The organism is Legionella steelei, from assembly GCF_001468005.1.
Lineage (GTDB): Bacteria > Pseudomonadota > Gammaproteobacteria > Legionellales > Legionellaceae > Legionella > Legionella steelei.
On sequence record NZ_LNYY01000021.1, the window covers coordinates 288,993 to 346,663 of the forward strand.

The window sequence follows — 57,671 nt, forward strand, 5'->3', positions numbered from 1 at the left end:
CTTCAAGATTCTCGACATAATTAGGAAGTAGCGTGAGTAATGATTTAATCTGATCTAAACATTGTATCTCTTTATCTATATCAATAAGTGGACTAAATGTGGCGCATATCAATGCTCTTTTCAAAATCATTGCAGCAACATTCTCTTCAGTAAGGTGTTTGTGGGCAATCACCACGTGATATTCCTGAATTCCTGGTACTTTGAAAATCGCATCACCTAAATAAGGCTTTAATATCTTTAACATAGCATCAGCTTTTGCTGAGGTTACCAGCTCAGATACATCATTTTCAGAACGTTTTTCAAATTTAATAGGTGCTGCTGTCCAACCGGGGAGGGCTTTTATTGCCAAAATTGAGTTATAGATTTCAGCTCTTTGATTGAGTAAGCTTTCTGCTGATTTTTCGACCATATTTGGTTCTTTTGATTAATTTATTTACATTATAGGTGCCGTAATATGCCTTTTCAAGGAACCTTCAGCAGTAATGAGGAGGCGTAGGTCGATCCCTCAGGGCCCGACCTACACGTGTAATCATTTGTAGGGCACACTGCTAGTCGACTTTGAGACTTTCCTTTGAATTATTCTATACTCTACATAGACAAGCTAGAAGGGACGAACTATGACATACACAAGACCTGAGTCTGAAGCAATTGATGATGTGATTATAAAAACTCTGAATAAATTATTAGAACTTGAGATGGCAGGTGTTGTACGCTATACCCACTATTCCTTTATGATCTTTGGTTTTAATCGCATTCCTATCTGTAAATGGATGCGTGATCAGGCCCAAGAGAGCATAAACCATGCTCATTTAATAGGGGAGCTTATTACCCATTTTTCTTATCATCCGACACTTAAAATTGGCAAATTATTAGAGACCCATGAGCATAATATTAGAACTATTTTGGAAGAGTCTCTTGAACACGAAAAACAAGGTTTGGTTTTGTATCATCAACTATTACACCATTCAGCACAGAAGTCGGTGTTAGTAGAAGAGTTCGCCAGAAAAATGATTCAAGAGGAAGAAATGCACGTTGGTGAAATATATAAAATGCTTATGTCACCTGATACTTTGAAGGATTAACGACAAACTGTTTGATACTCTTGGACATCTAAGTAATTAATACTAATGAGAGGTAGGTTGGGCCTTGGCACAACAAAATCCATGTTATTCTCTTCTTTATAAACATAAGGACTTAGATCTTCACATCATATTGGCAGAGGGAACCGTAGAATCATAATGTAAATAAAATCGATCGGTATTACAAAGAGCCAGATTGGAACCACGATTTTCCATATACCATTGCAGTTCTTGTTTTTCTTCCTTACTTAAACGATTTGTTGTTTGGTATTCAGTAACTAACTCATTAAGTTTCTCTTTTAATAAAATGATATGTTCTCGTTGAGATGTGGTTAATGGGTTTTTAAAGAAAGCAAATTTATTATCTGCAGAGGAGTGTCGTCGGGTATATCCTTTGGAGTGAATTATTTCTTCATAACATGCCTCAAGAAAATCGAGCTTTTCAGTCATTGAGGAGAAATTACTCATAGATGCCTCCAGTGCAGTTTTTGAGAACGCACTATTCTCATAAGTGCTTTTGAATTCATTGGAAACTTTTTTCAATGCGGCCTGTACCGTTTCAGTATTCCTTTCACCAAACATAGAACTAAGTTGCATGTTAACTAACATAGGAATTAATTTTTTGACAGAACTTTCATCAATTAATACTTCTTTTCCAAAATTTTTGAATTTAAGAGTGGTTAAATTTTTATCCTCACCTTTTTTATATTTTCCAAATACCAATTTTTGATCTTGGTCAGTGATTTTTTGATCTTTCGCGGGGATTAACTTATCTCCAAGTGTATCAAGTAGTTTGCAAATTTTTTTAAACTCAGTACTAGAGGTTATACCAAAAAAACGATACTTAAGTGTAAGTATTTCGGTGTGTTTATGATGACTGGCTGCTTTTTCGCCCTTATAAATACTCTCAAGTGCTTTTTTAAAAGCCGCCATTTGTTTAATTAGAATGTCATATGGATAGTCCAAACGCTTAATATCAATTTTATAAAGTTTTTTCCAAACATCACTGTGATTCACCATATTCCAAACTATGGCAAATCCATCATCGCTTAACTGCGGGGGCTCGTTGTTCCTAAATAAATTCGCTTGATCTCTATCCTTACGATGAAGCATTTCTTGGAACAGTTTGGCTCCATTTTTCTCGTTCAAATCTATTTTACGGTATGTAAAACTAAGAAACTCACGGTCTACTAATTCCCACATAGTTTTTGACCATTTTTGTTTCGTATGTTTAAAAATAACCTCATTCATATGATTCAACATCATATTAAATTCGGGCATAATCGTATTATGTACTTTTGCATGGTACACATCATGTTCTGTTACTACAGGCATCGGCGTATCAGCATAACCATGGATGTTTTTTGTAGTTGTTTCAACGCCACTACCACGCATACTAATTGCAGTCGGTCTATAGTAAGATTCAACCCCCTCTTTGACTGCATCAATTTCTACCTTTCCTATTTTTGCTCGATTAGCAGCTGCTCCATTGACTCCATATCGTGCAATTTGCAGCGCTTCAATAACGCCGAAAGGTAGGTGAAGATCATACTCTTCTCCATTATATGTTGCTCTATGCCAAGACCTATTTCTCCGCAGAGAATCTCCTAATTGGGGTGTCTTAGAAGGGGCATCTGGTGAGGAAATAATTTTGGGATTACTTTTTGAAATAAAGAAAACCTGCTCTGATTCGGGGGCAGTTGCAATAAGTAAGTATAATCGAAATAGATGCTCCTTATTAAATTGCTCCCCATATGTACCTCTCACAACAGCTGGAAGCCATAATTCACGGGCTTCTTGGGTAAAGTGCCCATCTTCATCTAGAATTCGAAACGTTTTTTCCAGAGGATATTCTTTTGGAATTTGATCTCTAGCGAGTATCGTGGTCATTTGTTGGCGTGTAATTCTGTTTTGTTTAAAGAGCCACAACGCGTAAAAAGTATGCTCCTCTTTTTTTAAAGATTCATCCTCGAAATCGCCACGTTGAATTGCTTGCGCAACGTGCTCTAAGCCTTCTGCCGTAAGAGTGATATGCTCAGGAATAGTAATTGTATTACCATTTAAAAAGTCATCAAAATCATCAGAATGTAGCGTTCTTTCCTCATCTACAGGGAGTTGAGCGGTCTCGTTGTCTCTGAATCCAGGATGTTTGTATTTAGCATTTTTATTTTTTCTAGGATTAAATTGACGCAAATCCGGATTAAAAGTTACGTCAACACCGGTGGGAATTTCTGATGAGAAAAAACGGCCAAAAAAAGATTGCCATGCCGCCGTAGCGTCAGCAAATGTATCAATTTCGGCTAAGCCATAATTACCAGGCATAAAAAAACACCCAAAAAAAAAAGAGCACTTGGTGCATTTATTATACTAATAATTTATTACGGTATTATTAACAAAACGAGAGTTACAAACAGAGAGGGCGAGCGGAGAAGGCAGCGTATGGTTTGATTCTAATAGGGAGAGCTGGGCTTCAGCACCGAAAATCGATGTTTCATTTCATCCATGCTTACTCAACTCTTTATATTGACGTGTAGCCTGTTTGCTCTGCTAACTAAAATGGTTTTTCCATTGATGCTATTGTATATTAAACCTAGAGTTAATACTGAGTAATCAGAAACTCATTCTAAATGTTTATTTCAGGACCTAATTAATAAGGGATTAAACGATGCGATTCACTAAAAATATAGGTTTTATTCTGCTTGCTGTGTACCTGATTATAATAGCTCTTACTGTCTTGGCTCCTGGAATTGCTATTCCCAGTACCATCACTGCAGTAGTTGCTTTGGTCGCTGCAATTTTTATCCTCATAGGCAGATAAAGACTCCTATAATCTGCACACTTTAATGCGTAGGTCGGGCCTTGGCCCGACAAAATCAATGTTACTCCAAACTAGTTCAATCATTAGTTATAATTTCTTTTCATTTTATTCTTCATTATAAAAGGCAAACTGGCGATGTTGATTGTTTTTGGTGGGTTACCTGGAACAGGAAAAACGACGATTTCTAAAATTATAGCCACGCGTTTGAAGGCGGTTTATCTGCGAGTGGATACCATTGAGCAGGCTTTAGTCAACTTAGATAGTTATCCTGGTTCATTAATCGTTGGTTCTGAGGGGTACTTAATCAGTTATGCGCTTGCTCGCGAGAATTTGGCTTTGGGTTTACATGTAGTGGCTGACTCGGTTAATCCGATTGCTATTACACGTCAAGATTGGCAACAGGTAGCAAAACAAACTGAATCAGATCTAATTGAGGTTGAGCTTATTTGTTCCGATGAAAAAGAACATCGACGTCGGGTAGAAGGGCGCATTGCCGATATAGAAGCTCATAAGTTGCCTACATGGCAAGCTGTTTTAGAGCGAGACTATGAGCCTTGGGAAAGTAAGCAAATTGTGATTGATACATCAAAGAATTTAATTGATGAGTCAGTGGCGATAATTATGAGTTATATCGCTTTGAAGTAAGTTTAAGCTGTGAATACACCGATATTTCCTATATTGATCATTTTAATGGAGTTCGTATAATTCATAGCAAGTTATTCATTGTAAATAAAAAAGAAATAAACCTATGGCCTATACAAATAAATGCCCAGTAACACTTGAACTGCTTACTAAAGAAAATGCTTTTTTAGTCAAGGTTCCGCAATCAAAGGATAACAATAAGTATTACTATATCAGCGATAAAGAAACTTTAGAGAAGCTCACGGCGTGTCCATTTACAAGACGACAAGCTGATTATTATGTGCTCCCCTTATCAGAACTCTTAGGCAATCATAAAACCGCCGATTCTCAAGATGTCGCGAGCAAACTGCTCAAAGACGATGATGCAAATACACTGATTGAAGATAATGCTGCTCTTGCTGCAATTGATAAAGCAAATAAATTTAATTGGCAATTAAAGAATTTCAAAAATAAAACAAACAACCGTGCTGCAACAAGTCAGCGGGCTCCATTGGCTTTTACTAATATCCAAATACCTGCAACTAGGATTTTGCCACCCAATCATCAGTTTATCAGTGATTATAAAGCGGGTTTTTTTAGGCATCCTTTGCCATTGCGATCCGTTTGGGACATTTTTAATGACCTCAGTGGCAATGATTTTAGAAGATATCGTAGAATAGTTAATGAATTAATGAATGATGCTCAATTAGAAGAGCATGACTTAATATTTCTTATGCGTGCTCATAAGCTCATATCTGAGCTTGATGATGGCCGTTATAAAATTGCATTGAATAATGCAGTATATGCTCAGGTAACACGATATGTAGCAGGATTTTTTGTGTTAACTAATACCATGTCAATAATTTTAGATTTCGTTAACAATGGTTTTTCATCATCGATGTTTTCCGGAGCTTTGAGCATTTTGCTTCTTGATCGCGTTCAAGATACTCTTGTGCATATATTGAGACAAAATAAGCAGTTCGATGTTATCTCGGCTTTCAATACAATACTTGTTGATATTCCTAAACAATTAACAAGACGCTCTGGTATTGAGAATAGCATAAAAAGCGCGGCATCTAATGCTTATGAATTTGTAAGGACAAATTTAAGTTTTCTCCATAATAAGTTTGTAAAATCAGAGCCTGTACAGTATGAGCTTCCTGATGATTTAGCTCGGGCTTCAAGGCAATTCAACTAGCTTTGGAATGTCGAGCCAAAGCTCGACCTACGTTGAGGTTATTATGCATCCATACACTATTCATCTCGCTCAAAATCATGGGGGAGTACTCCACTACCTCGGAAATAGATACCTCACTCTCCCAGATCTGACAGGACATATGCGTCCAGATAATAGCTGGTTGAATGAGCACTTCTCAGTATTATTAGCAAATAATCAGGGTCAAAAATACAAGAAAGCAATTGAACCCTTCGCAGGCTCTGCTTCTTGGAGTATGGCGGCAATGGAGATTGGCTTTGCTGAAGAGTACATCATCAATGACAGTAATAAAGTGCTAATGCAGACACTGCAACGCATTAAAAATAAGCCAGGGATTATCAAGGAATCCTATACCAAATTGATAAATGACTTTGATGCCGCGCCATCAAAGAAAGCGTTTTTCCTTGGGGTATTGGCGCATTACAATCAGCTAACTGTTGACGAAGAAAAAGCATTGCTACTGCCCTTCATCATTAATCATTCATGGGGTGGAATCCTTTTTTATGATCAGGACCTTAATCTTATCTATCGTGAAGGTGAACTATTTGAGGGAAAAAAAGCCGACCGCTTTTTGGAGAAAGCGAACTTATCTTTAGCGCAGTTTATCAGTGAAGTTGACAGGGCCTCTAAGTTACTTAATACCAATCGGGTTACATTCAAAACCGGTGATTTTATAGCGACAATTGCTGATGCAAAACCCGGCGATTTTGTGGGAATGAATCCACCTTATCCTGAGAACGAGCGTTCTATTTCCGAAAAAATAGGGATGTATTTGGAACTTTATGCGCCTGAAAAAATGCACCACAATTTAGTGCAAATTCTTCAAGATCTTGAAAGGCAAGGTATACATTACTATATGACTTATGGGTGTTATAACCCCGAATTTAAAAATTATGTGATACGTAATGAAAACCATCAGCCCATTAATTATTTTCGTGTTTTAGGCTATGAACAGTGTGTTTTTGGAGTATTTCTTGATCAGATGTATTTTTCTTCTCAATTTTCGATTCCAAGCAATGTGTGTATATTCAAAGCAGAGGATGTTTTGAGGGGCCAAGATTTAACTCTTGAAGAAGCACTAGAACAATTTAAGCGGTTAGAAAAACTCTTGTGACATCAATTAAGGGAGCTTTTCTGTTTGCAGCGTATTCTCGATTATGCTAAGAAATTCTCTACGATTGGGCCAATTGGTCTGTTATTGCCTCTTTTTTAAGAGGATTCATCAGACGCATGCGATCCTCTATATCTCTGATGATGGCTGTGAACGCGAGTAATCCACCTACGTTAATTTTGGATATCGCGATTTCTACCGGCAATAATATTCGATCACGATGCTCGTCCATAAATGAGATTTCGCTCGTTCATTTGCCTCGAACGAACGGGAGAGCGTGCAAATTAAATTGCATTATATTGCCAAACAATTAAAAAATAATCCTGTAATTCCTGCTGTCTATTGGCGTTATGAGACAGGTTGGATGGTATTTAAGCCTACGTAACAATCGTAGGTCGGGCTTGATCCGACAAAATCAAAGTCACTCCTCAAACCACTACAGTGCTATTTCTAGGCACAAATGGATGCTCATAAAATGAGCAGTATGTTTTTGTAAAAATATCAACCCTTTACTATTATAGTTATTATATTGCCTCGCAAATGGAATTTAAGAATGCCTCGACAAAAAGAAAAAAAGGATGTTGGGAACAATGGCGGATCGTTTGATCTCCCCAAAAATCATGCCTCAATGGAAGATAGATTGCGCGATATTCTCGAAGCGATTGAGTCGGTACGGCGAGGTGACTTATCCAAGCGCTTAAAAAAAGATCACTATGATATTTTTGGAGAAATAGCGGATTCCTATAATAGCATGATGGAAGGATTAAGTAGCTTTACTTCAGAAGTTACTCGTGTCGCTCGTGAGGTAGGTACCGAAGGTAAATTGGGCGGTCAAGCACAAGTTCCCGGTGTTACAGGGACATGGAAAGAATTAACCGACAATGTGAATGCGATGGCGGCAAATTTAACCAGCCAGGTGCGCAATATTGCACAAGTCACCACTGCTGTTGCCAGTGGTGATCTCAATCAAAAAATTACTGTTGAAGTAAAAGGCGAAGTGCTGGAGTTGAAAAATACCATTAACAAGATGGTTGATAATTTAAGATCGTTTTCTGGTGAGGTAACACGGGTTGCAAAAGAAGTAGGTACCGAAGGGAAATTAGGTGGGCAGGCGCAGGTTCCTGGCGTCACCGGCACATGGAAAGAGTTAACGGATAATGTGAATGCTATGGCGGCAAATTTAACCAACCAAGTGCGTAATATTGCACAGGTTGCGACTGCAGTTGCTAAAGGTGATCTGAATCAAAAGATAACGGTTGAAGTCCAAGGTGAAATGCTGCAACTGAAAGAAACCCTGAATAAGATGGTGGATAGTTTGACCATCTTTGCTTCAGAAGTAACACGGGTTGCCAAGGAAGTGGGTACGGAAGGAAAACTTGGTGGGCAAGCACAAGTGCCTGGTGTGACTGGTACGTGGAAAGAATTAACCGACAACGTGAATGCGATGGCGGCAAATTTAACCAGCCAAGTACGTAATATTGCTCAAGTTGCGACCGCGGTTGCAAAAGGGGATTTGAATCAAAAGATTACTGTAGAAGTATTAGGGGAAGTGTTGCAACTGAAAGAAACAATCAACAAGATGGTCGATAGCTTAACGATTTTTGCTTCAGAAGTAACGCGGGTGGCCAAGGAAGTGGGTACGGAAGGAAAGCTTGGTGGGCAAGCACAAGTACCCGGTGTGACCGGTACGTGGAAAGAATTAACCGACAACGTGAATGCGATGGCAGCAAATTTAACCAACCAGGTGCGCAATATCGCGCAAGTCACAACAGCTGTAGCGAGCGGTAATCTAAATCAAAAAATTACTGTTGAAGTAAAAGGCGAAGTATTGGAATTAAAGAACACCATTAATGATATGGTGGATAATTTAAGATCATTTTCAGGTGAGGTAACGCGGGTAGCAAAAGAAGTTGGTACTGAAGGAAAACTAGGTGGCCAGGCGCAAGTGCCTGGTGTGACCGGTACATGGAAAGAATTAACCGATAATGTGAATGCGATGGCAGCAAATTTAACCAGTCAGGTGCGTAATATTGCACAGGTTGCAACTGCGGTGGCTGATGGTGATCTGAATCAGAAAATTACGGTTGAAGTCAGTGGAGAAATTCTGCAGCTTAAAGAAACACTGAACAAGATGGTTGATAACTTAAACCTTTTTGCCGCTGAGGTAACGCGAGTTGCGAAAGAAGTAGGTACTGAAGGAAAATTAGGTGGCCAGGCCTCAGTGCCAGGAGTAGGCGGCACTTGGAAAGAATTAACCGCAAACGTGAATGCGATGGCGTCTAACCTTACTGATCAAGTGCGTAATATTTCAAAAGTTGCGGTCGCAATTAGCGCAGGGGATTTGACGCAAAAAATTACCGTTGAAGCCAAAGGCGAAGTATCACTTCTAAAAGAAACCATCAATAAAATGGTTGATGACCTCAATCGCTTAGCCAGTGAGGTATCGCGTGTGGCGCAAGTAGCGGGTAAAGAAGGTAGATTAAATGAGCGTGCTAATGTTGAGGGGGTTGGTGGTAGTTGGAAAGATATTGTTGATAAATTAAATAATCTCCTTAATTCAATTGCTACACCAGTACAAGAGGTCATTCGTTTGGCAGTTGCGCTTTCTATGGGGGATGTGTCGCAACGCGTCAGTATTGAAACTCAGGGTGATATTAGAACGTTATCTGATGCATTGAATAAGTCTTTTGATGATTTAGGCGCGTTAATTCGTTTTGCGATGGATAGTTCGACCAAAGTTTCTGGAGCATCAGTACAGCTCGCAGATATTTCCAAGCAAGTGAGCAATACGTTGCAGCAAGCTGCAAGCACGACGCAACAAATCGCTGTTGGTGCGAAAGAACAGGCGAAAAAATTGGAGTCAAGTACACGAATCGTTACGGAACTCTCTAAATCGATTCAACAAGGGGCCACAAATTCACGTACAGCAGCGGAAGTAACTCAAGAGGCAGCAAAATTGGCAAGCAGGGGTACTGATGCAGGAAAACAAGCGGCAACAAGGCTCAAATCTATTGATGATATTGTGAAGTCGAATACTGACACTGTAAAAGATCTGGATAAACGAGCTAAAGAAATTGGGGTAATCGTTGGCACGACTAAAGACATCGCCGACCAAACCAACCTTCTGGCTTTAAATGCGGCGATTGAAGCGGCACGAGCTGGTGAGGCAGGGCGTGGGTTTGCTGTAGTGGCTGACGAAATTCGCAAGCTTGCTGAAGGTACCAAAAAAGCAGCGGTGCAAATTGAGGGCATGGTTAATACCATTTTGGAGTCGACTACTCAGGTGGTTGAAGGTATGACCACAGGTACACAGAAAGTCACTGAATCAATCGATATTGTCAATGAAGCGCTCAGTGTTCTTGGACAAATTAGTTCTGGAACCCAGGAAATTACCATCAAGGCACAAGAAATTTCTACTGCAACATCAGAGCAAGCGAAGGCTGCCTTAGCCGTTGCAAAAACAACAGAAGAAATCTCGGCAACATCAGAGCAAGCAGCAGTTGGTGCTGAACAAATGTCCTCATCAATTCAGCAACAAACGGCCAGTATGCAACAAATGACGGTGTCTGCTTCGAATTTATCAGTTCTGTCTGATGAGTTAAGAACCGCATTGAAGCGATTTAAAGTGGTCTATATGGCTTCTGAAACACATGTGCTCAGGAGTGAATAATGCCGAATAGATCCTCATTATCTCTTAAAATAAAAGAACAACAATTGGTACAACTTATTGTATTTCGAACGGGCAATGAGGAATTTTGTATCCCCATCCATGACGCTCAAGAAATTATCAAGGTAGTCCCTATTACACCTATCCCTGACTCGCCTTATTTTATGCGCGGATTGATCAACGTGCGTGGTGATGTTGTTGCTATTATTGATATCAAGACTCTTTTTTTTCTTCCTGCGGCCGATAATGATAATCCAAAGCACATTATCATCACCAAACAAAAAAGTGGAATTTTTGGGTTAATGGTTGATGAGGTCGTAGAAGTGTTACGCGTAAGCGGTGCGGATATTAATCAAAATCCTTCGAGCCTTATAAATATTCATGAAAAATATGTGAATGGGGTAGTTATTGATGAAAATCGCTTAATCATTTTACTAGATTTAGCGAGCATCTTAGCCCAAGAGGAACTGATAAAGTTATCAGCTGTAGAACGTACTTAAAAGTATGGTTGTAAGCGTTCACGACAATATGTCATCCCAAATGGTGCTCAAATTAAGAAAGCACTCCTTGGGATGCCGAGATGGTGAGATCGCTCCAGAAATTTCGAAAGAATTAAGAGAGTGGGTGCAGCAGATCCCAGCTGAGGAGAGTATGATGGGTAAGACCGTGATGATTGTAGATGATTCCAGTTTCATGCGGACAATTTTAAAAGATATTTTAAATAGACATTTCGCAGAGCTTGATATCATAGAAGCTGATGGTGAAACAGCTGCTTTACTTCAGCTTAAAACTAAGTCACCCCATCTCGTGCTGTTAGATGTGATCATGAATGCAAGTGAAATAGAAGGAGTAAAACTTTTAGAGCAGATTCATGATCAATATCCACTCATCAACGTATTAATGATTACCTCTGTTGGTCATGCATCGATTAAGGAGCAATGTAAATCCCTTGGTGCGAAAGGATACATCCAAAAACCATTTGAGGATGAAGAAATTACAAGTGAACTAAAAAAATATTTATAACTCACCATAGGTGGCGTTCATGAATGATGATATGAACAAATACATAGAGGATTTTCTTAGTGAGGCAAATAATCATATCAAAAATATGAATTTGACACTTATTGATTGGGAAAAAGCTCCAGACAATAAGAAAAACCTCCAAGATATTTTTCGTTTTGCTCATACGTTCAAAAGTATTTCTGCAACAATGGGGTTTCAAAAAATAGCCAATTTAAATCATGCTATTGAAGATTTATTAGATGCGATTCGCACTCAAAAAATTCCACTCAATAAGTGTATTAATCTTTTATTTAATTGCTTTGATTTTTTAAAAGAAAGCTTAAAAGAAATCTCAGAAGGAAAGCCTGAGCCTGCTACAGAGACACTGATTCAACAAATTAAATTGGTATTATCGCATGATGAGAAACAAATGGCTGATCTCTCAACGCTCAACTCGTTGGGTACTCTGGAGGCAGTGACAAGCATCGAAGTAAAAGTTGACCGTCTCGATAAGTTACTCAATCTGACGAAAGAATTACTCATTAACAAAATGAGGTTAGAAAGTTTAAGCGAAACGATTCAATCCTCAGAATTAACTGCAACTGTGGGTATTCTGAATCAAACTCTCAACGAGTTACAGTATCATGTCATGCAAATTCGACTCGTGCCTGTAGGATTTGTTTTCGATCGTTTTTCACGCATGGTCAGAGATCTTGCGAAACAGCAAAAAAAACAAGTGACATTGCATACAGAAGGTAGAGATATCGAGGTTGATCGCTCACTAATCGACGCGATAAGTGAGTCTCTTGCGCACTTAATCAAAAATGCGATTGATCATGGCTTAGAATCCTCTGATATGAGAAAGGCGAAAAAGAAAGCTGCAGAGGGAAGTATTACATTAAGTGCAAAACATCAAAAAGAGTTTGTAGTTATTGAAGTGAATGATGATGGTGCTGGACTTGATCTTGAGTCCATCAAAAATATTGCAATACGCCGTAATTTATTACCAACAAGCGCAGCAAAACCAGAAGTTACAAATGCTATCTTTTCTGGGATTTCTACTACTGAAAAAGTGACGGATATTTCAGGAAGAGGGCTAGGCTTGTCTATAGTCAAACAGACAATTGAATCCATTAATGGAACGATTGCTGTCGCCACTGAAAAGGGAAAAGGAACTCAATTTACGATAAAAATCCCACTAACCTTAACTGTTATTCTTGTTTTATTAGTGCGTCAAGGCAAGCAGATTTACGCACTTCCCTTAAACAGTATCGAACGTTTAATCAATATATCGCGTCAGGAAACAGCAAGCCTCTTGCATCAAGAAGCTTTTGTATATGAGCAAATAAACGTTCCTCTGTTGCGTTTATCCGTTCTCTTTAGAGAAAAAGTAGTGATAGAAGAACGGCAATCCATTGTTGTCTTAAGAAAAGAAGAAGAACTATTAGGTTTAATTGTAGATACGTTGCTTACCACTGAAGAAATTATTACCCAACCTATCAATCCAAGCCTTCGCGGTAGTAAATTATTCTCTGGCACGGCATTATTAGGATCAGGAGAGACGATTTTAATTGTAGATATCGATGAACTTTTTCTATGTTTAAAATCAAAACATGCAGGATGAGTCATTATGAAGATAGAGAAACGATTCAATGAGTTAATGAGCTTTGCGGCATCAGAAGCAACCTTTGCATTTTCAAAATTATTAAACCAGCAGATGACGCTGGCAGGCACTGACGTCAGTGTGCAAGTATGTGAGGTCCAAAGTAGCATTAAAGAGAGCATCAAAGAAGAAGTTGCCCAGATTAATCCCAACTTGGGAGGTGCTGTCATTATGACTACCCCATTGCTTGGTACTTTAGAGGGTTTTGGTTCATATATTTTACCAAGAACTTCTGCTTTAAAAATCTGTGATGTGCTTTTGCATAGAAACCTTGGGTCAACTATTCAATTAGGAAGCCTTGAAGAGTCTGCTCTATTGGAGTCGGGAAATATAGTTGTTGGCTGTTTTTTAAATGCTTTAGGTTATGTGTCCGTATTAGATAATATTTTGCATAAAAAAATGACTCTTACGGTTAGTGCCGATAATGAGATTCCTAATTTAAGTTATATAAGCTCTAAAAGTGAATATAGAATTCGTGTTAGCTTTTATATGAAACATATCGTTCAAGAGGATCATCAGTGTGCTGATATTGATGGGATTTGTGTTTTTTTCTTTGACAGTGCTAAAGTGACAGAACGATTAAATATGCCACACAATCCTGAAAAGAGTTGGTGAACTCATAATAGATTGTCACTGCTTTTTTCGGTAGAGGGTTGTGTTTCTTGCATTTCCCTATTAATAATAAATTAATATTAAAATGTTATTATTAAGTTGTAGCGATATCATCTCCTAGGTTATAAATCATACACTATCGCTACTTTAAACTTTTCTATATACAAACATCAAAAACATAACCGGTGTTATCTCGAGTGACGCGAAACCCTGCCACTATTCTTTTTTCTCATACCCCTGATTGATACATCGAAACCAGCTTTGCTTATTGGATTGAATGACACGTAATAGTTATTTAATCATTTTTTACTATAATTAAACAAAAAGCATCCTTTTATAGGGGACAAATCCTATGATATTCAAAATTGCAGGTGTGGCTACGACACTTAGCTTTGATGTACTACAGGATGTCATTTTGCGCGCATTAAAAAGCGAAGGTAAAGAATTTACGATTGAGGTTTTTGATGAGCGTGATAACCATATAGCCTCTGCACTCATCGATGTATCTGGTTCATCTGTTGCACTTGACGAACTACCTCTTACAGAACATTTTAAAAACACTCACATAGACAATCCAACGGCAATTGTTGCGCAAAAAAATACAATTCTAGCTGCCTTAACGAACTCACTAACACAACTCAATGACGAAATTAAAAGACAGCCCGGACGGGTGGCTGAGCAACTCGTTAAGTACCGAGAGCTTTTTATGTATTACCCTTTTGAGGCATCGGCACTACATCAATTTATTCATAACAATAAAGAATATCAAAGCGTCTTTGAAGCGTTTTTACCCGGATTCTCTCAACTGAGCACAAAGGAATTTCAAACAGCATTAGGAGGTCTTTATGGAGAATTCGTTTCTCGAGAAAAAGACCTTGCTTCAACTCTAATCGATGAAGAACAAAGAAAAGATATTGTTCGCAAGTCTGAAGCGAGCGTCGCTCGTAAACAAGGAGAAATGGCCGCTTTCCTTGCTGCCCCCCAAAATGTACCTATGCTTGTTTTTTTGGCTGGTGAATTACCAAAATTCGCAGTCGCCGCTGCAGCTTGGGATAGCTACTCGAGAAGCGCTCAAGAAAAGCATGCTCAAAAGCAAAAAGAACTCGAGGAGCAATTTAATCACGCCAGGCAAAAAGAAATCTTAGCAACTGATACGCGTTTGCAAACGTATGCTCGAAGTGTGTTGGGCTTATACATTAAACAGTTCCCGGAACAATACAAGGAAGCTACCAGGATTGATATCCCAGAGCAGTTTTTAAAACATGCAGGCATGAGGCAAAAAATTATAAAGCTATTATTCCCAGCCGAACCTAGAATGGACCTAACTAAACCTTTAAAACAGCCTGATTTTGAACACGTGCTTGCATTAATTAATAATGATTCTTTGGTCAACAATCCCAAATTGATGGATTTATATGTTCATGAATATATTGACAACTATTCTCACAAACAAAATTTCAAAGAGTATAACCTGTCCTATCTGTTTTTAGATAAATTTCATATGAGCGAGAGCACGTTTGAAAAGACTAATCTTGCAAATTCAACCTTATCCAATGGCCGCTTTTTCAATGCAAGTTTTGAGAAAGCCATTTTAACTAATGCTGATTTACACGGCTCTGACTTTTCTTTTGCCAATTTTTCGGGCGCAGATTTGCGTGGCGCAAATCTCAAGGGAGCCATACTCGATTATGTCCACTGGGGGCGTGCTGTACTTTCTGAGAGTACAGTAATTGATTGGGATAAGTATGGTGCAGATATCATATTAAGCCAGTTAAAAGCTATTGGCCAGGCAACGGATTTAAATAGAGCGCAACAAAAGGCGGAAGCGAAACAGTGTATCAATTTGATTTTACCCAAGATCAGTTCGAATAAATCTTTATTAAAACTGGTTGCGCTTATTGAGGGTAAACACAAGGACTACGCATACCTTAGAGAGGAACAAGCGCAGTGGCGTTTTAACCAATATGGAAATACGAGAACATGGTCAACCATCATTGGCCGAATTAAGGAACAGTTAGACTGCAATGTTGCCCTGGAGGGTAAAAAGCAAGAAGAGGAAAAGGAGAGCTATACCGGAGAAGAGTACAAAACCTTTCTTAAAATCATGGACGAGCATCGAGGCCGAGGGTTTGGATCTGTTTCTCATTCCAAATTATATGAACATTTTTCTGAGGATGAGCTGAATGGTATACAATCAATGAAGATTTCTAAAAAATAGATGTCAATGTAACCATACTAGAGTAAGTCACACACTTTGTTGGTAATCACATCTTCTCAATGTGTACAAATACCGATATAATTGCACAACGATTAAAAAGCATTCTGCTCATAAATACAATCGTCTATTATCCTGATTTAAGAAGAAGCCATCATGCTATCCAGGTTATTTCAGCTACCACTTGTAGCGCTCATTGTTATCTCACTATTGGGTTGCTGTATGGAAATCGACATTTCCTTGCCCAGTTTTCCTAGCATTATGACGTTTTTCGGCAGCACAGAAGCACAAGTCCAAAGCACTTTAAGTCTTAATTTTTTAGCATTCTGCCTTTCTGGTTTGCTCTATGGTCCATTATCTGAAGCTCTAGGGCGACGTGGTTTAATGCTTTTTGGAGCAACCTGTTTCTTAATTGGGGCAGTTGGTTGTGTGTTTTCATTTTCGATATACCAATTAATGTTTTGGCGTTTTATTCAAGGTTTGGGCGCAAGTAGCACGGTAGTGATGGGGTTTGCCATGGTCTCGGATCGGTATCATGGCGAAGTGGCTGCACATTATATTGGTAAAATTAATGCTTATGTTACTATTTTTATGGCAGCAGCGCCTATTTTAGGCAGTGCCATTATCAACTATTTTACTTGGCGCGCTAATTTTTCCTTCGTAGCTATGATTGCTTTGATTTCATGGTTTTTTTTGATATGGCAATTACCGGAAACCAAAACTGAAAAACAACCTTTAAAAGTTTCGACCCTCTTTAAAGACTATTGGACGGTTTCCACACATGGGCCGTTTTTAATTTATGCCAGCATGCCCAATATGTTAGTTACAGCTTATTTAACTTTTGTCGGTAGTGCGTCGTTTTATTATATTAACACCTGTAAATTAACTTATTTCCAATTTGCCATGCAGCAAGGATTAATTGTCTTACTCTTTTCGCTTACCAGTTTTTATGCTGAAAAAGTGATCAACCGAATTGGAAGCCGAAAAGCAGTTCATTTAGGGATGATGTGTTGTGCTATATCTATTGTGCTTTTTACTTATTTCGCATTCCAGTATCCTGATTCACCACGTTTGATCACTTTTGCCATGTGCTGGTTGGCTGTGGGCTGCGCATTTCCGATGAGTGTGATTTTTGCACAATCTTTGGAAATTTTACCGAATCTCAAGGGTGTGTGCTCTTCATTCATCATGTCAACGCGTTTGTTTATTTCATCTGGAGCTGTTGCTTTAACGGGCCTTTTATTTGATGGCTCGATGCGCCCCGTAGTCCTTGTTATTGATGGGGCTATCATTTTAGGATTGGGCATGTATTTTATCATAGAACGCAAAATGCTTCCTAAAGACAGCCTAGTAAATGCCGCTTGAGATTCTTTGTATTGTAGCCTGGGTGAAGCGACGCGGAACCCGGGGAACAGCGTTTGATTTTTTATCTGCAATTCGGGCTACGGCTTTTCCTTCACCCAGGCTATTTTTTGACTGCCAGCAATCGTGGTAGCTGCCTTAAATTTTTAATTGATGGGCCTGTTTGTTTTTATGAATTGATTGTGTTAAAAGTCATGTACCTAATGCTGCAATAACGCTGCAAATATCCTTTATTATCAAGAGATTTTCATGGATGAAAATAATAATAAATCCCTAACTTTCCGTGTTTGGGTAGTCTGTGCGCTGGGTTTGTTTATTGATGGTTATGATTTATATATTGCTTCAGTCGCAGAGCCATTCATTAATGCGATATATCATCCTTCTGCGCTTATGATTGGTCTTACGCAGGCAGCAGCGCCTCTCGGTGCAGTATTCGGTGCAATCATTGTTGGGCGATTGGCGGATATGCTGGGTAGGAAAAGCATGCTCATTATCAATCTTATTTTTTTTGTATTTATTGCTATTTGTTCTGCTTTTGCCTGGAGTATCACTTCTCTTTGCATTTTTCGATTTCTACTTGGTTTTGGCGTTGGTGCTGATTATCCCATTTGTGCCGCCTACTTGGCCGAAATGATCCCTGCTCAAAAAAGTGGACAATTTATTGCAACTGCTATGTTTATTAATTGTCTTGCTTCGCCAGTAGGCGTAATTGTTGCCTGGTTTTTATTTAAACTACATCCTCAGCTTGATGTCTGGCGGTGGATATTTGCTTCAGGGGCAATTCCTGCGATAGTAGGGCTGTTATTCAGAGCCAAGTTACCAGAAAGTTTTTTATGGAAAGTCCATCAAAATTTAAAACCGCAATCAAAACGTTCTGTTTTGACACATTACCGACTGATTTTTTCTCCAAGAATGATAAGAGTTACTCTGTGCCTTTGTTTTTGCTGGTTTTTATTAGACATATCCTATTATGGAATAGGACTATTTACTCCTTACGTGTTACACGCATTTAATCTGTCTAGTGACGTTAATTTCCTGAGTGCACAAACTGAGGTACTGAAAAGTACTTTAGTGGTCAATGTTTTTGTGTCCTTAGGTGCTTTTGCCGTTATTTTTTTTGTTAATCAAGTACCGCTGATTAAACTGCAGCGAATAGGATTCTTTTTTTCATTTTTGGGATTGCTAATCCTGAGCATAAGCTATCTGTTTCCAAGCCTCGGTATTATTTTTACCGGGTTTATATTATTCAATTTTTTTATAAACTTTGGTCCAGGAATTACAACGTATCTTTTGCCAGCAAAGATCTATAGTCCTGAGTTTAAAGCTACAGGGCATGGCTTAGCGGCAGGGACTGGAAAATTGGGAGCATTTATTGGAACTATATTTTTACCAATTTTCCAAGCCCGACTGGGTATCTATCTGACATTAGCTATTCTTGCTAGCACTCTTTTGCTGGGGTGGTTGTTCACAAAATGGCTAGAACAAGAAGAAAATAAATTAACTAATTTCTCGGATTCAATTTCTGAAAGTACATTGTTATCAACGTCTTGAAAGGTGAAATTATGGATTATCAATTGAGTGAAGAACAACACCGTTTTTGGAAAGAGCAGGGATTTGTGTTCATATCCAATTTTCTTTTTGGGGATATGAAACAACAACTGCAAAGGTGGTGTGATGAGTTAACATCCTGGCCTGAAACACCAGGAAAATGGATGAAATATTTTGAAATGAATGCCCAGGGAGAACGTCAACTTTGTCGCGTTGAAAATTTTATTGATTATCATCAAGGAATGCATGAGGTTGCCAATAGTGTGCGCACTATAAACTTAGTCTCTTCATTAATGGGAGAGCAAGCTGCGATTTTCAAAGAAAAAATTAACTATAAATTTCCCGGTGGCGGGGGATTTAAGCCACATCAAGATGCTCCGGCGTTTATTAGTTTTAAGCAGCGTTTTCACATCACAATGATGGTGGCTATAGATGATTGCACTTTAGAAAATGGGTGTTTGCAAGTGGTTAAAGGCGGTGCGAATAAGCCGACAATTCTTCCTCAAGAGGCTGACGGTTCCATTAAAAATGAGATGGCTTCCAAATTTCACTGGTCTCCAATTGAATGTAAGACAGGAGATATTATTTTATTTGACTCCTATCTACCCCATTATTCTGAGCCTAATCGCAGTAATAATCCTCGTCGGGCAATTTTTATTACCTTTAGTAAATTTTCTGAAGGTGGGTTTAAACGTGATGCCTATTATAAGGACAAGCGAGAACACTTTCCGCCTGACTGTGAGCGTGACCCCAATAAAGATTATTCAGCAGGCGCTGCCATTTATAATGTTGCTAATCCTATTTCTGAAGTGATGCTATGAATACCATAAATTATATTGATCAAAAAATTGATAAGGTTTTTCACTATTTATATGATGCTAAAAATTTGGATTACATAGGAGAGCCTGTTTCCCAATTTGAACATGCACTACAGTGTGCTTATTTTGCCGAGCAAGCAGGGCATAGTCAGGAAGTCATTCTTGCATGCTTATTTCATGATATAGGACATTATGTTTTGGACAATCAAAATAGGATGGCTGATTTAGGTGTAGTACATCATGAATGGATAGGGGCGAGTTTAGCCTATGGGCTAGGATTCTCTGCAAAAGTTGCTTTGCTCATTGGCCATCACGTGAATGCCAAGCGTTATCTGGCAGGAAAGAAAAAAGAGTATTTTGAGCGTTTATCTGCAGCAAGTAAAAAAACGCTTTTTTTTCAAGGCGGGGTGATGCTTGAAGAAGAGATGGTGCTTTTTGAAAAAAATATCCATTTTAAAGACATATTACGTGTGCGGGTTAATGATGAAAAAGCCAAAGAAATGGACATAGAGATCCCCGACCTTACTTATTATCGCCCTTATTTATACAGGCATTTTGAGGAAACTGAGAGAACAACTGAGAGCATAATGCTCCCCGATTATGTTGATGATAAATGGGTAGAGCAATTTAAAGCATTTCTGGAGAGTGAATGCTATGAGAAAGCGAGTATGTTGGGTTGAATAACCCAACTATCCTAAGTGCATTAATGCGCCTATAAAAGATAAAAGAGGATTTGGCACTTCATGTGCAACGGGGGTGGCTGGAGTAAACAAATAAAGAATAAGTGTTATCAGAAAAATCAGTGCAGAAACATAAAATATAATTTTTACTGGAGATTTTGCTGAAGGATTTGTTCCTTTCTGTCTATATTCGATGACCCCTGAAATAATTGCTATAACTAAAAAAATAAAAGCTATTTTCAACATTTTATCTTTCCTTTTACAGAGTTAAGGATCATTCATCGCATTTTATGTAAAAACAAAAAAAGCGTGAGTACATTAAAAATACAACTGCTTATTAAAGAGTATAACAACGATTTTTAAAGAGTGCTTGGATATGCAATAATTGTTCTTTATGAAAAAATATCGATCTATTTAAAAAAAATGTTAAAATAGAACCTGATCGTGTAAGCCGGTTGCCCGATTATCCCTCAAGGGCCAAGAATAAATGCACATGCAAACAACTCGTGAAAAAAAACAACTGTGGATTATTTTACTTATTGTCTTAATTAGTTTTGTCGGTTCCTCCATCGTTTATCCTATTCTTCCACCTTTGTTTTTACAATCTACCGATCAATTAATTATCTCTCCGGAATGGAGTGAAACGGGTAGACGTATTTTACTGGGGCTAACTCTCGCGATTTTTCCTCTGGGGCAATTCATTGGCGCTCCTATTCTGGGAAGAAATTCTGACTTGTATGGACGCAAAAAAATACTGGTCCTTAGTTTGGCTGGAAGTGTGCTCGGGTATGTATTGACTGTCATTGCGTTTTGGATAAACAGTTTTTGGCTACTATTATTTAGTCGCTTTTTAACAGGATTCATGGAGGGTACTTTTGCTGTTGCAAGGGCATTGGCGTCAGAACTGACTACCATTAATAAGTTTGTAAGCTTTGGGCGGATCAACAGTATGGCTGGTGTTGGTTACATTATTGGACCAATCATTGGTGGCTTATTATCCAACTCACAACTTGTGCCTTGGTTTTCATGGTCATTTCCTTTTACTGTTGCAGCACTTGCGTCAGTGATAACTTTAGGACTTGCTTGGTGGAAATTGCCGGAGCATAAAGCCATACGCACACCCCAAAAAGAATCTATACTAAGACAACTCAATATTATCCAACAATTCAAACTTTTGTTGCAGCAACACCCGCATTTGAAACCGTTACTTATTATCAGCACGTTGTTTACTTTTGCAGTAGATATGTTTTATGAGTTTGGTCCGGTTTATCTGGCCGGAAAATGGCTCATGTCACCCAGCATGATTGCGCTGTATAATGCTGTTTTATCCGCGGCACTTGCTATAGGCGCTTCATGGCTTCCACGTCTTCTTTCAAAACACCTACCTATTCATAAAATTATTATTTTGGCCATGCTAGCGACTACTTTGATTTTTGCGGCGATGATTGCTTTGCAAAATCCCATAGCGATGTTTTTCTTTTTTGCGCTCATTGGATTTAGTATTACCAGCGTTGTAACCACTTTGACAATTCACATCTCAAATAGGTCACATGCAACCATTCAAGGTGAAGTCATGGGGGCGCAATTAAGTTTGCGCACGCTAGGTGATGCCATTATTTGTTTTGCCGGTGGTTTATTGATTGTTTTATCCATTATTTTGCCCATTATTTTATGTTGCCTCACTGCATTGACCGCCTGCATTCTCTGTTTGATGTATTTAAAACCGAAGGTCGAAGAGTTTAAGAAGGATTCATTTACATCGTAAGTGTTTGTTTGATCAACTATACCTGGAATATCACTGCAAAGCTTCTAGATGTTTGTATGGCCAAGTTTTTCCTCAATTATGGTGGTCCAGGAGGTTACTATTTTGCATCTGACTCAAGAGAATATCGTTAGTAATGAAATAAGTTGGAAACTTTTCTCTATTATGATTTTTCATCCATTGAGGTGCTGCAAAACGCATCTTTATTTTCAAATTGTTCTAATATTTATAATAAGCAGTGTGATATTTGGAGAAAACAATGCCTAGTGTTGCCGAGGAATTAATTAAAGAGCGTAAAATAAAGCAGCAGATAGCTCAAGAGGCCTATGATGCGGAAGTGCTTAAGTCAATATTAGGCCAAAAAAAAATACAAACCGTTTATGAGACTATGCTCAAAGATGGTAGTGCAGATCCTAGTAAGTTTTTGAGCACTATGGAGAGTTCCGAAAAAGCCGCTCATGCTGCTGCACAGGCGAAGCATGAATTGAATAATGCTAAAGCTGAGGTAGCTCATGGAGAGTATCTGAAAGAGAGAGAGGGCTTAGATGCTCAAAAAAATACGCTTGAGCAACAAGGTAAATTTACTGCGGAAATGCGCAAAGAGTATGAGCAAAAATGTGAAGCGGCGTATCAAAAATATGTAGATACAAAAAAACAATTAGATAAAGATAGCGAGGCAGGCTGGAATGCATATAAAGAGTTTTGCCAAGATAATAGGAAAAAATATGATGCTCTTATAAATCCCGATGACACTATGAGTCTATCTGCACCTTCTGAAACTCAGACTTCTCCAACAGTAGTTACACCGCTACCATCTGCTCCCAAAAAGGATGTGTCTGTTGTCAGTGCACTCAATGATGAGATTATGAAGAAATTTCAAGAAACCTTTAAAGACAATCAATGGTACAAAGATAATCCACCGAAAAAAGGTGATGATGGTAAGCTCAGCTTAGCCTTCAAATCAGATGAGGATATGCACACATTTTTCGAAAAGCTTGCTAAAGAAAATAAAAATTTTATCATCGTTGATGGAAAAACAAATGAAGTTATGGGGTATGCAAAAGATGGAAAATTGTGTCACGCAAACGGAGATGAATTTAAGAAAGGAGACGCGCTCAAACCGGGAGGCACAAAGCTCGATTCTTTCAAAATGCCAGAGCCACAACCAGAGACAACACAAAGCAATACGCTCTAGTATGTCAATGCAACTCACTATGCTATCCCTGCACAGGCAGGGAGCAATTTATTGCTAAATCATGGATGGATTTTCCGTCTGGCGGGAAATGAATACCACAAAGCATGTTCGGAGATTAAACCTCAGCAATCGCGGCATGTTCAATAGAGATTTGTTTCCTAGCACTTTTATGAATCATGTAAATCAATGCAGTTCCTAAAAGGGCACAGACTGGTATAACAAGCAAGGCATGATGGTATGATTGAAGACTGTATTGTCTTAATCCATTTGCACTTAAACCTCCTTCCCAGTAACAATCCATGATTTTACCAATTAAAGTATGAAAAAATGATCCACCAAACATATTGATACAATTTAGAAACGCTATGGTTATTCCTAAATGTTTACTGGATACGAGGGTCGCCCCTGCTGCAAAGACAATTACTTGATAGCAGCACATTAATCCGATAGTGAAGAATAAAGCACTAAGTAGCCACCAATTGCTTACATTCTCAGTAAGAAGTGCAAGAAAAGCCAGGGATAGCCCAACGCCACAAATTCCTATTACTGTGTAACTTCCTAGTTTCTTGCTAAGAAAAGCAAGTACTGGCCCACCAAATAACATACCCACGAAAATAAAAGAGACAAGTAGGGCTGCATCCGATTTAGTTAATCCATAAGCGGTAGTTAAATAGGGCACGCCCCATACATCAGCAAAACCTTCAAGCGCACCCACCAGCAGCAAATTAGCTAAGGCAAGAACCCATAATCTCTTTACAGTAAATAAAACAGATAAATGAGACACGTTTATATCAGGCGATTTTGTTGTTTTAAAGTTTTTTGGGGTCCGTACGATCAAGTAAGTTAAAAATCCTATAGCGATAGAACAGAGCGCTAAGATGAATCCTACATGCTGGCCACCATAGTTTGAGAGTAAGTGAGTCAATGGTCTGCCGCCATAGACTGCCCCTAACAGTCCAACACTAAAAGAAAATCCAATCATTTGAGAGTACTGATTGTTACGAAACCATTCAGAGACAACTTTGGATACCCCTAAAAAACCAACAGCCGAACTTGCTCCAATTAAGAATCTGCTGAATATAGCGAGGTGAAAATTATTGGTAGAGGCAAAGAGTAGGGCACCCAAGCCACAAAGGAGAGCAAAGATAAAAACTATTACTCTGGCGCCAAATTTTTCTAGTAAGAGCGCCATAGGGATTTGCATTCCAGCATATCCATAATAATAAAATGCCGCCAAGAAGCCAAAATTGGATGCATCGATAGAAAATTGAGTCATTATTTCTTGCATCATCAATCCTGGCCAAAGACGTAATATAAATTGAAGCGCAAAAAATGAAAGTGGAAAAAACCACATAACAAAAGGCAAGTAATTGTTTGTAAATTTAAAAAAATTGTTGTGAGTCACGATACCCTCCAGCATTCATAATCAGTTATTTAAAAATCCGAGTGTCTCCCTAGAGAGGTTCGGATTAGGAAATAGCTGACCGCTCTAGGGTAAAGAGGGCAAAATAATAATAATAATCTGTGCTGAAGAAATTGCTACAGCCAAAGAATCATGGCATAGCGATACTTTTGCAGTGGACACTGCAGGGAATGTATTGCTTTGGTTCGTTTGACGATGATTCATATTGATGGCAGATTGATTAAATTTTATCTATTGTTTGGTTAACATATCAAATTGGACTTCATGGTGTCAATTTAATTTTTTGAAAGATGTCAATTTGTACCCGTGCCATTCCCATGCAGGCTGGGCTGTTCAGTCTGGCCTAACTTTATTTAGCCATTTTTTTGAGGTGGTTGGAATGACATTTTCACTCCAAATTGTCTAAAATGAGCATATGGATATTAATAACATACTCATATGGACATAAACTATAAGCTTGTGAAGCCCTCTATTGTTTTTAAAGAATACGTGAATAAGTATGCTTACATTGGATTAAGTATTTCCATTATTAGTATATTAATCGCTTCATTCATCGTGTCTTATCAAATAACAGGCTTTATTAACGTTAATGGCTTTCTTAGAGCACAATCATCAAATCCTGCGATTTGGATTCTTGATCTCACCCCCTTTCTTTTCGCTTATTGGGGGCAGGCGTTTTGTTATGGATTGGCCAATACGGCAGAAACACTCGTTGCGGATAAAACTCAGGAGCTTCTCTATAAAAGCGGTGATCTGGAGTCAAAGCTAAAATATGAGAGTGAGCATGATTTTTTTACTCAGTTGCCAAATTCGCTTCTATTTCGTGAGCAGGTTACGCAAGCCATTAATAAAATTGAGAAGTCGAATGAGTTGGCAGTTATTCTCTTAAAGTTAAATGACTTTAAAGCAATTCATAATAATTTCGGTAATTTTAATGCAAACAGTGTCTTAATGCAGTTCGTAAAAAAATTAAAAGATATGTTACTTTCCCCTTTTATGCTCCAGGCTACTATGGGCATGAATAGTGTTGCCCGGATGGAGGGTGATGAATTTGCTTTATTGTTGCCAAGATTGAATAAAAATATTAATTGGGACAAGCTGTTGAATGCCATTATTGATGCGACTACGCTTAATTTTATTGTGGACAGCATTCATGTAAACATCAGTACTACTGCGGGTGCAGCTATCTATCCCCATGATGGGGATGAGGAGCTCTCATTAGTCAATCATGCGCGCACAGCAGTTTTTCATGCAAGAAAGAAGGACAAGCCTTTTGCTCTTTATCATTCAAATATGGAAGATGATTTTACTACAAACCGAATTGTGGTGAATGGCTTAAAAAAATCAATAGAAAATCAAGAAATGAAGATTTATTTTCAACCCACAGTTGAACTGGCAACAGGTAAAATAATAGGTGCTGAGGCCATGGTCAGCTTTGTGCATGAAAAATATGGACTAATCAGTATGGAAAAATTTATATCGCTTATTGAGGGAACAAGTCTAATTCAGCAATTAACACGGTTTATGTTAACCAATGTCACAAAACAATTAGCGCTTTGGCATCAGGCTGGACATAAAATTTTTGTGTCGGTTAATTTATCAGGCCAAGATGCCATTGACAGGAAATTACCTGCTTTTGTAGCGAAATTACTTAATGAAAATAAAATTCCTTCTGAGTATTTAATACTCGAATTCAATGAACGCGCCTGCTTAGCAGAGCAAGCAAAATCAATTGATGTGTTAAACCAATTAAGTAATCTAGGTGTTAAAATCGCGATACATGATTTTTGTAGCGGTTATGCTTCATTTATTTATCTGGTCAATTTCCCTATCAATGAAATAAAAATTGAAAAGTCTCTTATTTTGAATATGGTTAAAGATAAGAAAAAATCTAAAATTGTCGAGGCCATTATTAAACTGGCCCAAACTTTCGAGCTAGAAGTTTTGGCCGATGGAGTAGAAAGCCAGGAAATTAGAGAGCAACTGAAACAGTATGGTTGCAGGTATGGGCAAGGATTTTATTTCTCTCGTCAGATGAGTCCGTATGAGTTTATGGTGTTGTTAACTGCGGATGCAGCATAGTCATAGCCCAACACTTTTAATTAGTTAAACCAGTCCCAGGCACATTTTTTTTATCTTTATCTGCAACAGGATCAGGCGGGGTAACTGCATTAAATACACCAACTTTTCCTAAAGCTTCAGCTAAGCTATGGGGACTCTGAACTGAAACACTGGAATCTGCAAGTTCACTGGCCATGGGCTTTGGAATAGATAGATCTATGCCAGGCGGGGGTGGTGTTACAGGCGGTATTGTTGTTTGCAGTCCAGATGACACTGCTGATGGTATGACGGGTTTAGGGTAAGTTTTAGAGAGTGCTTCACCTACTGGAACCCCTGCTTTTGTTTGAATCACGGCTCCAGTCAAACCTATTTTATCGGCCGCTTCTATAGCCCCCTCTACATATTCTCTATTAGCTGATTCGAGAATTAAATCAACACTTTTTCCAGCAAAAAAGCGATTAAGGGTGCCATCAAATAAACAAGGTGCGATGTCTTCTTTTCTCTGCGTACATAGGTTTAAATCGCCTCTATAGGTTACTTTATTATATACTCCTTTAATGGAGGCCAATAATTCAAGTAGTTTGCCTTTAACAACCTCATCATTGTATGGGGTGCCAACATCTATCTCTGTGTATTGCATGTCTTTTGGCTTGAAATCTTTGATTCTCGCTCTGAGTAGGGGCGCGGCATTCATTTTAGACTGAAGTTTATCATGATAACTTGCAACAACCAGCTCATGGCCGGGGGTAATTGCATAAGTAATATAAATTGAAGGCATAATAATAACCTCTCTTATTTTCGGGGAAAAACAAGAATTAATCTATTTAACTATAATATAGACTATTTGCGTTGTTTTTGATTTATTTTGGCGACCGCGCATAGGCAGATTCAGTAGTTGACTCAAGCAATTTCTCATAATATTTAATAAAAAAATCCTTTGCTTGTGACGGCGATTCAAACCCTAGGGAATTACTGCATTTCAAGCCTAGTCCGAGACTTGCGTTGTGTATGCTGTACTGGCTCTCTTTTAAAATTGATTCAGCATAATCTAGTGACTCTAAAACACGTGTATATGCTTCTTTTGCTTGTTTTAGCTCAAAATTCTTGTGTAGCCATAAACAGTAATGTGCCATTGCCTCAGCTAAAACCATATAACCGTAACTGCCATAATGAGGGAGCATGAGCTTGCTATTGGCGATAAGCTTACTATAAAGAGTTTCAGATTCTTTAGCGTTAGCCTGTTGCAGTTGCTGGTAAATGTATGTGTTGTAACGTTGTGTCGCATGAACAGAACCATATTGAATCGCCATTTTAAGCGATTCAAGTTCAGAAAATCCAAAATCACGATTTATTTCTTTTCTTATTTTTTGGGAAAAATAAAAAAAATGAGCTCCTCGTACTAAATCAAACTGATTTAATTGGGGCTGGGAAAACAATAAAATGGAAGACATGCTATTTTGTTGCGTCAATGCTGCGCCATAGGAGCACCAAATTTTGGTCCAGTACCCTGTGAGTTCAGTACGCCTACAAAATGCTTCGAAAGCTGGATTGTGATGTGCGATGCGAGTAATGGTTTCAATGCCTGGATTTTTAATGAGCTCATGTTTTTTCTCATCATTTGCCTGATTAAATACATAAATAAATAATTTATCGCTTGCTGTTAATTTTAATGACGTATTGAACGTCTTAAAATTAAAAAATGAGTACATGCTTTTTATGCCTTTTTCTAAGTGTTCAATCTATTGCTTGGGACTGATTTATTTTGCGCAGGCTTAATATCTTCTTCAAGTTAAGGACGTTATGAGGAGATCTTGGCCAAGGCTTATCGCCGTCAAGCTAAGGGAAAAAATACACAAAATCCCTCGCCCCCCTTGGAGGCGGGTGAGGAGGGGCTTTACCATTTTTTACTTAGCTTTGTGACTATGGGCCAAGGCCCAATCTACGCCATTGAGCAAATTATATGCATTATACAACTGAAGAATGCAGCTGACTATTGCTTTGAACTTAAAAATAGCAATTAAGTGCTAATGCCCCAGTTACGAACTCCGCCGCATGAGGTCCTGTAACAGAAAACCAAACACCACCAATAAGACCTAGATTAGAAGTAAAGTTGTATTCGATGGCAGGGGCCAACGAAACTTGTTCATTTGCTTTTCCACCCACACCCGCAACAGTCCCGCCTGGTGTAAATCCTGGATTACCCTGAAAATTACTTCCTGGGCTGTGAACATATAAAACTTCGAAAACAGGAACCCAGTTTTGCGTGAGTGTATACTCAAAGGCCAAGTCAGCAGAATAACTGTTATCAAGTTTTACTTTACCCACGGTTTGGGGAGCACCACCAAAAACGCTTACTCCATGTACAGTGACATCACTAAACTTCGCACCAACCAAACTTAAACGCGTGCGTAAATAATGTTTATTAGGTAATAGAATCAATTTTTGAAAGTTAAAACCAAGGTAGGTCTGGAACGAACCTAAACCTGTTTGATCGGTGCCCAGTTTTTTGGGGTCTAAATGTTCATAGCGTCCTGTGGGAAAAACTTCTTGAACTACCACGCGCAAATCGGGAAGCCATGAGTTTTCTTTTTGCCGCAAAACTTGCACCCCTGCAGCCAAACTATAATCACCCATGCCATTTCCATGTTCCCCATGATCCCAACTGTAATCATAGGGTAAAGAAGTTTGTAAATCTAAAAAGCTAAGAACCCCTAAACTGACAATAGGAGTCACTTCAAAATTTCTAAACCCATGTGGATAGCCGCTATAAAACGCATAAGGTTCAAAGTTAATATGACCTTTGGGAATTGTTTTTCCAGCAGGTGCAAGTAAAGGTCCAGTGAACCATGGATCAGCAAATGCTGCATTGACAAAAAATAACAATAAAAATAAGAGTCTTGATTTCATAGCGAATAGTTTATGTTAAAAGTTAAAATTTAAAGCTTTTTTCATATTAATGGAATTTATTTTTAACTTGTTTGCTGTGCTTTTTCATAATAAGTGTCGTTGTGAGAGATTGTCGTCAAAATTTTTCACAATTTGAAATATTTTGTGCATCATAAAAATTAGAAGTGGAACTAGTAAGTGTGATGAATGGAGATAAAATATATCGAGCGGTACAAGCTCGGAGCATTTTTGGCTCCGAGCTTGTTATTTATTTTGCAGGAACTTCTTTCCACCAATTGGTTTTGGTTTCTGTTGCCCAATGTCCTTCGCGCATACGAGCAACAAAAGCCTCGGCTTTTTCAGGAGTTGATGATTTTTGATCTAATTTAATGCACCAATCCCATTCACCGGATGTAGACCACATTCCTTCTACGCCATCCCATTTTGCCATTGCATTCATGTCAGACATAGATTTATTACTTTTCACAAAAATTACACTGTTCCATGCATTCATTATTTATATCCTTATAAAAAATATTTTAAAAAGGTGCTTGAGTTGATGCTCAAACTTTTTAAGAATAGAATACTTCCCGAATTCTTGCCAATGTATCCAGTAATTTTTTATTGATTGATTTTTTATTTGGCTTTAAGGGCTAATTTTGAGCTTTTAAGCAACAGGGGCAATAAGCAGTTGGGTTTCACTTTCCTCTGTTGGCGGTAACTGTTGGGGCTTGCAAAGCCATTGATTTTGAAACTCAACTTCTCTGTCTGTTTTTGTGCTACTAAAAAATAAGGTATTTCCTTCACCTATACGCGCTAAGCCTACAAGAATCCCTATACCAAAAAATGCGGTAACGATCATAACGATATCCGCAATCAGTCGGCGCGTATCATGGCGATGGCTAAATTCATCTTTAGCCGCTTTCATTAAATCATTGGCCTGATTTTGCGAGGGATGACCTGACAAACGTATGGTCAATGCTTTTTCATAGAATTGATTGATTGATTGATCATATTCGTCCCCATATTTTTGTTCTTTGCTGAGGGCAATTTTTGCTTCACGGAACGCCTTTAGGGTGAGTAAGTCCTTGATCAAGGCTGGGGAGAATTTTTTATTTTCCACTTTTTTTAGAATGGCTTGCCGCAAAATATCATCATTTAGTGCTGCTGCTATTAACTGATTTTGCAGAGGAACATCAAGTTTATCAAGTATTGGGGTGAACTGCTCAAGAAGTGTATCCAATGGCTTCACTGGGGATTGTTCATTAATGATCTGAGTATTAAGAAGCTTTTCATAGATCAATTGAGCACGTGTTAATTGTCTGTGAATTCTTTTGCCGCATGCAGAAGATAATGCATTATTCCTTTCAAAATCTTCGACAGCTCGTGAATACATAGGATTAACAAATACGAGTTTCTTATCGGGGACCGAAGTTGCTCTTTTAAAGCGGTCATAAAATCCATACAAGGTATCTTCTATTTGTCTGGCGTCATATTCCACCTGGAGTTGTTTTCGTGAATCAAGCGGCAGTTTTCTAAATAATTGGTTTAAGATAGAAAATATTGTTTTCCTTTCTTCTATGTCTTGTGATGCATTGATTTTCGCAAGATAAAATTGATAAGCATTTTTTTGGGCTTGAATTAATTGAGGTGCATATTGGTTTCGTTCATTTTGAGGAAGATTATGGTATTGTTCTTCCAATAAATTCAATGCAGCGAACTTATCTTCTGCTGTTGCCAAATTGTTCCGTTGTAGCACGTAGGCTTGCAGTCGCCTCAGATCCGTTTGCGCATTTTCAATGTCTTGAGTCGCCTCAAAGATAGCCGACGACTCTGTCGCTACATTCCGCAGTTTTACAAAAATACCTTCTTTCGTTTGCAAATCAGTGTTGTCTTTAAATTGACGGGCTAATTCCCCAAAATAACGGATTTGGCGTAGGGTAATGACTTTTTTCTCGAAATCGTTACGATTTTTAAATTCATCATTTGGCAGCTCTTGCTCTACCAGTTGCCAGAGATCTTGACGACTCGTGATGCGCTTTACCAAGGCACTTGGAGATATCGCATTTAATTCTTCCAGGCATATGGTCGCAAGTTGCGCTCCATTCATGTTCCCTAGTACTTCATCATCGTTGATGGCGTAGAAAAAAGGGCTTTCAAAGACTTCTGTCGGAGCCATTTTGGCAGTACTGCGCAAACGATTTAACTCTTCATTTGCTTTTTTGAATCGTGCTATAGCCTCTTGAAATAAAATGAAGGTGGTACTCATATCCTCCCAGGAGGCCTTCGTAGATTGTTTTGCCTTTAAAGTATGGAGATTGGTAATGACGTCAGTGCCTGCAGTAAGAAGCTCGTTGGTTTTACACCAGTATGGATTGGGGTGATGTTTTAGATATTCTGCATTAAGTTCTTCATAGGGTTTTAAACCTAATGGCCTAAGGTTTGTATCTAGGAAAAATAAACGTCTTAGGATGGTACTTTCACGGTATTGCCCAACAAAAGTAGCGCCAAGTTCACGCTCAGGGTGTTGTGTGAAGAAGTCAGCAAAGATATTCGTGGTTTGGGATGGTTTATGATCCCAATAGTTATATTGTTCTGCTTGCCGCGCTACTGCATGTACATACTCATTAAATTGTTTCGCCAAATTGCTCAGATTCAATTCTGAATAATCAATAAGATTGATTTGCGCAAAAGGCAAGAATTTTTCTTCCCAACCTAATAGAAGTGTGGAGAACGAGAGCGCGTTGTCGCCAGTTAACGTGATGGGCTTGATAAATAATTTGGCTGACTCTACCGCTTGCTTCAAGCGGTCAATAGAATCCATAGTGATGGCAATAGGGTAATCACACATGACCCAACTTGCAGATAAATCTACTGCTTCTAATTGGGGAGAGAATGGATTTTGCAGCGCTCTAATGTGCTTGTCAATTTGCAGGAGAAAGGGTTCTAGCGATTCGAGTTCTTTTGGAGGGAGTTCTTGGAAATGTTTTTGAATTTCCAACAGTTTTTCCAAAATAACTTTACTTTCTTCCTGTAAATCATCATAGATATTTTTTAATAAGAGTTCTTCATGTGTTTGCTTCAGTTTGGGATCAATTTTAAGCTGTAATTTAAATAGCTCTTGAATACGAAGAATAGCTTCTTGGTATTCAGGGGGAGTATCTTTTGTGTGAATGATTTCAGCAACTTGCAGTTTAAAAGTCTCGTAATGTTCGATATGGCCTTGTTGCAATTTTTTTATCGTAACTAATAACTGAGCTTGTAAATTAAAGAGTACTGACTGTTTTCCAGCGTCCAATTGACTCTCAGCAATGAAAATTTGATAAACACGTTTCAAATAAGTATCGAAATCAAGCGCGATATAACTGAGGTAATCTTCTTTAGCAGGGCTTGCCGTTACAGGTTTGCTTAATAATAATTCTAGGAGCTGCTGTTCCTTTTGATCTTCATCGCTATGAGCCGTTGTTTTCAGTTTATTGAAGAATAGTTTGATAAGCGGCCAATTTTCTTCGGTAATGGTGATGTGCATTGCTCCGTATTTATCCGGTGGAAAAACACCTTTTTCTAATAGAAGCTTTGTTTGATAAACGGGGTCGCTAAAATATAAAGATCCTGCTGCAGTGTAAGTGTCAGATGCTCCTGTTAACGAATGCCCTTGACCAAATTGATCATGATGTTGCTGTACCTCATCAGGATATTTTTTCGCCCCTAATAGGAATTCTAAAGCAGAGGCTGCCGGTGCTGTTTGTTCTAGTCCAAGTAGGAGTAAGCTATCGCTGTCATTCCGGTGAAAATAAAAATGGCCACTGCAGCCATTGTCTGATATTTTTTTATCATAAAAATTGGTTTGCCCCATCCCACCCATGGCGATATTAATGCCAAAATCTTGAGGTGTTTTGATGATACCGGGCAATTGCCCCATAATGCCCAACAGAACTCCCTTGCCTTCAACTGCTGCTCCTTCCATATTGCGACTGACATTATGGGTGGCCGAACGAGAAAAAACAGTATCTTTTACTCTTGGGGAGGGGAAATAACTTAATAGCTCTTGTCTATTCGTTTCAGTGAGTCCTTGGTAGTCAAGAATAATGCGACTGGCGTGGGACATGTAATCCGTGATGCTTAATTTATCTGAAGGTACTTGCAATGCAGGTGATTTAGAAAGAAACGCACGAGTTTTGAAGTCGCCGCGAGCCAAACATGCCAACAATAACTGGGTCATATTTACTGCGGTATCATCCTTTGAATTATGTATCAATGTGTCAGCCCATTGTTTAGCAACTGCGGCTTGATCCTGAGCAATGGAACGTGAAAGGATGTCGAATTTCTTACCGGGCATTTTGTGCACCTAAATTAAATTTGCCGTCATGGTAACAAATGAACCACTTTGTTGCAAAAATAAAAGTGTTTTCATCGCCACTTGAGTCATAGATTGGCTAAAATTGATGATACATTACATGGTGTTAAATACTATACTTAACTTATGGAGATCAAAAGTCCAGTTGAAAATCACGGGTTGTATATCGCATACTCCGAACTACATCAATTTGTGAAGGCTGTTATGAATAACCATCAAAAAATTATCTGCCCTACTTGTGGGAAAAAAAATACCTGGTATCCAGAGAACCTGTTTAAGCCTTTTTGTTCGGACCGATGTAAACTCATTGATTTGGGAGAATGGGCGAGCGAAAATCGAAACATTCCTGGAAACCCCATGGATCCAGAGTTTATTAGAGAAATCGATAATGATGGAGATGAGCTGAGTTAACTGAAGGTATTAAAACTGCAGTGTCCTGCACCTAAAGTTGTTTGATTGCTGTGGTGAGCTCAGTCAAAAGATAAAGTATATGACTAAAACGTCTATACTTAAGCTCTTAAACAAAAAATTTGGGAGTTTATTTTAAGACATGGGATAAGGAGTGGCTATGAGAAATCAAAAGTGTTCTGCCTCCAATAGCATTACCATGCGAGTTCGTATCCAAAATGCTCCCGGTACTTTTGGAAAGTTAGCTGCAGCAATCGAAAAAGAAGGCGGGCAAATTGGTGCGATTGACATTGTTCGCGTTGAAACAGATGCTCAGATACGTGATATTACTATATACACGTGTGGCACAAAACATGCGGAACTGATAGTTGATCTATTGCGCACCATTCCTCATTTAGAAGTAATTCATATTTCCGATCGTACTTTTCTAGCCCATTTAGGTGGGAAAATTGAAATGAAAGGTCGTATTCCATTAAAAACACGCGATGATCTGTCAATCGCCTATACACCCGGTGTGGCGCGAATTTGCACGTCAATTTATAACAAACCCGACGATGTCTTTAATCTAACCATTAAAAAAAACATGGTCGCAGTTGTTTCTGATGGGACTGCAGTGTTAGGTCTCGGTGATATGGGACCATACGCTGCCATTCCCGTTATGGAGGGCAAGGCATTATTGTTTAAAGAGTTTGCTAATGTTGATGCATTTCCCATTTGCTTGAATACCCAAAATGTGGATGAGATCGTTGCAACCATTAAGCATATTGCGCCAGTATTCGGTGGAATTAATTTAGAGGATATTTCCGCGCCTCGTTGTTTTGAAGTGGAAGAGCGTCTTAAGAAAGAACTGAATATCCCCGTATTTCATGATGATCAACACGGAACAGCTGTCGTGCTGGCGGCGGCAACGATTAACTCACTTAAATTGGTTAAGAAACAATTAGAACACATTAAAGTGGTTGTCGTGGGTATTGGTGCTGCGGGGACGGCATGTACTAAGATGTTATTAAACTTAGGCGTGAAAAATATTATTGGATGTGATTGTGACGGGGTGCTTTATGCCGGAAAACCTGGGTTACATCCAGTCCATCAGTGGTATGCGGAACATACCAATCCCAATCTTGAAAAAGGTACTGTGCATGATGTGATAAAGGGGGCAGATTTATTTGTTGGTGTCTCAAAACCAGGGGTAATTGATGCTAAAGACATAAAAAAAATGAATCGAGATGCGATTGTGTTTGCCATGGCAAATCCCATACCCGAAATCATGCCTGAAGATGCAAAAAAATATGCGGCTATTGTTGCAACAGGGCGCAGTGATTACCCGAATCAAATTAATAATGTACTCTGTTTTCCAGGTATCTTCAGAGGCGCACTTGATTGTATGGCTACTGAGATTAATGAAGAGATGAAGCTTGCAGCAGCTTATGCTATTGCAAACTCTATAGAGGAACAACATTTAAGTTGCAGTTATATTGTACCCAGCGTATTTGATACGAGTGTGGTAAAAAGAGTGGCTCAAGCGGTTAAAGAGGCGGCTATTAGCACTGGAGTAGCACGTAAAATTAAAACATAATCATTGATTATCTATCCTTATTTTCCCTTAATTTTTATAGGCAGAACCTTAATTTTTTAAAAAGCTCATAGAGGCTAAAATGATAAATTTGCTTTATTAGTGACTTGCTTTTACTTGAATTGTAAACAGACGCTAATGCAAAAATGAAATTTTATTAATAGTTTTCTGAAACAGATTTGTTAGCTAAAGGCTGGGAATTTTAATTTCTAGAACTGTTAGTGAACAATTGCGATTCACCCTAATAAACTGAGGGAAATGGGTACGCTTTTCAAACTCCAACGCTATCCCTCATTGTACTCGGAATGACGCGGGGTTGTATGCATGCGGTATAGGCTGGGCTGTTAAGCCCAGCATTTGCTGAATTAATTCGTACTCTCAAAATTCCACTGAAGCCAAATTAACAAGTATCTTATACATGGTGTTTTGAAGAAATACTTCAGTACATTGTTACATGCTGGGCTTAGCAGCCCAGCCTACGATTATTTAGCTATTTTTGTCAAAACATACACAGGAATGACATCAGAAGGCTGTAAATAAAAAGATGAAAATAATGCGTTGTCAGGTATTAAGCATTTACAACAGCTGCTTTCTGATACATCCCTGCCTCAAAATGGCCTGGGATATTACAGGCGAATACAACATCATGTTGCGCATTTGATTTAAATTTCCAGGTTAATGTTTTCGTTTCACCTGGATTAATGGTGATTGTATTACCATCTTCATGGACCATTCCTGGCATAGCTCGCATCATTTCTTGGTGTGCTTTTTGTTCTTTCTCATCACCAATCGAAAACTCATGAGGCACTTTTCCAATATTAGTCACTTTAAAAGTGATAATGTCACCATCATGGAATTGAAGTTTTTGTGCAAAGGTAAAACGCATGTCGTCTGATGCAGTCACTTGAATTGTTTTTGTGGCTTTGGCGGCATTCTCGGGACTTCCTACAGGACTTGTTTCATGGTGAGTATGGGCGAATGTTGATTTGATAAAAATTCCTGAGCATAAAACAGTCAAAATAATTGTTTTTGGTAATGTATGTATCATCTTTGAAACCTTGCGTTAATCAATGGGCGTAGATTAAACGAACGACACAATGAATTCTACTGCTTTGGTAAAGTAAAAATAAACCAGGCGCCTACCTCATTATGATTTTGTATGTAGAGCTTACCACCATGCGCTTCAATAAGATTTCTACAAATAGTAAGCCCTAAACCAGTACCTTGAGCTTTAGTCGTAAAATACGAACTCAAAATCTTATCTTGATATTCGGGAATAATACCTGGTCCATTATCACGAAAATGAATCTCAATGCGCTCATCCTCTTTGTTTATTGTTTGAATGGTGAGCTCTGGAGTTGGGATTGTATTTTCTTGCATTGCCTCAATGCTGTTGCGGGTTAGATTGGTAATGATTTGCATCATTTGAATTCTATCAATAGTTAATTTAGGGAGATCTGCTTCTAGTTTCAAATTGATTTTTAATTTTGAATGGGCTAGCTCAGAATCTAAAAAAATCATCGTATCTTTAATTAATGTATTAATATCTGTTTCTTCCTGAAAATATACATCCTTATGAATAAAACTTTTCATCCGATACATTACTTCACTGGCGTGTTTGGCTTGTGAAATAATTTTATTTAATAAAGAGACCACCTTGGGAGCTATTTTATTTTCATCCGCATGTTTTTTTATTTGTAAAAGGCAAGTTTGACTATAAAGAAGAATTGCAGTGAGCGGGTGATTAATTTCATGCGCTAGTGCCGAGGCCATTCCTTCCATGGTATTTAGGCGCATTACATGTGCTAATTTTGCTTGTTCTCTCATTTTTGATTGTTTTTGTAAATAATAGTTGGTTAGATCTTTAATAAGTAAAATAATTTCATTTTCTTGAGACGAATGGTTATAGAGCGGAGTAAAATTAATTTCAAAACAAAAATTTGCACCATCTACTTCATTAGAGTCTTCAATTAAAATGGTCGTTGTTTTTCCTAAAAGAGCTTGCCGACATGCCATGATTAATTGATTTTTATACTCTGAAAAATCAGAAATAAGCGTGAAAAAATTCATCCCTGCTTGAATTTTTATGGTAAAAATCTTAGAAAAAAACTTGATGAAGGATGAGTTTATTATTTTAAAGTAAAAATCTTTATCTAATGTGGCAATGGCATCTGAAATATTTTGGAATAAATTGGTCACCGTTTCTAAGGATTGATTTAATTGGAGTTGTTGGGATTCTAAAGTAAAAAAGGCTTTAGAATTGAAATCATAAAATTCAGTATGTTGTTTTTTTAACGCGTCTATTTCTAAATGAAGTGATTTAATTTCTTGTACTTTTTCCTGTAATTCGTTTTCTTTGCGAAGCAACTGCTCTTGTAATGTTTTAATTTCGTTTTGCATTTGCAAGGATGATTTTTTAATAATATTTGAATTCATTTCATTCTTTTTAAAAATATTTGGAAAAAAATCTGGCAATAATTATTTAATTTGAATAGTAACAATAACATAGTATCCAAAAACTGTTGAATGGATATTGCGAAGAGACGCTTTATTAATCTCCAGTTCAACTCAAACATAGGGTAAACCCTAGCCTTGCCAGTGTAGTTCATAATATTTTTTTTTCTTAATCGATCATAAATTTCTAATTTGAAAAAGCAGTTGAGGCTGTTGTCGAATGTGTTTCATAAGTTGATTAATGTTTTTTTTCAGATTAACACGAGTCATTTTTCCGTTGCTAATTACTCTATAACTTGATACTGGCGACTTGTTCATGCAAGTCGCTCAATTAAAAGCACATAGATGTTGCAATGTGGAATTGTGATCGGCCTCATTTTCATGAAGAAAAGGGATTTTCAATGCAATTAAAACAATTAACAGTAGCCCAACAGTTATTCAAACGCTTTTGCTATGGTTACAATGAGCGTGATTTAAATTATCTGCGGTCGCTTTTTTCTAATGATATTACTATGTGGGGGACTGGCATCGAGGATTATCGAATCGGGACTGCGCAAATCGAGGAGCAGTTTCTAAGAGATTGGCAACAGTACGATGATTCACAAATTAAATTACTCACATTTAGTCCAATTCCTCCTAATTCATATTGGGCTAGTGCTCTTTGTGAAGTCCAAATATGGATAGAGAGTAAAAATTATGATTTTCAAAATTTGCGGGGTACGATTTGTATTGATTTAGAAAACGATGTTTGGAAAATTACTCATTTACATATTTCATTTCCGCGTTATTAAGCACTAAGCGCTCACGACGTTTATCATCTTGAGGTGTTTTCGACGAGTAAAGGATAGGGATAGTTAGCATTTGCGTCATAATATTTTTTTTAAAATATGAAACAATTCATTAAGATCAAAAGGTTTTGGCAAAAAGGTTTCATAAGGCATTTTTTCCATTTTTTCCAGATTGGTTTTCGCTGAAGTGATAATTGTTGGAATATTACTTATGCGTTGGCATAATTTTTTTTTCTCACGAAACTCAAAACCATCAAGTACAGGCATCATGAGATCTAAAAAAATAACTACTGGCAACGGATCTTTTTCAAGTATATTCAAAGCCTCTTGCCCATCTTGAACCGCCACTGTGAAATACTCTGCATATTCCAAAGCCCAGACTAAAGCTTCTCTTACCGCACTATTGTCATCAATTAATAAGATAAATTGTTTTTGCTTTTCTATACTCATAGGTACTAAACCATAGTCTAACAATGCTATTCTTGAGGAAGCGTATCTGCTAGTAGTACATCAAATAACACAAATTCAAACCGGTTCATCTAAGAATGCAGAAGACTCAATAATTCGGTTATGAATCAGACTAATTTTTATCAGTTCAGCTAGCGATTTTACTTCCATTTTTCGCATGACATTAGCACGATGCACCTCAACTGTGGATATGGATATATTAAGCTCATACGCAATCTGTTTATTCAGTTTACCTTCAACAACTAAATCCATGACCTGCTTTTCACGTTTGGTTAGACCATTTATTCGCTCTTGCAGGCCCGTTTGCGTTTGTGTCGTATTATCCTTAACTTTTTTAAGGCATCTTTGTGTTATTTCTAATAAATTCTGATGATTGATTGGCTTAAGGATGAAATCTTCGGCTCCTGCTTTCATGGCACGTATTGCCATTGCAATATCACCGTAGCCTGTAATGATAATTATTGATAGTTGTTTTTTTGATGAACTCAATTGCTCTAGTAATTCTAAGCCGCTCATTATAGGCATTCGTACATCGGTGATTAAACATCCACGTTGATTATCATAACTATCGAGAAAATCTTTAGCATTTAAATAAGTTTGAACCTGCAGATTTATTGACTCAAATAACCAGCGGAATGATTTACATATCTCGGGGTCGTCATCGATAACAAAAACAGTTGTATTATTAGAAGGCATATCCTTTATACTCTTGATGAAACACTATGAGTTGAAAACTAATACTATTAGCAAATAACTCAGCGAATAAGGTGCCACTTTCTCTATCAAGCAAAGTACGGCAATAAGTGAGTTCTTTTTCGAATTCTTCTTCCTGTATTAAAAAATTACTTTTTATCATAATTTTTGCTTTATTTTTATCCATATCCGTTTGAATTTCTAATGTTGCTTTGTGTATCTTGTTTTTTTCCACAACAGTAATACATTGTTTCAATAAACGAAATAAAATATGCTTGATCTGCAATTGAGGTATATGAAAATCAGGGCACTCATCCTGAAAATTTACGACCAGTCGAATATTATTATGTTCTATTTCATAGGAATACAGAGAAATAATCTCTGTAATAATATCGTGAAAAATTGTAGGTCGTTCTCCTAATTTTTTTTGAGTTGTAGGTTCTTGCAGGGAATAAATTTTATTTTTCAACAACTCAACATGCTGGTTGATTTTTTGTAACGCATTAAGCATTTGCTCTGCACTAAGGCCTTTTTTTTCTAGCCGGAGTTCGCAACCACCCACATATGCTTTAATTGCAGTCATGGATTGATTGAGTTCATGGATTAATTTCTCAATGTATTGTGGATTTTCTTGATGCATTAATCGAGTCATATGGTCTATCTCAGATTTTGTACTATGACAACCCCAGTTTCTATCGAATCATGTCATGCATCGTTGTATTGGGATAATCTGTTTTTCTCAGCGTTCATATTTACAAGGACGGGTCAATATTAATGCATGCTGTTACTATAGTTTATTCAGGTTAACCTTAGTTTTTAATCCGCCAGGCAGTTATTTTGCACCAATTAAACGCTTAAGGGCAATAAAGGCATTATTTAGTGCGGTTGGTAGTAACTTTCTGAACTGCAGTTCTTTAAATTGTATTAGACGCATTTTTCAGATAATTTATGCTTCAAATACATTACCAATGGACGGTATTATGGCCGATATGATTATTTTGGCAATGAGCAATTTTACATTGACTTGTTTTATACTTGGTTTGCTATGCGCTCTTCTTGAATGGTTGGTTCGCTCAAGGCCAATGGAAAAAGCCATGGTTATTGAACTTATCTTTTCTTGGTATTTGTTGTTCAATATCGGATTGGCCTATTTGTTTAACTTTATTATGCATGTCTTCTTTGGCGATTTTACCGCGCAGTTTATTGGCTGGCCGCAAAGTCCATTTCAAATGGAAGTAGGATTTGCCAGTTTGGGGATTGCGTTGAATGGAATAATTAGCTTTAAAGGTCAAATTGCTTTTCGTGCGGCAACGATCATCGTTCCTGCTCTGTTTTTATGGGGTGCTGCAGGTGGACATCTTTATCAAATGATCGTTGCCCATAATTTTGAACCTGGCAACGCGGGCAGCATATTTTGGACGGATATTTTCATGCCCATCATTGCTTTTTTATTACTTTGGCTGCAATATCGAAACCCGGAAAACAGGGTTAGTTAAAACGTTATAGCCTACCCAGCCAACAATAACTCTAATCCTTGTATGTTAGGTAATTCGCTGACAAAAAGAACACGAGTAGGCTGGGCTGTTAAGCCCAGCATGCACAGGATTAATTTTTCCTCTCCAAAATGTCCATCATGAAACCCCCACGGTAAGCTCAATTAACACGTGCTTATTCATTGGTCTTAAGAAAGCATTATTTTTGGCATTGTTACATGCTGGGCTTACAGCCCAGCCTAGGTTTATTTAGCTTTGTCAATGATACAATCCTGAGGAAGGCTCTCCTTGCTCATATCCGGAGATACCTCGCTGCGTTTAGAACGAATGTGCTCTCGTGATCGCGGATTTAAATAAAATCATAGTGCTATCTTTTAATGCAATGCGCTCATTTGACAAAGCTGTTATATGTACCAAAATTTGTATTAAGGCCATAGATTATATGGAGGTATATCATGAGCAAAGTAACACAATTTAAGCAAGGAACTCCCAGCAAAGGAGCACCTGGTAAGGGAGCTTCCATTCAAATTAATCGATCACAAAATCCCTTTTTAAGTCTGCAAAACGAAGTGGATCGATTATTTAGTGACTTTAATGAGTTTTTTTCTCCAACCAAATTTAGTTGGGGACAATTTGAAAAACTAGATCTTTCTCCTTCAATGGATATTGTTGAGGATAAAGATCATTTCTGTGTTCAGCTAGAAATGCCTGGTATGAGCGAAAAAGACATTAAGGTCTCTATATTGGATAATGTACTCACTATTAGCGGCGAGAAATCCAGCTCGAAAAAAAATGAAGGTAAAAAATATATTTCTCGAGAAATTAGCTTTGGGAAATATGAACGCTCCATCTCTTTACCCGCTACTGTTGATATAGCGCAAGCGAAAGCAACGTTTAAAAAAGGTATGCTTTGGGTTGATTTACCTAAAAAAACGGAATCTAAAACCGGAACTCGAGATATCAAAGTGGAACAAGCCAAATAAACCTAAAATAACCCCATGGTTTCGGTCATGGGGTTATCTACTTAAGCTTTTAGCCAAAAAATGCGCACTAAGATATATAAGATCGTCATGCCAAGAATAGGAACAACGAGAAAGCCAAGAAAGCTATAAAATCCTATTCTATTTTCAGCTGAGGCATTATAAAACTTTTTAAATTTTTTCCATAAGGACATTTATAGCCTCCATTTTTGATTAGAGCTTATTTTATAAGATTATGGACCTCAATATAAAGCGATTTGTCAGAATCACGCATTTTGAGTTTCTGTTATTTTGTCTTAATTAGAATTAAAGTGTTCGCTAGAGCAATGGCGCTATTATTTTCACATTCATAGTAGAAAAATCCTTCTCCCGCTTACGGGAGAGGGCTAGGGTGAGGGAATTGCAAAATTCATGAACAAAAGTCTGAATTAGTTTCCAGGTCTACAATTTATAAAGTCGAAATTACCAATGTCTGCGCCAAATCGTGCACTTGCTTGAACAAAGGAGTCTGTAATAACCGCTTCTGTAATTTCTGCAAAAGGAGTGTCTTTATAGTGTCTCATAGTGTTAACGCGCTTTTGTAAATTTTGTCCAGCAAGAGTCTGAGGGTTGGAATGAGTCAATTGAAATTGTCCCAATCCAATTTCACTGGTTACTTTATCCAATGCTTGTTGATATGAATTAGCCATCCCGAATTTAATCGCATTTACGACGGTATTAATAGGAGCGCCCTGGTTCAATAATTGAGCACAAAAATCCGCTAACCTATAGATTTCATTAATATAACCTTGTTGATTACCTAGCATTAATAGACGCATGGCAGACACTGCTGCGGATTTGACTTGGGGTAAGTCTATATGTTCCTCAGCATTCTCTTCCAAGAGCGCATCTAAAGAGAAGACTGGTTGACTTTTTACAATAGCTTTCTTTGGCACAGTTGACTCCAAAACAGGATTAAGGAAAATAGATATTGTTCGATTGAAATGGCTCGAAACAAGATAATTGCTCATTATGTATTATTTTTATTCAAATGTAAAGACTCTTAAAACGCAGACTAATATCCTTTTTGCCATCATATACTTCAGTCTTTATGATATAATTGGTTCTATTTTGCAATGTTTTTTTAGTGAGTCGTGCAATTGATTACTCATCGTGTAGATCTGCGTTCCTATCATACTGAAAGTTGCAGTCATGCTCATGATTTTGCACAGCTGGTTTTACCTCTAGCTGGTTCTATGGAGTTGGAAGCGGGGCATTATTCTGGAGTTGTTGATCATCATGTAGGAGTCTTTATTGCTCCGAATGAACGGCATTGTTTTGCCGGAAGCCAGGGAAATCTTTTTTTAGTGGTTGATGTAGCAAGCCCAAAGGATCTTTTTAAGGAACACCGCTCGCATGCTTTTAATTTAACGACGAGCATTAAAAAGCTTATACAATTTGCGCATCATTATTTAGCAGATAATGAAGGCGATTTTTTTACTGATTCCTTAATGAATCAATTACTCGTACATTTCGCCACAAAATCCTTATCATTCGAGTCAGACGACATTGTCCTTAAGGCAAAAAATTGGATCGATTTTTATTTCGCGGAGCGTGTCAATGTGAATAAAGTCGCGCAGCATTGTCATTTGAGTGTCAGTCAATTACAGCGTCGGTTCAAACAATCCCTGGGTTGTAGTATTGCAGAATATTGGCGATTTAAAAAATTAAGTCAGGCCAAACAATTACTTTCTGCCCAACACCTTTCTATAGAGGTCATTGCTTTTGCGGTGGGATACGAAAATTTGCCCGCATTTAGTCGGCGATTTAGTACAGTTTTTGGGGAGTCGCCCTCCCAATGGCGAATAAAAGCATTATCGGCAAAGAAAATGCGTGAAATGGATAACTCATACTGAGCTTATTATTGCTACACTGTACGTTTTTATTTGGCGATACAGAGAAGTATTTTATATGCAAAAATCCAATGCTTATTTACAAGGAATACTCTTCCTTGTCTTGGCTCAAATCATGGTAGGCGTGAACATTGTTTTTTCCAAGTATGTGCTTTCCACAATTCCGCTGCTGTTTATATTGGCTCTACGGTTTAGTTTGGCTGCTATTATTTTATTACCCTTGCACTGGTTTACCTCTGCGCGAAATAAGCCGGTGGGTTATTATTTTTCTCAATTAAAACCACGTGATTGGTTTTTTATTGGTGCGCAGGCGGTTTCTGCGGGAGTGCTGTTTAATTTCCTAATTTTATGGGGATTAAATTACACGGATGCGAATGTAGCGGGTATTATTACCAGCGCCTTACCTGCGATCATTGCAATTATGTCTTGGATTATTCTTGGTGAAAAAATTTCAGGAAAGAAAGCCATCTGTGTGGGTTTTGCCACATTTGGATTAATCGTTATTGCCTGCGATAAGTTGGTGGGGATGCGCGTGAGCCATTCTTTTTGGGGGGATGTGCTTGTTTTAATCTCTCTTTTGCCTGAGGCTACTTACTATATTTTAAGTAAGATGCATGCGAATTCACTGCCAGTATTTTTAATTTCTTCTTTACTCAATGCAATTAATGCCATTTTGTTATTGATTGCTTTGGGTTTTAGTTCCTGGAGCGGAATAACCATTCAATTTTCAGATTGGCTGATTTTGATTATTTTAGGTTTAAGCTCGGGTCTTTTTTATGTGTTTTGGAATTTTGGTTGCCAGAAAGTGGATGGGGTAATGGCTTCATTATCAACGGCGGTGATGCCTTTAGCCACGGTACTCATTGCTTGGCTGCTGTTGGGAGAACGACTGACACTTGGGCAAGCAATTGGTATGAGCATGGTAATTCTCTCAATTGCTGTCTATGCAAAAAGATAATTGGATGGTTTTGCAAGTTGGTTTAAGTGAGATAAAGCTGATTTATTTTGCAACATCTCCTTAACCCAAGTTATGATGGGCCAAACAAAAAATCTTAGTTTAATTTTATGCCTCATTTGATTTTGGAATTAAGTAATAACATTAAAAACACAGAACATTTAAGCCAGTTATTTGATAAATTACATCATATGCTTGCAGAACAACTTCCTACCCAATTATCAGGGTGCAGGAGCCGCTGTGTTATTCATCCATTGTTTTTTATTGGCGATCAGAGTGAAGACAATGCTTTTGTGCATTTAACGCTAAAAATGCTTCCAGGCCGGGATGAGCTTAAGAAAAAAAGCATAGGTAAAAACCTTTTTGATCTATTGGATGATTTTTTTAGAGTAGGTCAAAATCAATTAAATATTACTTTATCTGTAGAAATCTTGGATTTGGATCCTATTTATTTTAAGGGCTAAAGTATTTTCTAAATCGTTTCAAATGCAGGTTATTCTCTATGAGTGCACAAAAAAGATGGGAACATTTTTCTCATGAATCCGATATAGGTGTTAGAGGTTATGGCTCAACTGTTGCAGACGCTTTTTCCATGGGGGCGCTTGCTTTGACCAATGTTATTACGCGTTCACAATCAATTCATCCCTACAAAAAAATACAAATTCACTGTGAGGCTCCGAATCAGGAGATTTTATTTGTCGATTGGTTAAATGTGATTATTTACAATATGGCAATCCACAACATGCTGTTTAGCACGTTTGATGTCAGCATTAAAGGATTGAGGCTAACTGCTATAATTGCAGGTGAACCAGTGGATATTCATAGGCATCAACCTGCAGTGGAGGTCAAAGGTGCTACATTCACTGAATTAAAAGTGTATGAAAGGAATAACATCTGGGTGGCACAATGTGTTGTTGATGTGTGAGAGAGCGAAGGTAGAAATCAATGGACTTAAACTTGTTAGAAAAAATCAGTGACTTCGAATGGCGAATTCCCCAACAGGGAAAGATGCGTGTGCCGGGGATTATTTTTGCTTCAGAAGAGTTGATCCTCAATATGGATATGAAAGTTTATGAACAAGTCACGAACGTCGCAACATTACCTGGAATTGTGCGTGGTTCTTATGCGATGCCTGATGCTCATTGGGGTTATGGGTTTCCTATTGGGGGTGTTGCTGCATTTGATCCCGATAACGACGGGGTTGTTTCAGCAGGTGGTGTTGGTTTTGATATTTCATGTGGCGTACGGCTTTTATCTACAGGACTTAAACGTGAAGAATTTGAACCCTATAAAGAACAACTTGCAGATGCGCTGTTTGCGCATATTCCGGCAGGTGTAGGCAGCAAAAGTCGTATTAATCTAACTATGAAACAAATGGATGATATGTTGCGTGGTGGCGCTGTATGGGCTGTAAAGCAAGGATATGGTGAACGTGAAGATTTAGCGCGTATTGAAGATAATGGCCGCGTAGAAGGTGCTTTACCTGAGCATGTTTCCGAACATGCAAAAAAACGTCAAAAAAATGAAATGGGTACTTTAGGTTCTGGTAATCATTATTTGGAAATTCAAGAGGTGCGCCATATATACTGTGAACAAACTGCTGCAGCATTTGGTTTAGCACTAGGGGATGTGGTTGTGAGCATCCATTGTGGTTCACGTGGCCTAGGTCACCAAATAGGAACTGATTTTCTGCGCTCGATGCTCATTCACGCCCAACAGCATGGTATCTCACTCGTTGATCGTGAGTTAGCTTGTGCCCCTATACGTTCTTCCATGGGGGAGCATTATTTAGGTGCTATGCGCTCAGGAATTAATTGTGCGCTCGCTAATCGTGAAATTATTACTCATTTTATGCGCGAAGTATTTCAGGATGAAATGCCAGGAGCCCAAATAAAACTCATTTATGATGTATCCCATAATACCTGCAAGGAAGAAGCGCATCAGATTGATGGTAAAACAAAACGTTTATTTGTTCATCGTAAAGGCGCAACGCGAGCTTTTGGTCCAGGTCATCCTGAGTTAGCACAAGCGTTTCATCATGTAGGACAACCTGTAATTATTGGCGGCAGCATGGGAACTTCATCTTATGTTTTAGTTGGTACAGAACATTCAGAACATAAATCCTTTGGTTCTGCTTGTCATGGTGCAGGACGGGCGATGAGCCGGCATCAGGCAACCAAAAAATGGCGTGGGAGTGAAATCATTGAGCAATTAGCACAACAAGGAATTTTAATTCGTAGTAGTTCCTATCGTGGTATAGCAGAGGAAGCTCCAGAAGCCTATAAGAATGTCGATTTTGTTGTTGATGCAGCACAAGAGTCCGGTTTAACCAAAAAAGTTGCCCGACTGGTACCTATTGTTTGTGTTAAGGAATAGTTTATTTAGAAATAGTTCTGGAGTTTTTTTGCGAAAACAAGCAGGTATAAATCGTATTTTTAATGTTCTTTTTGTTCTATTTTTTCTACTAAGAAAATAAATAAACTATAATTAAAAATATTTGCTTTTTTCAAAAAAGGTGGAGTGTTGTTATGCCTTTGACTGCACAATCCAATCGAGGTCCGGTTAAGAAATTAAGTGGTACTTCAAATCATAGTCGCTATAGTAATAAGTTTGATAGTGTCGATGTCGTTGCTTTTGATAGAGAAGGGGAAGCGTGGGGGATTTTTTCCAACTATGCAGAAGTTCCTATTAAGATGCAAACTCCCTTTGGAGAAAGAACATTTCCTACAGTTGAGCATTATTTCCAATATCAAAAAGATCCTCATGACCAACAATACCTGGATAAGATTCTTCTGGGAGATGCGCAGAATGCTAGAGATTTAGGGCAAACCAAAAGATGGGCGAATAATGATTATACCTTAGCTGACGCCGCAATGCAGAGAGCAATACAAGTCAAATTACAAAATTCTATAGTGCAACAAGCACTGAGAGATACAGGAAATGCTTGCCTTATCGAAGATACAGGGAGTCGAAGCACTAAAAATCAGGATGGTAATTGGGGTTGGAAAGTAGGAGGTACTACCGAGCCTTATGCTCCAACAGGCAATAAGTTGGGTATCTTAATGATGGAAGAGCGTAATCGTTTGTATCGACAAGAAGGTCGTTTATCGATGATCGTGCAAGATCCAACCGATTTATCTGAACGAGCGCGTGGTGTGATGACGCGAAATTACAGTAGCCAGAATCTTATTCATCTCAGTTTACCCGTTGTGTCGAGTACACAACACCACCAACAGCATCATCAACAAAGTAGCTATCCTTCTTCGCGAATGAAAGATTCTTTGATTCAGACTAAAATGCACTCAACACAAGAGTCAAGTCAGGAAGTGAGTCAAGTGATTCGTACTATGGTGTCAACGCCTTCTCCAAGTGTGGATATTCCATTTGTGGGTAAAGGTCAGATGAATGGTACATTCAAAATTGCTTTTGATAATCCTCAAGAAGCACAGGCTTTTAAAGACTTACTGAAAGCACAGGGCTTTCAGACGTCCTACTTCGGAAATGGTGAACGTTATCCGATGGAGGTTGGAGGAAAAACCTTAAGTCATATTGTTCGCTTTGAGAATAACGGTACAAAAACAGAGGTTCCTAAAGAGGCATTACAGTTTCTCAAACAAAAATTTAACGATGATGATAAAGTTGCGAGTATTGTGGAACAAATGGGATTTGAACGACCTTGCATGAAACAATCATTAGGCGTGCACTGATTTTTATTCCAACATGGTACAGCCACCCGAAACAAAAGTGGTTAATTTGATATGGAAACTTCATTTACCTTACATCCAGTAGCTCCATTCCGGTTGGATTATACGGTTTCTGCGTTACGCAGGAGAAGCAAAAATAATGTAGATCTTTGGGATGGCCAACGTTACACCAGGTTATTGGTTATGGAGAATATGCCAGTTAAAGTGGTGGTTGAGCAAAATAAAAAAACCGAACTGACGATATCGATTAAAAGTGAGTATGCAGAGGTATTTCAAAATCAAATTGCACATGAAACAGAGAGCATGCTTGGCTTAAACTGTGATATGCATGATTTTTATCATATCGCACAGCGCGATCCCCAATTAAATCCCTTGGTTCTTCAATTTAAAGGGCTTAAACCACCTCGATTTCCTTCTGTCTTTGAGGCACTTGTTAATGCGATTTCTTGTCAACAAATCTCTTTGGATGCTGGATTGCAAATTCAAAATCGATTGGCTGAGTTTTTGAGTCTAAGGATTACAGAAAAAGAGCACCTACTTTATGCATTTCCAAGGCCCAACGAAGTTGCGAATTGTTCTGTCCCTACATTAAAAAAAATAGGCTATAGCACCCATAAAAGCGAGACGCTAATACGATTAGCAACAGCCATAATGAATGACGAGTCACACTTTAAATCTCTAGAAAACAAATCAAATAATGAGAACATTAATTTTTTGTGCGATTTTAAAGGAATAGGGCGCTGGACTGCGGAATACGTTCTCTTGCGTGGTTTAGGAAGAATTGATACTTTCCCAGGCGATGATATTGGTGCACAAAACAATTTATATCATTTTCTGCATCTCGATAAGAAGCCAGATTATAAAAAAATAGCAGAAATCACCGCAAAATGGTCTCCCTATGCAGGTTTAGTCTATTTCCATTTATTATTGCGACGTTTATATGAAAATAAGGCACTTGCCGCTCCTCGCGTGAGAGGGCAATTGTAATTTTAAGAACGCTACCAATTATTTGTGCATCCAAAGAGGCTATCCTGTCTTTTGTAATAATTTTTCTGTAAAATTAATCCCTTAAACTAAAAATTTCTCACACAAGGAATGTGCTGGATGGATAGTACACCCCAAAATAGTGTTACTGAGCCTATGAGCTCCGATAAAGTCGCCAATGTATTAAAATGGATTCTCTTAATTACAGCGATCATTTGTTTTGCCGTATTGATTTGGGGAACCTATAAAACCTACCAGCTTGCTCCCCCTTTACCGCAACAATTTCAAACTCCTTCTGGACAGGTCGTTATGACAGCGGATGATATTGTTGCAGGTAAAGCAGGTTTTCAACGTGCCGATCTTATGGATTACGGGAGTCTTTATGGAATGGGCTCTTATTTTGGTGAAGATTACACCGCAAAATATTTAGTAAGCCTTGGCAGAATGACTGAGGATAAAATAGCGCAACAACAGTTTGGCAAACCCTTTATGAATCTGGATGTAGGACAACAGTATGTTGTGCGCCAAACAATGCAACAGGACCTGCAGCATACTGATTTGAATGCGCAAATCAGTGTCTTGTCTCAGCCAGTTGCTGATGCAATTGCGCAACTACGTACGCAAATTTCGCAAACCTTACTTCAACATGATCCAGAAGCAGGTTGGACTAAAGCGTACAGTTTGGATGAGAAAAGTGCTTTGCAAACTGCAGATTTTCTTATTTATTCTTCCTTAACTACGATTGCACATCGGCCAGGACAAACGAGTTCGTATACCAATAATTGGCCCTATGAACCTACTATGGGCAATCATCCAACAGCACACACTTTTTACTGGACCTGGGTATCCTTTTGTTTTGTATTCTTGGGTTTTGGTGCTGTGCTTTTTATTTATCATCGATATTTGAGTGCTCCAGATGATGCGTTTAAGACACCTGTTTTTTTGGGGTTTGAGACACTGACACCTAGTCAGCGTAAGGTAGGTCAATATTTTATTGTTGTGGCGCTTGTTCTACTGCTGCAGATTGCTGTAGGTGCAATTATGGCGCATTACTATACTGAACGTACGGGGTTTTATGGAATTAAGATTAATGATTATTTACCCTTTAATTTTTTGCGTGATGTACACATTCAAACCCCCATTGTGTGGATTGCTCTTTCTTGGATTAGCTCTGCTGTATTTATGGCACCTCTTATCAGTAAAAAAGAAGCAAAAAAACAAGGATTTTTTGTTGATCTTTTATTTTGGGTCACTCTGTTTATTGTAGGCGGGGCAATTGTTGGCAATTATATAGGAATTATGGGCTATGTGAATGATACCTGGTTTTGGATTGGCAATCAGGGTTTGTCTTATTTGCAGCTCGGTCGATTGTGGCAAATTGGATTTTGTATTGGACTTTTCCTTTGGAGTTTTATTGTTTTTCGTGGAATGTGGCCTACATGGAGTGGTTTAAAAAACGCTACCATTGCATTTTGGACTGGACAGATTCGCTTGGAGCATCTTTTTTGGGCAAGTACTATAAATATTGCTGTATTGTATTGCTTTGGAATGATCCCATTAACGGGGATTGAGAAATCGTTCACGATTACCGATTTTTGGCGTTGGTGGGTAGTGCACCTTTGGGTGGAGCAATCTTTTGAGTTTTTTGCGGCATGTGCCACAGCGTATCTTCTAATGGGAACTGGATTAGTTTCACGAGCCCTGGCAGAGCGCACAATGTATTTTGAAACAATTCTGGTATTTTTAGGTGGTATTATCGGTACAGGACATCATTGGTATTGGACGGGTACGCCGGATCTATGGGTACCATTAGGAAGCATGTTTTCATTTATTGAGGTATTACCTTTAGTCCTTCTTATTATTGATGCAATCGAAAATTATCAATTAATTAAACGCCAACATTTGTTTACGTATAATTTGGCGTTTCTCTATATTTTGGGCGCTTCTTTTTGGAACTTTGTGGGTGCTGGAGTATTTGGTGGAGGTACACTCAATGCGCCACTCGTCAATTATTATGAGCATGGAACATTTCTTACTCTAAACCATGCTCATACCGCATTATTCGGCGCATTTGGTTTACTGGGGCTGGGCTTAATTTATTTTTGCTTACGTTATGCTGCAGCTGATCGTTTTCTCTGGAGTGATCGTTTGGGGACTTGGGCATTTTGGTTATATAACCTAGGCCTTGTTTTATGGATTGTGTTGAATTTCTTCCCTGTGGGATGGGCACAATTAATGGATGTATACGAACACGGATTTGCTCATTCAAGAAGCCTTGAGTTTTATAATACAACGTTGTTGTGGCAGTGGTTACGCTTGCCGGGAGACGTGTTATTTGCTCTTGGTGCATTATTGATGGCCTATGACTTTATTAAAAAGTTAGGTCCTTTTTTTCCAAGATGGGTGAGTGCTAAAAATTTAGAACAACAGCCTGCTCATGATGTTTAGGGCAGCAGCCTAAAAAAGAGGGTATTACCATGCCTGAGCTTTTTACGATTGGACACTCAACACATCCCTTGCAGGAATTTCTTGAAATAGTCCATGCATATCAAGTTACTCATCTTATTGATGTGCGGACTATTCCTAAATCACGTACCGTTCCTTGGTTTAATAAAGATGAATTCAAGCAAACACTTGCAAAAGAAAAAATTGCATACACCCACCTGGTTAAATTAGGTGGTTTACGAAAGGTGAATAAAAATTCCATCAATACTGGATGGCGAAATGCAAGTTTCCGTGGATTTGCCGATTACATGCAAACAGAAGAGTTCCTTGAGGGACTTAATGAATTAAATGACATCATAGAGAAAGGGCATAAAGTGGTAATCATGTGTGCTGAAGCAGTACCATGGCGATGTCATCGCTCACTTATTGCTGATGCCGAGTTGATCCGCGATTATGGCATTTGGGACATTATGAGTAAAACCACAACGCACCCTCATCAACTCACTTCTTTTGCTGTGGTAGATAAAGAGAAGAACCCCGTGCAAATTTATTATCCATAATCATAACAACAGACCATAGACAGCAGTTTGAGGGCGGAATTAGAATTTTTTTTTCGAGTTGCACTATAAAAATTATAATTGATATAATGGCTTACCGTTTTTTTGCGGCTATTATTAACCACTTTTTAGGAAATAAAATGTTAAGGAAGATATATTGGGGCTCGGTGGTTTCTTTATTATTAGTTAACCCTTCTTTTGCTGGATTTTATGTTGGTGCTGGTTTTGGCCCTGAATACGCTCAATTTACTCAAAAAACGCATGTTTTTGATAATTTTGGTGACTTTAATGCGATAGATGAAGAGAATTTTTCAGGCGCTGGTGTTTTCGGCACTTTTTTTGGTGGTTATTCTTGGGTACGCAATCGATTTTATTTAGCGGTCGAAGGCAATTTTAATCCAAGCTCACTTCAATATCGATTAGTTAATAAAGAGTATATCCATCATAATTTCAAGAAAACTTCTTTTACCATTCACTATAGTGAGGGCGTAAGTGCATTGCCAGGCTTCTTCCTCACAGAGAGTGCTGTAGTTTATGGACGAATTGGTTATGCGAATGGCCATGTTGCACTTCATAACTCAGATGAAACAATACATAGTTCAGTTGCCAATCGTAACGGCATTCGTTACGGTGCGGGAGTGCGCTATAACCTGACACCACAATGGACGATGATGGCTGATTTCAGTCAAACCAATTACGAGAAATTCAGCAGTCACTTTTTTGATCCTTTTGGCGGGGTTACAAAAAATTCTCGAATTTATCCTGTTTCTGCACAACTTGCTTTTGGGGTAATTTATAATTTTGAAAAACCTAAGGCAGCTTTTGTTAAGTAAGTTGGGAAAGTTCTATTACCAAGCCCAATGAACAAGTATTTTAGTCTGGTGTTCCTAAAGAAATACTTCGGTATGTTGTTACATGCTGGGCTTACCAGCCCAGTCTATGTTACGGAGATGACGTTTCCGCTGGAAGACTATCTAGTCGAGGGTTTTCTTTTTTAAAATGGCCCAATAGACTGACAATGTTCTTCAGGAGGTTCTGCAAAATTTCCTACGCCAACAACTAATAAAAGAAAATCTTTTGGTGCTAATTGGAGCCAGCGATAAAATTTCGCTTCACGGTTGAAATAGTCCGCATCAAGTGGATATATACATCTTCCTTGGTTATGGTTTTTCTCAGTGAATAGCACTATCTGTTTCACCCCAAAAGTTTTGAGGTGCTCCCATGACGGTAGTTTTTCAGCATCAATTTCAGTGAACCCGTGGTTAGGTTCCAATATTAAACCTAATGAAGAAGCATGTGATGCAGAAGCGAGTGATAGCAGTTCATTACGTGGTAAAGCGTCTTGTAGCTGATCCATAATCCGTGTTTGCGACGTGTCATCACATAAAATGGATAGTTGCCAGATGCAATCGATCCCATGCATATACAATGCGTTCGCAACAGGCGCTTCATGGCCCGTAAAGTTAATGAACAGGGTATTATCGAGTCTATGTTGGGCATCTAATTCAGCTAATACAGTATTTGTAGTGTCTTTGATTTTTTTATCAATACTTCCTGTTATAAAGTGCCGCCCTTTAGGTATTGCATTATGTGGGCTATTAAAATGAATAAAATGCACTGCATGCCCAAATCTTGATAGTATTTCTTCCGAAGGTTGGACAATTTCTAAGAGTGTTTTCAAGTCATATTGACGCGTTCCTCTTACATCAGGTTTCATTTAATTCTCTATCTAAAGATAGAGTGTATGTGCACAAATTATGAAACATGGCTCACTCACTCTGGAGTAATAATTACAATTATAGGCTATAAAAAGTAACAGAATTTTTTGTGCAGAACTGGATAAAATCGATAATGTAAAAACAGATTACCATCCACCTTGATAGGGTCTGTGCTTTTTCATTTGGCTATCATTTTCACCACGATGATAATGCAACCGCCAAGCAGATTGTTTGGTTTTTTTATCCCAAAAGGGATGATAATCAATAGCAAAGCAACGCTTGAATTTGCCGCTTGCCTGTTCTTTATAAAGATTCAAACCACCTCCGCCACTTTTTTCATACAAAAGAAAAGCAACTCGGTAATTGCCTTTACGAAGCAGGGCATAAAGCGCAACAGAGGTTGATAAAAAGCCAATAGTACGGTTAACCAGTTTTTGATGTTCTGGGGAAATATTTTCGTTTTTATCCATCATTTTGAGAAATCTATATGTCGTGGTTCTTTGTAGCCTGGGTGAAGTCGTAGCCGTAACCCGGGAATAAAGGGCGTGAATTTATGTCCAGAAATCCTGGGTTTGTTACGCTTCACCTAGGCTACATTGTTATTATTGAGTAGGATTTTATATTATTTTCAGACAGCGTGCCTCTATTTTAAAAATACATAAAATCAATAGGTTAGAGAAATAGTTTATTGACTGAATGTTTTGGTATACTTTGCAGATAATCCAATATAAATTTTGGCCTAAATGTATATCGAATCGAACCGATTAGTTTTTTCTCCTTCTGATCTTACTCAATTTATGGCAAGTCCTTTTGTATCTTGGATAGAGCATCTTGCCGTAGTGCATCCCGATTTATTGCCTGCACCTGATGAAAAAGATGAATTAATTGATGTATTGCAACATTTGGGAAATCAACATGAATTGGCTCTATTGGCTCTTTTTGAAAAACAAGGATTATCGGTTGTCAATTTGCGCCAACAAGCGAATTCTTATGACGCTACTTTAAGTGCAATGGAAGATGGCGCCGATGTTATTTATCAAGCGCGTTTACAATTAGATCCATTTCAGGGCTATGCTGATTTTTTAATAAAAATACCTGGTAAAAGTCGATTTGGGAATTATTGTTATGAGGTCTGGGATACTAAGCTTGCTAAATCAGTGAAACCTAGTTTTTTGCTGCAATTGTGTTGCTATGTAGAAATGCTTGCTGCTATGCAAGGAGAGAGTTCGGAATACATCACTGTCGTTTTGGGAAACCAGGAGCAAAAGCGTTTTCGTACCGCAGATTATTTTTATTTTTATCAAAATCTGAAACAACAGTTTTTATTGGCACATGAGCGTTTTAATCCCACTGCGTGTCCTGATCCTGCAGCATCTAAAAATTGGGGGCGTTGGAATACTTATGCTGAAGAGTTATTAGTTAAAGCAGATCATTTAATCCAGGTCGCAACCATTACCTCTGGGCAAGTTAAAAAATTACATCAAGCAGGAATAAAGACTATGAGTGGTTTAGCTCAGGCAACGTGTTCCTGGGTAAAAGGGATAAAGCCCGAACGTTTTGTGCGTTTGCAGGCACAAGCTAAAATTCAAAAAGAAAGCAGTGATAAGGAAGTCCCTTTGTATCAATTGCTTCCCCTGATTTCAGGACAAAAACAGGGCTTGGCACTGTTACCTCCTGCATCGCCACGGGATATATTTTTTGATATTGAAGGGTTTCCGCTTGAAGAAGGTGGCTTGGAGTATCTTTGGGGAATTACCTATTTTGATGAAAAAGCACAGCGTCAGTATAAGGATTTTTGGGCTCATAATCCCGAACAGGAGAAAGAAGCTTTTCAGACATTTGTGCATTGGGTTTATCAACGTTGGCAAGAAGATCCGAAAATGCATATTTATCATTATGCCAATTACGAAATTTCTGCATGCCGTCGATTAATGGGGCGATATGGCGTGTGTGAGGATGAGGTAGATCAGCTTTTACGCAATGAAGTATTTGTTGATTTATATAAGATTGTTAAAAGTGCTCTGATTATTGGAGAACCACGCTATTCCATTAAAAATATAGAACATTTATATCGAGGTAAGCGTGATACGGCGGTGGGATCTGGAGGTGATTCTGTCGTTGTTTATGAGCATTGGCGAGAAAATCCCGATGGGGAAAATTGGCAAACCTCAAAAATATTAAATGACATTCGCACATACAATATTGATGATTGTAATTCCACTCAAGAATTGGTTGAGTGGCTCAGAGCGCGGCAAAATGAACAGGGTATAAATTACTTAGGTAAAACGGAACTTGTTGCACTGGAGGTTAAGGAAGAGTTGGGCGAGCGTATTCAATTACGCGATCGATTGTTGGCGCAAGCAGAGCGTTTAAAGTCTGAGGGAAATATTGAGTTAGCTAAAATCAATCTGATTTTTGCATGGTCAATTGAATTTCATCGACGTGAAGCCAAACCGGTGTTTT

The 57,671-nt window shown here is 38.2% G+C and carries 52 protein-coding genes (2 of these 52 cut by a window edge); 34 read left to right on the forward strand and 18 right to left on the reverse strand.

Going from position 1 to position 57,671, the window contains the following annotated elements; all coding sequences use genetic code 11:
• Nucleotides 1-409, reverse strand: the 5' portion of a protein-coding gene (locus Lste_RS15975; RefSeq protein ID WP_058511986.1) for a hypothetical protein. The gene continues 50 nt to the left of window position 1, outside the view; the window shows 409 of its 459 coding nt (coding positions 1-409); the start codon lies at nucleotides 407-409; the stop codon falls past the left edge of the window.
• A 208-nt stretch (nucleotides 410-617) separates the two neighbouring features.
• Between Lste_RS15975 and Lste_RS15980 the strand changes: the two genes are divergently transcribed.
• Nucleotides 618-1,082: a ferritin-like domain-containing protein gene (locus Lste_RS15980; protein WP_058511987.1), complete on the forward strand. Its 465-nt coding sequence runs from the start codon at nucleotides 618-620 to the stop codon at nucleotides 1,080-1,082.
• Between the two features lie 120 nt (nucleotides 1,083-1,202).
• Here Lste_RS15980 and Lste_RS15985 read toward each other — a convergent pair whose 3' ends face one another.
• On the reverse strand, nucleotides 1,203-3,401 hold the full coding sequence (locus tag Lste_RS15985; protein ID WP_058511988.1) for a hypothetical protein: 2,199 nt from the start codon (nucleotides 3,399-3,401) through the stop codon (nucleotides 1,203-1,205).
• 343 nt (nucleotides 3,402-3,744) lie between these two features.
• Here Lste_RS15985 and Lste_RS19430 point away from each other — a divergent pair, with 343 nt between their 5' ends.
• The 4 genes from Lste_RS19430 to Lste_RS16000 all read left to right on the forward strand — a co-directional run bounded on the left by Lste_RS19430 (nucleotide 3,745) and on the right by Lste_RS16000 (nucleotide 6,848).
• Complete coding sequence (locus Lste_RS19430) at nucleotides 3,745-3,897, forward strand: hypothetical protein (RefSeq protein ID WP_193393436.1); 153 nt, start codon at nucleotides 3,745-3,747, stop codon at nucleotides 3,895-3,897.
• Nucleotides 3,898-4,032: 135 nt separating this feature from the next.
• Nucleotides 4,033-4,542, forward strand: coding sequence for a P-loop nucleotide/nucleoside kinase family protein (locus Lste_RS15990; protein ID WP_058511989.1), 510 nt, complete (start codon nucleotides 4,033-4,035; stop codon nucleotides 4,540-4,542).
• A gap of 103 nt (nucleotides 4,543-4,645) precedes the next feature.
• Nucleotides 4,646-5,716: a hypothetical protein gene (locus tag Lste_RS15995; RefSeq protein ID WP_058511990.1), complete on the forward strand. Its 1,071-nt coding sequence runs from the start codon at nucleotides 4,646-4,648 to the stop codon at nucleotides 5,714-5,716.
• Between the two features lie 43 nt (nucleotides 5,717-5,759).
• A complete protein-coding gene (locus tag Lste_RS16000; RefSeq protein WP_083503999.1) occupies nucleotides 5,760-6,848 on the forward strand; it encodes a DNA adenine methylase in 1,089 nt (362 codons plus the stop codon).
• Between the two features lie 58 nt (nucleotides 6,849-6,906).
• Here Lste_RS16000 and Lste_RS18985 read toward each other — a convergent pair whose 3' ends face one another.
• Nucleotides 6,907-7,077, reverse strand: coding sequence for a hypothetical protein (locus tag Lste_RS18985; RefSeq protein ID WP_193393437.1), 171 nt, complete (start codon nucleotides 7,075-7,077; stop codon nucleotides 6,907-6,909).
• Nucleotides 7,078-7,398: 321 nt separating this feature from the next.
• Between Lste_RS18985 and Lste_RS16005 the strand changes: the two genes are divergently transcribed.
• From Lste_RS16005 to Lste_RS16050, 10 genes are all read left to right on the forward strand, one after another.
• Nucleotides 7,399-10,515: a HAMP domain-containing protein gene (locus Lste_RS16005; protein WP_058511991.1), complete on the forward strand. Its 3,117-nt coding sequence runs from the start codon at nucleotides 7,399-7,401 to the stop codon at nucleotides 10,513-10,515.
• Nucleotides 10,515-11,012 carry a chemotaxis protein CheW gene (locus Lste_RS16010; protein ID WP_058511992.1) on the forward strand — a complete coding sequence of 166 codons (498 nt, stop codon included), beginning with the start codon at nucleotides 10,515-10,517 and terminating at the stop codon, nucleotides 11,010-11,012. The genes Lste_RS16005 and Lste_RS16010 overlap by 1 nt, the downstream gene beginning before the upstream one ends.
• A 40-nt stretch (nucleotides 11,013-11,052) precedes the next feature.
• Nucleotides 11,053-11,535 (forward strand): response regulator, encoded by a 483-nt coding sequence (locus tag Lste_RS16015; protein ID WP_162264158.1) that lies wholly within the window; start codon nucleotides 11,053-11,055, stop codon nucleotides 11,533-11,535.
• Between the two features lie 19 nt (nucleotides 11,536-11,554).
• Nucleotides 11,555-13,138: a chemotaxis protein CheA gene (locus Lste_RS16020; RefSeq protein WP_058511994.1), complete on the forward strand. Its 1,584-nt coding sequence runs from the start codon at nucleotides 11,555-11,557 to the stop codon at nucleotides 13,136-13,138.
• 6 nt (nucleotides 13,139-13,144) lie between these two features.
• Nucleotides 13,145-13,792, forward strand: coding sequence for a hypothetical protein (locus Lste_RS16025; protein WP_058511995.1), 648 nt, complete (start codon nucleotides 13,145-13,147; stop codon nucleotides 13,790-13,792).
• A gap of 349 nt (nucleotides 13,793-14,141) precedes the next feature.
• Entirely contained in the window at nucleotides 14,142-16,007 is a 1,866-nt protein-coding gene (locus Lste_RS16030; protein ID WP_058511996.1) for a pentapeptide repeat-containing protein, read from the forward strand.
• Between the two features lie 153 nt (nucleotides 16,008-16,160).
• Nucleotides 16,161-17,369 (forward strand): multidrug effflux MFS transporter, encoded by a 1,209-nt coding sequence (locus tag Lste_RS16035; protein WP_083504001.1) that lies wholly within the window; start codon nucleotides 16,161-16,163, stop codon nucleotides 17,367-17,369.
• Between the two features lie 246 nt (nucleotides 17,370-17,615).
• A complete protein-coding gene (locus Lste_RS16040; RefSeq protein ID WP_058511998.1) occupies nucleotides 17,616-18,917 on the forward strand; it encodes an MFS transporter in 1,302 nt (433 codons plus the stop codon).
• A gap of 11 nt (nucleotides 18,918-18,928) precedes the next feature.
• On the forward strand, nucleotides 18,929-19,735 hold the full coding sequence (locus Lste_RS16045; protein ID WP_058511999.1) for a phytanoyl-CoA dioxygenase family protein: 807 nt from the start codon (nucleotides 18,929-18,931) through the stop codon (nucleotides 19,733-19,735).
• Complete coding sequence (locus tag Lste_RS16050; RefSeq protein ID WP_058512000.1) at nucleotides 19,732-20,412, forward strand: HD domain-containing protein; 681 nt, start codon at nucleotides 19,732-19,734, stop codon at nucleotides 20,410-20,412. The genes Lste_RS16045 and Lste_RS16050 overlap by 4 nt, the downstream gene beginning before the upstream one ends.
• Before the next feature lie 9 nt (nucleotides 20,413-20,421).
• On the opposite strand, the gene Lste_RS16055 is transcribed toward Lste_RS16050, so the two are convergent.
• Nucleotides 20,422-20,658 (reverse strand): hypothetical protein, encoded by a 237-nt coding sequence (locus Lste_RS16055; protein ID WP_058512001.1) that lies wholly within the window; start codon nucleotides 20,656-20,658, stop codon nucleotides 20,422-20,424.
• Between the two features lie 241 nt (nucleotides 20,659-20,899).
• On the opposite strand from Lste_RS16055, the gene Lste_RS16060 reads away from it, so the two are divergent.
• Entirely contained in the window at nucleotides 20,900-22,177 is a 1,278-nt protein-coding gene (locus Lste_RS16060; protein WP_058512002.1) for an MFS transporter, read from the forward strand.
• Between the two features lie 385 nt (nucleotides 22,178-22,562).
• Nucleotides 22,563-23,369 (forward strand): hypothetical protein, encoded by an 807-nt coding sequence (locus Lste_RS16065; RefSeq protein WP_237760511.1) that lies wholly within the window; start codon nucleotides 22,563-22,565, stop codon nucleotides 23,367-23,369.
• Nucleotides 23,370-23,484: 115 nt separating this feature from the next.
• Here the strand turns inward: Lste_RS16065 and Lste_RS16070 are convergent, their stop codons facing one another.
• Entirely contained in the window at nucleotides 23,485-24,789 is a 1,305-nt protein-coding gene (locus Lste_RS16070; protein ID WP_193393438.1) for an MFS transporter, read from the reverse strand.
• A 441-nt stretch (nucleotides 24,790-25,230) separates the two neighbouring features.
• On the opposite strand from Lste_RS16070, the gene Lste_RS16075 reads away from it, so the two are divergent.
• Complete coding sequence (locus Lste_RS16075; protein ID WP_058512004.1) at nucleotides 25,231-26,874, forward strand: putative bifunctional diguanylate cyclase/phosphodiesterase; 1,644 nt, start codon at nucleotides 25,231-25,233, stop codon at nucleotides 26,872-26,874.
• Between the two features lie 16 nt (nucleotides 26,875-26,890).
• On the opposite strand, the gene Lste_RS16080 is transcribed toward Lste_RS16075, so the two are convergent.
• The 5 genes from Lste_RS16080 to Lste_RS16105 form a co-directional block, all read right to left on the reverse strand.
• Nucleotides 26,891-27,631, reverse strand: a complete 741-nt coding sequence (locus Lste_RS16080) for a hypothetical protein (RefSeq protein ID WP_058512005.1) — start codon at nucleotides 27,629-27,631, stop codon at nucleotides 26,891-26,893.
• Between the two features lie 82 nt (nucleotides 27,632-27,713).
• Entirely contained in the window at nucleotides 27,714-28,562 is an 849-nt protein-coding gene (locus Lste_RS16085) for a DUF5630 domain-containing protein (RefSeq protein ID WP_058512006.1), read from the reverse strand.
• 295 nt (nucleotides 28,563-28,857) lie between these two features.
• Nucleotides 28,858-29,760: a transporter gene (locus Lste_RS16095; protein WP_058512008.1), complete on the reverse strand. Its 903-nt coding sequence runs from the start codon at nucleotides 29,758-29,760 to the stop codon at nucleotides 28,858-28,860.
• Between the two features lie 247 nt (nucleotides 29,761-30,007).
• Nucleotides 30,008-30,253 carry a hypothetical protein gene (locus Lste_RS16100; protein ID WP_058512009.1) on the reverse strand — a complete coding sequence of 82 codons (246 nt, stop codon included), beginning with the start codon at nucleotides 30,251-30,253 and terminating at the stop codon, nucleotides 30,008-30,010.
• 153 nt (nucleotides 30,254-30,406) lie between these two features.
• Nucleotides 30,407-34,078 (reverse strand): LepB GTPase-activating domain-containing protein, encoded by a 3,672-nt coding sequence (locus Lste_RS16105; protein ID WP_058512010.1) that lies wholly within the window; start codon nucleotides 34,076-34,078, stop codon nucleotides 30,407-30,409.
• A gap of 222 nt (nucleotides 34,079-34,300) precedes the next feature.
• On the opposite strand from Lste_RS16105, the gene Lste_RS16110 reads away from it, so the two are divergent.
• Nucleotides 34,301-34,507 (forward strand): DNA gyrase inhibitor YacG, encoded by a 207-nt coding sequence (locus tag Lste_RS16110; RefSeq protein WP_058512464.1) that lies wholly within the window; start codon nucleotides 34,301-34,303, stop codon nucleotides 34,505-34,507.
• 157 nt (nucleotides 34,508-34,664) lie between these two features.
• Nucleotides 34,665-36,080, forward strand: coding sequence for an NAD-dependent malic enzyme (locus Lste_RS16115; protein ID WP_058512011.1), 1,416 nt, complete (start codon nucleotides 34,665-34,667; stop codon nucleotides 36,078-36,080).
• 565 nt (nucleotides 36,081-36,645) lie between these two features.
• Here the strand turns inward: Lste_RS16115 and Lste_RS16120 are convergent.
• Both Lste_RS16120 and Lste_RS16125 read right to left on the reverse strand, forming a co-directional pair.
• Complete coding sequence (locus tag Lste_RS16120) at nucleotides 36,646-37,125, reverse strand: cupredoxin domain-containing protein (RefSeq protein WP_058512012.1); 480 nt, start codon at nucleotides 37,123-37,125, stop codon at nucleotides 36,646-36,648.
• A 56-nt stretch (nucleotides 37,126-37,181) separates the two neighbouring features.
• The gene (locus Lste_RS16125) at nucleotides 37,182-38,513 is read right to left on the reverse strand and encodes a PAS domain-containing sensor histidine kinase (protein ID WP_058512013.1); all 1,332 of its coding nucleotides are present in this window, start codon (nucleotides 38,511-38,513) and stop codon (nucleotides 37,182-37,184) included.
• Nucleotides 38,514-38,932: 419 nt separating this feature from the next.
• On the opposite strand from Lste_RS16125, the gene Lste_RS18610 reads away from it, so the two are divergent.
• Nucleotides 38,933-39,322, forward strand: coding sequence for a nuclear transport factor 2 family protein (locus tag Lste_RS18610; protein WP_083504022.1), 390 nt, complete (start codon nucleotides 38,933-38,935; stop codon nucleotides 39,320-39,322).
• Nucleotides 39,323-39,397: 75 nt separating this feature from the next.
• Here Lste_RS18610 and Lste_RS16135 read toward each other — a convergent pair whose 3' ends face one another.
• From Lste_RS16135 to Lste_RS16145, 3 genes are all read right to left on the reverse strand, one after another.
• A complete protein-coding gene (locus tag Lste_RS16135; RefSeq protein WP_058512014.1) occupies nucleotides 39,398-39,769 on the reverse strand; it encodes a response regulator in 372 nt (123 codons plus the stop codon).
• Nucleotides 39,770-39,844: 75 nt separating this feature from the next.
• Nucleotides 39,845-40,483, reverse strand: a complete 639-nt coding sequence (locus tag Lste_RS16140; RefSeq protein WP_058512015.1) for a response regulator transcription factor — start codon at nucleotides 40,481-40,483, stop codon at nucleotides 39,845-39,847.
• Nucleotides 40,473-41,132, reverse strand: coding sequence for a sensor histidine kinase (locus Lste_RS16145; RefSeq protein WP_058512016.1), 660 nt, complete (start codon nucleotides 41,130-41,132; stop codon nucleotides 40,473-40,475). Before Lste_RS16145 ends, Lste_RS16140 begins: the two co-directional genes overlap by 11 nt.
• Before the next feature lie 328 nt (nucleotides 41,133-41,460).
• On the opposite strand from Lste_RS16145, the gene Lste_RS16150 reads away from it, so the two are divergent.
• Together Lste_RS16150 and Lste_RS16155 are read left to right on the forward strand one after the other, a co-directional pair.
• Nucleotides 41,461-41,976, forward strand: coding sequence for a DUF6790 family protein (locus Lste_RS16150; RefSeq protein WP_058512465.1), 516 nt, complete (start codon nucleotides 41,461-41,463; stop codon nucleotides 41,974-41,976).
• Nucleotides 41,977-42,428: 452 nt separating this feature from the next.
• Entirely contained in the window at nucleotides 42,429-42,956 is a 528-nt protein-coding gene (locus tag Lste_RS16155) for an Hsp20/alpha crystallin family protein (RefSeq protein WP_058512017.1), read from the forward strand.
• 425 nt (nucleotides 42,957-43,381) lie between these two features.
• Here the strand turns inward: Lste_RS16155 and Lste_RS16160 are convergent, their stop codons facing one another.
• A complete protein-coding gene (locus Lste_RS16160) occupies nucleotides 43,382-43,888 on the reverse strand; it encodes a hypothetical protein (protein ID WP_237760512.1) in 507 nt (168 codons plus the stop codon).
• 204 nt (nucleotides 43,889-44,092) lie between these two features.
• Between Lste_RS16160 and Lste_RS16165 the strand changes: the two genes are divergently transcribed.
• The 10 genes from Lste_RS16165 to Lste_RS16210 all read left to right on the forward strand — a co-directional run bounded on the left by Lste_RS16165 (nucleotide 44,093) and on the right by Lste_RS16210 (nucleotide 54,323).
• Nucleotides 44,093-44,848 (forward strand): helix-turn-helix domain-containing protein, encoded by a 756-nt coding sequence (locus Lste_RS16165; RefSeq protein ID WP_058512018.1) that lies wholly within the window; start codon nucleotides 44,093-44,095, stop codon nucleotides 44,846-44,848.
• Nucleotides 44,849-44,903: 55 nt separating this feature from the next.
• Complete coding sequence (locus Lste_RS16170) at nucleotides 44,904-45,803, forward strand: DMT family transporter (protein WP_157070801.1); 900 nt, start codon at nucleotides 44,904-44,906, stop codon at nucleotides 45,801-45,803.
• 107 nt (nucleotides 45,804-45,910) lie between these two features.
• Nucleotides 45,911-46,264, forward strand: a complete 354-nt coding sequence (locus Lste_RS18990) for a 5-carboxymethyl-2-hydroxymuconate Delta-isomerase (protein WP_083504002.1) — start codon at nucleotides 45,911-45,913, stop codon at nucleotides 46,262-46,264.
• A 38-nt stretch (nucleotides 46,265-46,302) separates the two neighbouring features.
• Nucleotides 46,303-46,725, forward strand: coding sequence for an archease (locus tag Lste_RS16180; protein ID WP_058512020.1), 423 nt, complete (start codon nucleotides 46,303-46,305; stop codon nucleotides 46,723-46,725).
• 20 nt (nucleotides 46,726-46,745) lie between these two features.
• Nucleotides 46,746-48,176, forward strand: coding sequence for an RtcB family protein (locus tag Lste_RS16185; RefSeq protein WP_058512021.1), 1,431 nt, complete (start codon nucleotides 46,746-46,748; stop codon nucleotides 48,174-48,176).
• A gap of 152 nt (nucleotides 48,177-48,328) precedes the next feature.
• A complete protein-coding gene (locus Lste_RS16190) occupies nucleotides 48,329-49,507 on the forward strand; it encodes an NADAR family protein (protein ID WP_058512022.1) in 1,179 nt (392 codons plus the stop codon).
• Nucleotides 49,508-49,558: 51 nt separating this feature from the next.
• Nucleotides 49,559-50,491, forward strand: a complete 933-nt coding sequence (locus tag Lste_RS16195; RefSeq protein WP_058512023.1) for a DNA-3-methyladenine glycosylase family protein — start codon at nucleotides 49,559-49,561, stop codon at nucleotides 50,489-50,491.
• A 117-nt stretch (nucleotides 50,492-50,608) separates the two neighbouring features.
• Complete coding sequence (locus tag Lste_RS16200; protein ID WP_058512024.1) at nucleotides 50,609-52,936, forward strand: nitric-oxide reductase large subunit; 2,328 nt, start codon at nucleotides 50,609-50,611, stop codon at nucleotides 52,934-52,936.
• Between the two features lie 29 nt (nucleotides 52,937-52,965).
• Nucleotides 52,966-53,493 carry a DUF488 domain-containing protein gene (locus Lste_RS16205; protein WP_058512025.1) on the forward strand — a complete coding sequence of 176 codons (528 nt, stop codon included), beginning with the start codon at nucleotides 52,966-52,968 and terminating at the stop codon, nucleotides 53,491-53,493.
• A gap of 137 nt (nucleotides 53,494-53,630) precedes the next feature.
• Nucleotides 53,631-54,323 (forward strand): outer membrane protein, encoded by a 693-nt coding sequence (locus tag Lste_RS16210; RefSeq protein WP_058512468.1) that lies wholly within the window; start codon nucleotides 53,631-53,633, stop codon nucleotides 54,321-54,323.
• 161 nt (nucleotides 54,324-54,484) lie between these two features.
• Here Lste_RS16210 and Lste_RS16215 read toward each other — a convergent pair whose 3' ends face one another.
• Nucleotides 54,485-55,207 (reverse strand): hypothetical protein, encoded by a 723-nt coding sequence (locus tag Lste_RS16215; protein ID WP_058512026.1) that lies wholly within the window; start codon nucleotides 55,205-55,207, stop codon nucleotides 54,485-54,487.
• Nucleotides 55,208-55,354: 147 nt separating this feature from the next.
• Nucleotides 55,355-55,681 (reverse strand): hypothetical protein, encoded by a 327-nt coding sequence (locus Lste_RS16220; RefSeq protein WP_058512027.1) that lies wholly within the window; start codon nucleotides 55,679-55,681, stop codon nucleotides 55,355-55,357.
• A gap of 270 nt (nucleotides 55,682-55,951) precedes the next feature.
• Between Lste_RS16220 and Lste_RS16225 the strand changes: the two genes are divergently transcribed.
• Nucleotides 55,952-57,671 carry the 5' portion of a TM0106 family RecB-like putative nuclease gene (locus Lste_RS16225; protein WP_058512028.1) on the forward strand. It continues 1,679 nt past the right edge of the window, so only the first 1,720 of its 3,399 coding nucleotides appear in the window; it begins with the start codon at nucleotides 55,952-55,954; its stop codon lies off the right edge, out of view.

Bases quoted from the DNA above. Each gene is read 5' to 3' on its own strand.
- Lste_RS15980 (WP_058511987.1), top strand. From the start codon at position 618: ATGACATACACAAGACCTGAGTCTGAAGCAATTGATGATGTGATTATA.
- Lste_RS15985 (WP_058511988.1), bottom strand. From the start codon at position 3,401: ATGCCTGGTAATTATGGCTTAGCCGAAATTGATACATTTGCTGACGCT.
- Lste_RS19430 (WP_193393436.1), top strand. From the start codon at position 3,745: ATGCGATTCACTAAAAATATAGGTTTTATTCTGCTTGCTGTGTACCTG.
- Lste_RS15990 (WP_058511989.1), top strand. From the start codon at position 4,033: ATGTTGATTGTTTTTGGTGGGTTACCTGGAACAGGAAAAACGACGATT.
- Lste_RS15995 (WP_058511990.1), top strand. From the start codon at position 4,646: ATGGCCTATACAAATAAATGCCCAGTAACACTTGAACTGCTTACTAAA.
- Lste_RS16000 (WP_083503999.1), top strand. From the start codon at position 5,760: ATGCATCCATACACTATTCATCTCGCTCAAAATCATGGGGGAGTACTC.
- Lste_RS18985 (WP_193393437.1), bottom strand. From the start codon at position 7,077: ATGGACGAGCATCGTGATCGAATATTATTGCCGGTAGAAATCGCGATA.
- Lste_RS16005 (WP_058511991.1), top strand. From the start codon at position 7,399: ATGCCTCGACAAAAAGAAAAAAAGGATGTTGGGAACAATGGCGGATCG.
- Lste_RS16010 (WP_058511992.1), top strand. From the start codon at position 10,515: ATGCCGAATAGATCCTCATTATCTCTTAAAATAAAAGAACAACAATTG.
- Lste_RS16015 (WP_162264158.1), top strand. From the start codon at position 11,053: ATGGTGCTCAAATTAAGAAAGCACTCCTTGGGATGCCGAGATGGTGAG.
- Lste_RS16020 (WP_058511994.1), top strand. From the start codon at position 11,555: ATGAATGATGATATGAACAAATACATAGAGGATTTTCTTAGTGAGGCA.
- Lste_RS16025 (WP_058511995.1), top strand. From the start codon at position 13,145: ATGAAGATAGAGAAACGATTCAATGAGTTAATGAGCTTTGCGGCATCA.
- Lste_RS16030 (WP_058511996.1), top strand. From the start codon at position 14,142: ATGATATTCAAAATTGCAGGTGTGGCTACGACACTTAGCTTTGATGTA.
- Lste_RS16035 (WP_083504001.1), top strand. From the start codon at position 16,161: ATGCTATCCAGGTTATTTCAGCTACCACTTGTAGCGCTCATTGTTATC.
- Lste_RS16040 (WP_058511998.1), top strand. From the start codon at position 17,616: ATGGATGAAAATAATAATAAATCCCTAACTTTCCGTGTTTGGGTAGTC.
- Lste_RS16045 (WP_058511999.1), top strand. From the start codon at position 18,929: ATGGATTATCAATTGAGTGAAGAACAACACCGTTTTTGGAAAGAGCAG.
- Lste_RS16050 (WP_058512000.1), top strand. From the start codon at position 19,732: ATGAATACCATAAATTATATTGATCAAAAAATTGATAAGGTTTTTCAC.
- Lste_RS16055 (WP_058512001.1), bottom strand. From the start codon at position 20,658: ATGTTGAAAATAGCTTTTATTTTTTTAGTTATAGCAATTATTTCAGGG.
- Lste_RS16060 (WP_058512002.1), top strand. From the start codon at position 20,900: ATGCACATGCAAACAACTCGTGAAAAAAAACAACTGTGGATTATTTTA.
- Lste_RS16065 (WP_237760511.1), top strand. From the start codon at position 22,563: ATGCTCAAAGATGGTAGTGCAGATCCTAGTAAGTTTTTGAGCACTATG.
- Lste_RS16070 (WP_193393438.1), bottom strand. From the start codon at position 24,789: ATGCTGGAGGGTATCGTGACTCACAACAATTTTTTTAAATTTACAAAC.
- Lste_RS16075 (WP_058512004.1), top strand. From the start codon at position 25,231: ATGGACATAAACTATAAGCTTGTGAAGCCCTCTATTGTTTTTAAAGAA.
- Lste_RS16080 (WP_058512005.1), bottom strand. From the start codon at position 27,631: ATGCCTTCAATTTATATTACTTATGCAATTACCCCCGGCCATGAGCTG.
- Lste_RS16085 (WP_058512006.1), bottom strand. From the start codon at position 28,562: ATGTACTCATTTTTTAATTTTAAGACGTTCAATACGTCATTAAAATTA.
- Lste_RS16095 (WP_058512008.1), bottom strand. From the start codon at position 29,760: ATGAAATCAAGACTCTTATTTTTATTGTTATTTTTTGTCAATGCAGCA.
- Lste_RS16100 (WP_058512009.1), bottom strand. From the start codon at position 30,253: ATGAATGCATGGAACAGTGTAATTTTTGTGAAAAGTAATAAATCTATG.
- Lste_RS16105 (WP_058512010.1), bottom strand. From the start codon at position 34,078: ATGCCCGGTAAGAAATTCGACATCCTTTCACGTTCCATTGCTCAGGAT.
- Lste_RS16110 (WP_058512464.1), top strand. From the start codon at position 34,301: ATGAATAACCATCAAAAAATTATCTGCCCTACTTGTGGGAAAAAAAAT.
- Lste_RS16115 (WP_058512011.1), top strand. From the start codon at position 34,665: ATGAGAAATCAAAAGTGTTCTGCCTCCAATAGCATTACCATGCGAGTT.
- Lste_RS16120 (WP_058512012.1), bottom strand. From the start codon at position 37,125: ATGATACATACATTACCAAAAACAATTATTTTGACTGTTTTATGCTCA.
- Lste_RS16125 (WP_058512013.1), bottom strand. From the start codon at position 38,513: ATGAATTCAAATATTATTAAAAAATCATCCTTGCAAATGCAAAACGAA.
- Lste_RS18610 (WP_083504022.1), top strand. From the start codon at position 38,933: ATGCAATTAAAACAATTAACAGTAGCCCAACAGTTATTCAAACGCTTT.
- Lste_RS16135 (WP_058512014.1), bottom strand. From the start codon at position 39,769: ATGAGTATAGAAAAGCAAAAACAATTTATCTTATTAATTGATGACAAT.
- Lste_RS16140 (WP_058512015.1), bottom strand. From the start codon at position 40,483: ATGCCTTCTAATAATACAACTGTTTTTGTTATCGATGACGACCCCGAG.
- Lste_RS16145 (WP_058512016.1), bottom strand. From the start codon at position 41,132: ATGACTCGATTAATGCATCAAGAAAATCCACAATACATTGAGAAATTA.
- Lste_RS16150 (WP_058512465.1), top strand. From the start codon at position 41,461: ATGGCCGATATGATTATTTTGGCAATGAGCAATTTTACATTGACTTGT.
- Lste_RS16155 (WP_058512017.1), top strand. From the start codon at position 42,429: ATGAGCAAAGTAACACAATTTAAGCAAGGAACTCCCAGCAAAGGAGCA.
- Lste_RS16170 (WP_157070801.1), top strand. From the start codon at position 44,904: ATGCAAAAATCCAATGCTTATTTACAAGGAATACTCTTCCTTGTCTTG.
- Lste_RS18990 (WP_083504002.1), top strand. From the start codon at position 45,911: ATGCCTCATTTGATTTTGGAATTAAGTAATAACATTAAAAACACAGAA.
- Lste_RS16180 (WP_058512020.1), top strand. From the start codon at position 46,303: ATGAGTGCACAAAAAAGATGGGAACATTTTTCTCATGAATCCGATATA.
- Lste_RS16185 (WP_058512021.1), top strand. From the start codon at position 46,746: ATGGACTTAAACTTGTTAGAAAAAATCAGTGACTTCGAATGGCGAATT.
- Lste_RS16190 (WP_058512022.1), top strand. From the start codon at position 48,329: ATGCCTTTGACTGCACAATCCAATCGAGGTCCGGTTAAGAAATTAAGT.
- Lste_RS16195 (WP_058512023.1), top strand. From the start codon at position 49,559: ATGGAAACTTCATTTACCTTACATCCAGTAGCTCCATTCCGGTTGGAT.
- Lste_RS16200 (WP_058512024.1), top strand. From the start codon at position 50,609: ATGGATAGTACACCCCAAAATAGTGTTACTGAGCCTATGAGCTCCGAT.
- Lste_RS16205 (WP_058512025.1), top strand. From the start codon at position 52,966: ATGCCTGAGCTTTTTACGATTGGACACTCAACACATCCCTTGCAGGAA.
- Lste_RS16210 (WP_058512468.1), top strand. From the start codon at position 53,631: ATGTTAAGGAAGATATATTGGGGCTCGGTGGTTTCTTTATTATTAGTT.
- Lste_RS16215 (WP_058512026.1), bottom strand. From the start codon at position 55,207: ATGAAACCTGATGTAAGAGGAACGCGTCAATATGACTTGAAAACACTC.
- Lste_RS16220 (WP_058512027.1), bottom strand. From the start codon at position 55,681: ATGATGGATAAAAACGAAAATATTTCCCCAGAACATCAAAAACTGGTT.